The sequence below is a fragment of the Kitasatospora sp. NPDC015120 genome, assembly GCF_043080305.1.
In the GTDB taxonomy this organism is placed as follows: Bacteria; Actinomycetota; Actinomycetes; order Streptomycetales; family Streptomycetaceae; genus Kitasatospora.
This window is the reverse complement of sequence record NZ_JBIBVJ010000014.1, coordinates 114,366-169,258: the sequence shown is the minus strand read 5'-3', so window position 1 is coordinate 169,258 and position 54,893 is coordinate 114,366. Positions and strand designations below refer to the sequence as shown.

The window sequence follows — 54,893 nt, the reverse complement described above, 5'->3', positions numbered from 1 at the left end:
CACACCCCGACCACGGCCGTCAGCAGACCCACCGACCCCCGGAAGGGCACCGCCGGCATGCCGAGCGGATCCCAGGCGTTCGCCACCAGCCACACCGTGCCCCGGGTGTCGGAGACCGCCCTCACCGCGAACATCCGCCAGGCGTGGGCCATCGCCTCACACGCCGCCGCGTACACCTCCGGGGTCTGGCCCGAGTGCAGGAGAACCCGCACCGTCATCCCGCCACGCTGCCAACGAGGCACCCCCGCCCGGGGCTTGACCGGCCTCAACGCCCGCCCCTGCACCACCACGCTGCCCAACAGGGCCGTCGCCGGCCGCCGGGGAACCGACAGGCCCTGAAGGTCCGCCAGCCTGCGCCAGGTCCACCAGAACCGCAGGACCGCCACCGGGAACCCGCACAGCGGCCACCACACGTTCGGAGCCCGGCGCCGCAGCACCGGCGACACCACCGCCAGCACCAGCGCACCCGCCACCAGCACGCCCACCGTCCACACCGCCGGCGGCACCGACGCCTCGGCCACAACCGCCGCCGCAGTTTCGATCTTGCTCACTTCCTCACCTCCGCAATTTCGTTGATCACATCGATGTCCACGACCACGGACCGGCTGATCTGATCAGCCCAGGTCTGCCGTCGGTGATGCACCAGCGGCCGAACGAACCCGAAGAACCCGGGCGCGACATCCACCACGTGCAGCAGGCTCCGCACGATGGAACGGGCCGGGCCCAGCGGACGCGCGGTGTCCTCGTCGACCGTCACGATCCGCATCACGCGCTGACCGAGCGACTGACCCGTGCGGCCCCGAACCGCCCACTGCCACACCAGGAACATCAGCGGCAGCGCCCAGTAGAGAAACCGGTACACCGGCTCCAAATGGACGCTCAGCAGCAGCGCGACGGCTTGCAGCAGCGCCAGCGGCGGGCGCGCGTAGTACAGGAGCGCCGTATAGGTGGTCATGATCCCCCCGGCGATAGAGATTTCCAGGAGGAAGGCACACGCCCGGGTGCTCCAGTCCGCCATCCCGGGAACGACCGACCGGGATTCCTTCCTCACCCGCCCCGGCCCGACCAGAGCCCGCCACCGTTCCTCGCTCACGGGGTCTCACCGCCGCCCGGCCCCGACCGGGGCAAGGTCACCCCGTGCTCGGCCGCGAGCATGTACAGCTCGCCCTCCAGGTCCCGAGCCAGCAGCGCGGCGTCCTCGGCCATCGGCGCGATGATCGCGTACAGGAAGCGGGCCCGCCCCCAGTCCAGGTCCGGCCCCATCTCGTCGGCGAAGTCCCCCAGGTCACTCAACCGTTCCCGAAGGTCCTGCCAGGTTCGACGTTGCCCGCTCACTCCGAGCCCCCACCAGTGGCGCGGGGGTCGCCGGTCTGCCGGGCCGGTCGCGCCGGGGGCGGGGCCGCAACCACCGAGTCCGCCCGGTAGGACAGACCCGTACGCCCGTTCATCTCCCACCAGAACGCTTCCAGGCCCACCAAGTTCACGACCTGACCGACCATCACGCCAGCAGGTTCACCGCTCACCGCCACCTCGATCAGCGCAGTCCGCCGCCCCTCCGGGCGCACCGCCACCCCGACCGTCCACACCGGAACCCCGTCGCGGTCCGCCTTGACCTCACCCGTCTCGGGAACGGTCTTAGCCTCCACGGAAACGCACAGAGCCACACCCAGCCGCCCGGCGTCCAACGGGAGATTCTTCAAGGTCATGCCCTACCAACCCCTCCCGGACGACCCCCAGATTGGTAAGTCGTCATGATGAATTGTGCGGGAGGTCGATGATGAGCCCACTTGACGCCGGACGCAAGGGCAATCATCCTGACGACTGCTGATTTCAGGTCTCGGTACGCGCCCTGAGCAGCGCGGATGTCCGTTGGAAAACGAACGTGGCGGGCACGAACGACCCAACGGTAAAGGGGCAGAAGTGGCGGTTGTGAAGGGGCAGGCCCTCTACAAGCAGGTGGCACGCGAGATGCGCAAGGCCATCGCACGTGGCACGTGGACACCAGGCGAGAAGATCCCGACCGAGGACAAGCTCACCGCCCTCTACGGAGTCTCCCGCCCCACCATCCGCCAAGCCGTCGCCGAGCTGCGTGCTGACGGGCTCTTGGACGTCCAGCAGGGGCGCGGGACGTTCGTCCGGGGGCCACAGCCGGAGCACAACGCGACGATCAACATCGAGCGCACTGTCATCTGCAACGGCGACCAGTACCACTGCCCGGCCGGCTGGCAGGACGCGGAGGAGCCCACCGTCTACCGCGTCCGACTGGAGCCCAGCGCGGCGGCAACCCTGGAGACCGACGAAGGGGAGGCCGCCTTTCTCGTTCAGCGCCTCTACACCCACGAGTCCAGCGGGGTCCGCGCCCGCTACTCAGGGCTCCTGCCCATGGAGCAGATCACCAGCACCGTGCTCGCCCAGCGGCCCGAGGTCTTCAACACCGACGCCTACGCCGCACTGGCCGCAGCACACGGCCCGATCGAATGGCACGAAGGTGTCAGCGCGCGCATGCCCAATCCCGACGAACGCGCCGCTCTCCACGTCCCCGAGAACACACCGCTACTCGTCTCCCAGCGCGTCACCCGTACCCAGGCCGACGCCCGCCCCCTCATGCTGGAAACCCTCACCATGACCGGAGCCGCCACCCAACTTACGATCACCCACCGCCCCGTCAACCGAGAGCGCATCTGAGCAAGATTCGATGAAATATACGGTGACGGCACCGAGAACGGCGGCCCGCCCTTTGCGAGCGGACCGCCGTTCAATGTTCACAAGTCGCTAGCCCGTAGAGTCGGCCGGTCGAGATGTGAACGACGCTTTATCGCCCTCGACTAGGGCAGCGGCTCCAGGGGTTGCGCATTAGGCACGACAGCCGGACTGGCCTGCTGTCCAGGAACGGCTGGTGCGCGACCGGACGCCCGCCGACCCTGACCAGCGGAGCGTTGCCGAAGAACGAACAATGACGCAACGCCAAGCATGGTGGGACCGGCAAGCGTCACAGCCAATACTGCTTGCCCGTTGATCGCTTCGATAACCGATCCAACAAGCATTCCAGCGCACAGCGTAAAGCCAGCAGCGAGGCCAGTCATGTAGAGGCGATAGGAGCGCTGCGCGTGCCGCTCCTCCGCTTCCCGTGCCGAAATCCGCTCCTGCTCCTCCATGTCGGCGCGCTTCATCCGCAGCTCGTGCGCACGCTTGAGTTCCGGCTCAAGCGCCTTCAGCGCGGCGGTCAGATGTTCCGGTGGGAGCTTTCCCCACTCCAGGGCGATGTCTAGGCCACTCAACTCGTTGCCGGCATTGCGTCGTGCCATCATCACTGCCGCCCGCCCCCATCGCCAACCAATACCACTTCCGAATCTCCGGCCTGTGACATCGGAGGCGGCCCAAGGGTGCGAAACAACGAATCCAACCCCTCGGCTAGATGGCTTGAAGCTAGCGACGAATCCGGATCACTAGCCATTCGAACAAGATCCGCATCCCGCTCGCCGAACTGAGTTGGAAGCTCTTCGAAATCCCCGTGGAAATCCCTACGAGATTCAATGTAGTCCCACAATCGGGCGGAAGTCGTATCGAGGACGACATGCGCAGACAGGGATCCAACGGCGAAGGGTCGATCAAGACCCGTCGGGGAAACTTTAAGAACTTTACCGTCAGGGTGGGCAATTGCATAACTCCCAGTAACGGTAACGCTGGCAAAATCCTTTGCCCTTGCCCGCTTGGCGCGCGCGACCCAAAAGGCGAGGAGGGAAGACGCCGCCCCTACGCCAAGGCCCAAGATCGTCTCAAGCATCGTCCTCCCCGGACCCATCGACCTACCCGCAGCCTTCCCAGATTCTCCGAGGTGGGTACGGACAGGCGCAAGCGAATCACCGAACCCGGTGCAGTGCGTCTACCATGCTGACCCCATGGCGGCGCAGCTGAAGCAACTTCACCCGGGCCGCCGCCCAGTAAGATCCGCCGAACCGAACTTGGCAGCCGACCAGCCGCCCCAGGGTTCGTCGCCCCCAACGCTCCGTGCTGACGGTCGTCGCCCACACGATCAGCATGCCCCACATTGGTAGCGGCCGTGCCAGCCACAGACGGGGCAAGCCGCCCGACCCAACCGACTCCCGAACGGCCTTTGCCGGACTGTCGAATAGTTTCTTCACTCGCTCAAGAGGCGGCGCACAGCGCCGCCGGTCGCCTTTGGCGCCCCGGCCGGGCTGCGGCCTGACGGCCGGTCCCGGCCGGGCGCCAGGCGCCCGACGGCCGCGCGCCCTGGACCATGATCCACTGGCTGCGCTCGATGGGGGCGCGGACCTTCGTGGCATTCTGAAACGATCAGTTAATGGCCGGCGCATCAGGGCCGGGATCGTTGCCGCTGCTGTCCCGGGCGACCATGCGGTCGAGCGCAACGCCCAGCTTCCGCGCACCCGAGAGCGTTCCTCTCAGGAACACCACCCCGTGACCGTCGTCCGACCAGCCTGCCTGCGCCTTGACCTGATCAACGCCCTGCAACCCGAGCGCCGCGAGCACCGAGTTCAGATGGATCGCTGCCGCCCTCGCCTCCAACCAGGCGGCTTCATAGTCCACCCCTTCAACCGTCGGCCCGCCGCCAAGGAAGACGTCCCCGCTCTCGTCGCCGCCGTCACGCCAGTTCGACATGCCTGCCGCTCCCCGTATACCCGTCTGAGCACCCCCGCGCCGATGGGCATCGGCTGTCCGAAAATCGATACCACACGCCACCGACAGCAACACGGCCATACGGTAAACAGACAGGCGACGGCCTCGGGACGCAGGCCTTCCGAGGCTTCCCAACGGCCTATCGAGCCGTCCAAGTTACTCGCAGTCGCCGGTCACCGCTACTGTCTCAGCCACGACCAGCCACCCCTACCGCGGTCTCAGGCAGCCGAAAGCCCCGCCCGGAGGTGTTCCGAGCGGGGCACGTCGGGTTCGGCTAGGAGCAGCTTGGCGAGCACACCCACCTGGTGAATCCGGGGCCGGTCGCTGCTTCCTGGTGTCCGGCCGCGACCGGGCTTACGGCTTCATTCCCGCAGCGGGCGCAGAAGACCGGACCGACGCGCGGCCAGGCTTCCCCGAGCGCGTTCACGTGGCCGCCTCCGTGGAACGGAGTCAGTGCGCAGGGAGACGCGCAACCAGGGCGCCGAGCACCGCACACAGGCTTTCGAGTGGTCGCTGGGGCCATCACGCCACCGCCCCAGTGAGGCGATGCGCACCCTCATAGGAGTACCCGGGATCGGGCAGCCCCTTGGACGCCGCCACGAGGGCACGCCGCCGATCACCCCGACGACGCTCTTCGTCCCGCTCCCACAGCGGAACCACGTTCACCGGCTCCGGCTCCGGCCCCTCGGGACCACGGATGGCACGCCGCTCCCGTTCGGTCACCGTCGCTTCGACTTCCTGTCGAGTGGGGCTAAGAGGCGGCAAGGACATCGGCACGGGCAGTGCGGGATGGTGGGGGGCCTGTTCGGTCCGGGGCGGAGCCATGGTTGGGCGGCGGTGGTACGCGGGGGCCTGGAGCCCGTCCAGGGTGATCCGGATGGGGTCCGCGCCCGCCCGGTGACGCCCCTTGGGGGTGACCTTGGCGGTGAGCCAGAGCGCGAGGGCCGTAGCTGCGACCAAGCAGCCGGCAGCGCTGACGCACCAAGCCCAGAAGGTAGAGTTAGACATGTCGAGTGCTCCCATAAGCATTCGGCGCAGACCCCCGGCGCCGGGCCTAATCGGCGGCCGGGGGTTCTTTCGTGTTCCACGATAGGCCCACTCCTCTAAGTTCTCTACCCCTCCACTCACCTAAGTAGAAGGATGCGGACCACCTCTCTACGCTGGCGCCATGCCTGATCGCCCCCGCCGAGTGCCGCCCTACCGTCTTGCTGCTGCCGAGCTGGCCGCCGAGATTCGCAGCGGTGCCTACGATCAGGGCGAGCCGTTTCCGTCCGAGACGGTTCTGATGGCTCGCTTCGGGATGGCTAACATGACAATTCGCCGCGCGCTCGAAGTACTCCGGGAGGAAGAGGGGCTGATCACCACGCGGTGGGGCAAGGGGTCGACAGTCGTCCCGCCTGGTGAGCGGCCGGAGCCGAGGACGAAGTAAGCCCCGTCCTGCCAGAGTTCACCAGCGGGACGGGACCCAAGGGCGCGCGGTAGGCGGGGGGTCGAAGTCCCATCGAAACCGCGCCCCGATCTCACCCTATCGGCGCCCTAGAGGCCCTGCGGGCACGGGATCCCGTCCGCTGTCCGAGGGCACGCGATGAGTGCGCGGGAGACGTACTGAGAATTGTTCGGGTACCACCCCCAGACAACGTCATTCCCGGCCGACAGCGAGAGCGTGTCACGGACGTACTGAAGGCGCGCGTCGTCGCTGCTACCGTACGACTCCGGGTAGGGGTACTGCGCCAGCTCGCCGGCCATCCAGTCGACCGCCTCATCTACGGTCTTGAACGTCCCCCGGATCAAGCGCGGCGACTTACGGAGCCAGTACTTGATCTCCATCGGCGGCAGGTCGTCATCATTCGATTTGCTCTCGGCCCGTTCTCGGCCGATCCACCCGTACGCGTGCCAGTGCGCCACTCTGTGACATCCCCTCAGACGGTCCGCCGGACCGCCTGGTTGTCCAGATCGGGCGGTCCGGCGGGTTCAGTCATGTCAGGCTAGCGAGTCAGGCCCCGTACTTCCTGCCGTCGTCGCTGTCGCCCGGCTGCGGGTTGCTGCCCTTGCCGTCGTCCGGGCTCTCGTCGGGGTCGTTCCGCAGGTCCGTGATCTCGTTGCGCACAGTGTCTCCCTTGTTCGAAGGGTCGCCCTCGCGAACGCGAGGGCGGGTTGTGCAAACCCGCCCCGCAGCGTGCTCCTGGCTCGGCGGAGCAGGGGAATATGGGGCCTCGTCCCGACCTGATGGCGCATCAGGTCGCGCCTACCGTGCGCACCCCTGTACGCGCAGGTCAATAGGGCCTGAGGCCCCGCCCCCGATCGTCCGCGTCCGTCCCGACACGTCACCGGGGGCGGGGGGTTGTGCACCCGTCCAGCTCTATGCAGGTAGCCGGCGGTTGGTGCCCGCCCCGCTGCTGGCAGCCATAGCAGCACCGGGGCGGGGGTCTAGGGGGTGAGACGCAACGCGCACTTCAGCGACCACCGGACGGCCTCACCGTTGGCGTTGGCGTGCTCGAATGTGACGACGGTCTGTGTAACCGCCCAACTCACCGGGTCGTACTTCCGCGTGCGGCGGACGAACGTGCCCCGGCGTCCGTCGGGGTGCACGTAGAGTCCGAACCGAGGCGGCAGTGCGAGGTCATCCACGCATCCGCCGTACTTCCGCCACGGGCACTGACAGGCGCTGTCGTGGTCTTCGAACTCCCGGCTCCAGACGCCACTTTCGACGCTCTCATACACGTCCGGCCCGGCAACGTCGATGAAGCGCACCCGAGGTACCGGCATGACAACTTGTCCTTCTGATAGGCCCGCCCTGGGAGGATTCTTCCCCGACGTCCGCCAGGGCGGGGGCTCATGGGAACTATGCGATCGCCGGCCTGCCCTCGTAGAGCAGCGGGAACCGGCAGTTCCGGACGGCGGCTGCAACGGCCGCCCGGACACGCCGCTCCATGAACGGTTCGCAGTAGTCGGAGAGCTGGTCAAGCGGCACCCAGGCGAGGGCGCGAAGCTCCCCGGCGGCCGTGACCGGCAGCGAGAGCGCCGCAGCGTCCTCGGGGGTCATCCGTCCACCGTCGCACACGATGTTGATCCCCTCGGGGGAGCCGGTGACAGCGTCGGCCGGGACCTGGTCCTCGGTCAGTCCGTGCGTAACCACCAGGCTCAGGCCCAGTTCCTCTTGCACCTCTCGGCGCGCCGCCTCGGACACGGACTCCCCGGGGTCGGCACCGCCACCGGGAAGGATCCAGCCCTCGCGGTACGTCGGGTGGACCAACAGCACCTTGTCACCCGCTTGGGTGAGGATGAGGACCGTTGCGCCGAGCCGGCGGCGGGGGTGCTCCATGACTGACAGCCTCCGAGAGAGTAAGAGCCCGCCCCGGGAGCGGGCAGCGCTTCCAGGGGCGGGCCGATGGTGGGGGGTGCCCCGCCGGCCGCGTGTTCCGAGACGCAGCAGGCGAGGCGGTCCGTGCCCGGCACAGCCCCAGGGTGGGCACGGAGATCGGGGCCCGCCCCGGCCGATCATCAGAGCCGGGGCGGGCGGGCGCTCACAGGATGTTCCGGTCCTGGAGCGCCGAGGACCCGGAGAAGGGAGCTATGTCCCCTCCCCGGGGGGCGTGGGGTGCCCGCCCGCCCCAATCAGTTCCTTGCACCTTGGGGCGGGCGGTTGCTCGCGAACCTGTGCGACCTCACGTCCGCGAGCGGAAGCCCGGAGGACAGCACGCCGTAAAAGACCGCCTCCGGGGGTGTGTGCGACCCCGCCCGTCCCAACGTGGGGGCCGGAACAGGCAGGGCCATCCCCCATAGCCGACACCCTGACGGGTGGGGGGATACCCGCCGCTGCACCAACATCGGAGACCGGTGCACGGCGGGAGTCGTAGGGACTAGCCGCTGTGGAGGCCGGCCCTCGGTTGGGCACTCGGCTCCAGGGTCCTGGACGCGGGCGCCGGGGGAGGCACGGGGGGCTTGGGAGGGGCGGGCGCGAGGTCGGGCTCGCTCGGCATCGTGGCTCCGTTCCTTGCTACGCGGTGACGGAATCGTTGTTGTTGTACAAGCTGACCCTCAGATTGCTTCTGTGGATCCAGCGAGCTGCGTGTCTGAAGCAGTCGGCGCAGAGCGGCAACGTGCTGCCCCAGAACTCAACTGCGGGTGCAACCTCAGTCCGTTCGTTGCAACGGAAGCAACGCCCGATCTGCCAACCAGGTGGAGGCAGGACGTCCGCCTCAATCACGCCACGCTGCTCACCGACTGCGGGCCACGCCCGCGCGTACGGGTGTTCAACTCGTCCACTGCGATCGCCGGTTCGATCTCGCTGTGGCATGTCGTCCACTCGACACCACCGTCCGCGCGGCGCAGGTAAACCTGTCCGCCAACGGTGCCCATGTAGACCCCGTTCCTGCTGTTCAAGCGATCACGAACCTGCTCACCAAGCTTCGGGTAGTAGTCCGGTCTGGCCGGCTCCCTCGGCTGTGCAGCCATGGCCGCTCCCTTCCGTAGTCAGATCGCTACCGGATGACACAACTGTGGCGTAGAGTCCGAGGCCTCTTCAACCCGTTCAAGCGCGAAGGAAGAGTCAGTAACGATCATGAACCGCAAGGATCTTGACCCTTCAAAGTCCCCCGCCGCAGCCTTTGGCGCTGAACTGCGCAGGCTGCGAGAGGAGAGGGGGTGGACCCAGCAGGATGTAGCACGGCTCACCCAGTACTCATCTGTACATGTGTCCGCAGTGGAGACCGGGCGAAAGCCTTCAACTGAAAAATTTGCAAGAAGACTTGATCATGCGTTCGAGCTGGCGGGCCACTTCGAGCAGGAGTGGCGAAGGGGGCGGGGGTCCGTACTGCTCGACGGGTTCCGGGAGTACCTCCGGAACGAAGCGGCTGCCGACAGGATCGACCTGTTCGAGATCAACGTCGTCCCCGGTCTCCTTCAGACCCGTTCCTATGCGCAGGCCTACCAGAACGCCCGCGTCCGTCGAGGACGCGCAACCCAGGAACAGGCTGACGCGCGAACCAATCTGCTCATGACGCGGCAGGCGCGTTTGACCGAGGCAGGGCCACGCATTCATGCCGTGATAGATGAGGGGTGCTTGCGCCGCACCATTGGGGGCCCGGCGGTCATGCGGGAACAGCTGCTTCACCTGGAGTCGCTGGCAGCACACCCGCAGGTCATCATTCAAGTCTCGCCGTTCTCGCTTGGCGAAGATCGGCCGTTCGCGCACCCGGTGACCTTGCTGACCATGCCCACGGGTGCCGTGCTTGGTTACGGCGAGATGCAGCGCCGAGGGTTCCTTGAGCGCGACTCGCGCACGCTGGCGGTTTGGGCCGGTGAGTACGATGAACTACAGGTTGAGGCCCTGTCGAAAGCGTCTTCAATCGAGTTCATCCGGCACGTTCGACGAGGGATTGAGAATGGGTGACCTACTGACAACGGCCACATGGCGCGCGTCCAGCTACAGCGCACAGGAGGGACAGTGCATCGAGGTGTCGGACAGCCTTCCTGGCGCTGTCCCGGTCCGGGACTCGAAGGACCCTGAGGGCCCCGCGCTGGTCTTCCCGGCCAACGCGTGGCGCGCGTTCGTCAACGCGGTACAGGCAGGCGAGTTCGGCGCGATTTGAAGGCCCGCCCCAGGCGTCTCGCTGGCAGAGACCCCACCGCAGTCGCCGCAGTGGGGTCTCTAACTATCTGCGGCAGCGGAGGCGAAGGCTCCCTTGTCGGACGGCTGCCGCGCTCTGGCTAGGGCCGGTTGCGGGAAGCTTTACGCACCCGCCGCTGGCGGGGCCCGCGTCGGGCAAGACCGGGGGGCCACTCGGCCAAATTGCGGTCAGGCCCAAAGAGCCCTGACCGAGTCGCAACAGCTTACGGCCCCCCGGCCATGCCCGACCCCACCACCGGCAGGACCCCGCCCAAAGCTTCCCGCCCCCTCGCGACCCAGCTTGCCGGCCGACCGGTCCGGGCCCCCACCCCGAGGCCCGGACAACAGACAACCCGCAGGCTGGCGCGCCTGGCGGGTGAAGTTATCGAAACTACATCGGCCATACCATTGCGCGGACTACAACTACTACGTGTCCAACGGCACGTTCTCCTGGACCCACTCCCTGTACCGGATCGGCGCGTGAGGGGCGACATGAGCAGCATGCGCAAGGCCGCGGTCCGCCGCGGCGCGGCGGCCGTCCTGCTCGCCGCCGGCCTGGGGCTGGCGCTCGCGCCGGCCGCGTCCGCCACCGGTCCGGCCGGTCCGGGCGGGTCCTCCGGTCCGGCCGGTGCCACCGGGGTGCCCGAGCCGGTGCCGGCCGCGGAGCTGGCCCGGGCCCGCAGCGCGGTGCAGAGTCCGGCGGTGCTCGACCAGGTGGGCCGCTTCTTCGCCCGCAAGGGCGTCCCGCCCACCGGACGGCTCGCTCCCGGTGCGGCCGGGGAGGCGGAGGCCGCCGCCACCGCGCCCCGGCTGGCGGGGGACACCGTGCCGGTGTACACGCTGGACGCCGCCTTCGTCTCCGGAACGCCGGGCGCACCGGTGGCCCGCGCCGAGTTCGCCGCGAGCCGGGTGGTGGCGGCCGACGGCCAGGTCGCCTCGGTCTGGACGGTGAAGCAGGACGGCGGCTGGCGGGTGGTCAACATCGCCACCGGCGGTGACGAGGGCGACTACGCGGCGCGGGCGGCCGACGGCGGCGGCGGGACGGCGTTCCGCGAGCCGCAGATCAACGCCTGGTACGTGCTGCGGGACGGCCGGGTGCTGCCGCTGGACGACGAGGCGCGCCGCTCGGTCGGCGAGTCCGGGGTGAGCCTGGCCGCCTACCAGGGCCTGGTCCGGCAGCGGTACGGCGACAAGCTGCCCGGCTCGGCGTACGACCGGGCGGGCCGGGGCGGTGGCTACGAGCCCGCCGCCCCGCAGCCGGCGGGCGGCACGGCGCTGCCCGCGGCGACGGCGGCCGCGGCCCTGGGCGCCACCGCGCTCGCGGGCGCGGGCGTGGCCCTGCGGCGGCGGGCCGGAGCGCCGGCGCGGCGCCGGACCGGCGGGTGACGGCGGCGGGGCCCGGTCACCGGACCGGGCCCCGCCGGCGGGCGCGTCCGCTACAGACCGGCGAAGCCGTCCTCCAGGACGGCGAAGGCGCGGTCGACCAGTTCGGCGATGTCCTCGGCGCCCTCGGACTCGGCCCACCGCAGCACCGCCTCGGTGGTGACCGCGGCGAGCGCGGTGGCGGCGACCCGCATCGTGAAGGTCGGCTCCGGGAGGCCGGAGCGCCGGGTCAGCACGGTGAGGTAGAGCTGCCGCGGGTCGTTGGCGTTGTCCAGCACCCGGGCCCGCAGCGCCGGGACCTCCCGGACCAGCCGCATCCGGACGAGCATCTCCTCGCGCTCGTGGTCCATCAGGTGCCGGATCAACCCGATGACGGCCTCCCGGCAGGAGCGCAGAAACGGTTCGTCGGAGGGGCGGGCGAGCAGGGCCTCGATCATCGCCGGGTCGTACTCGTCGGTGAGGACGAGGTCCTCCTTGGTCGCGAAGTACCGGAAGAAGGTGGACGGCGAGACCTCGGCGGCGGCCGCGATCCGGTCCACCGTGGTGTTCTCGTAGCCCAGTTCGGCGATCAGCCGGTACGCCTCGCGGCGGATGGCCTGGCGGGTCTTCAGCTTCTTCCGCTCGCGCAGCGACAGCGGCGCCTCCAGCATCGCCTGGATCGGGTTGCCCGGTCCCGTCGGAGGTGCCGCTGCCGGCTGCGTCGCGTTCATGTCTTCGATTATCCGCGATCGGCCGCGGGCACCGCGGTGGCTCCGGCGGGCGGCGGCCCGGCCGGTTCGACGGCGGGCATCCGCAGCGCGACCAGCACCGCCGACAGCGCCGCGATCACCCCGGAGACCAGCAGCACCACCGTCATCCCGTGCACGTAGGCGCCGTGCGCGGAGGCGGCCAGCGCCGGGTCGCCGGCCGCGGCGGCGACCGCGTCCGCGGCGACCACCGACCGCCCGGCCTGCTCGGCCGCGCCCGCCGCCAGCCCGCCGGTGTCCAGCGCGCCCCGGTAGGCGTGGGCGAGCAGACTGCCGAAGACGGCCACCCCGATGGCCCCGCCGACCTGGCGGAAGGTCTGCAACAGTCCGGAGCCCACGCCGGCCCGGGCGGGCGGCAGCGTGAGCAGGGCGGTGGCCTGCGCGGTGATGAGGGACAGGCCCATGCCGGTCCCGAGCAGCGTGAGCCAGAGGGCGGCGAGGCCGTAGCCGTCGGACGCCTCCGTCCGGCTGCCGGTCAGCAGGGCGACGGCCAGCAGGGCCAGCCCCAGGACGATCACCGTCCGGGGGCTGCTGCGGGCGACCAGCTTGTCGCTGAGCCGGGCGGCCACCATCAGGCCGAGCATCATCGGCATCAGCCGCAGACCGGTGCCGAAGGCGTCCGCGCCGAGGACGCTCTGGAAGTACAGCGGGAGCACGAAGAACGCGCCGAACAGGACCAGCGACACCAGCGTCGCGGCCACCGTCGACCAGCGGAAGGCGGCGTCGGCGAGCAGCGACAGGTCGAGCATCGGGGCGTCGCGGCGCCGGCTGCGCAGCACCAGCAGGGTGAGCGCGAGCAGCGCGCCGCCGACGGTGCCGAGCACCAGCGGGTCGGCCCAGCCGCGCTCGGGGCTCTCGATGATGCCGTAGGTGAGCGCGGCCAGCCCGCCGGCGCCGAGCAGGGTGGCGGGCACGTCGATCGGGGGAGCGGCCGGGTTGCGGGTCTCCGGCAGCAGGACGGCGCAGGCGGTGATGCCGATCGCCACCAGCGGCAGGTTGATCGCGAAGACCGCGCCCCACCAGTAGTGCTGGAGGATGAAGCCGCCGATCAGCGGGCCGAGCGGGGTGCCGACGGCCAGCGCCGCGGCCAGGATCGCGGTGGCCCGCCGCTGCTCGCCGGGCGGGAAGAGCCCGGGGATCACCGCCATGGACATCGGCATCACCAGCGCGCCGGCCAGGCCCATCGCGGCGCGGGCGGCAATCAGCGTGTCCGGGCTGTCGGCGAGCATGCCGACCGCGGAGGCGAGGCCGAACAGGGCGAGGCCCAGGGTGAGGGTGAAGCGACGGCCGAAGCGGTCGCCGATCAGTCCGGCGGGGAGCATCACGGCGGCGAACACCACCGTGTAGGAGTCGACGATCCACTGCTGCTGCCCGGTGGTGGCCTGGAGCTGCGAGGCCAGGGTGGGCAGGGCCACGTTCAGGACCGTCATGTCGAGGCTGATCACCAGGACGCTCAGCGCGACCGCGACGAGCGCGAGCCAGCGCCGTGGGTCCGGGCCGGGCGGGGCCGCCTGGCCGTCGTCGGGCGGAGTGGACACGGGGGACCTCCGGAAACCTGGAAAGGAGTCGCTGTCAAATGACAGTAACTCCCAAAAGATGGCGGCCGTCAATGCCGGGCAGCCGCCAACGGTTCGTCACGCTCCGTGACGTGTCCTGGAAGTGTGCGTTCCGCACGGGGAATTGACGCAACGTTGATCTGTCGTTCGCTGCTTTCGGGCGGTTGCGGGTGACTGACGGTAGATACGATGTGGCCGTCGGTCAGTGCGGGCCGATGCGTGCCGAGAGCGGAGAAGGGGTGGGGCGGCAGGGGCCGACCACGAGCCCGGCGCAGGAAGGGGAAGCCGAAATGGCCGTTCGGGAGTCGGGTGCCCAGATCTGGGGCGCCGCGGTGGTGGTGGGCTCGGCGCTGGCCGTGGTCGCGGCGTATCTGATCCACGGCGCCGCGCTGGTGCTGGTGGTCGCCGGGATCGAGGTGCTGCTGCTGATGGTCTACGTGGGCCGCCGCTGGAGGCTGCTCCACCAGGCCCCGGATCCGGAGCGCCGGCCGGCGCCGCGTGCGCACCGGACGGCCGGCGGCACGGTGGACGCCGCGCACTGCGAGCGCTGCCGCCGGGCCCGGGAGGCGATCGACGCGCGCCAGGCCGGGCGGCCGGTCCGCGCCCCGTACGCCCACGAGCGCCACGACCGGCCGCGCGAGCGCCGGCGCGACGCGGCGCGCGAGCGGGCGCCGTACGAGCGGACGCCGCACGAGCGGGCCCATGAGCGCCCGGTCCACGAGCGCCCGGTCCGGGAGTGGACGGCGGAACGGGCGGCCGCCCGGTCGCACGACCGGCCGACCGCCCGTCACGGGGCGCCGGGCTCAGCCGGCCGCGCTGTAGGCCACCAGTGAGACTCCGACGTACTGCGTGATGAAGGCCCCGAGGGTGAAGGCGTGGAACACCTCGTGGAAGCCGAACCAGCGCGGTGACGGGTCGGGCCGCTTGAGCCCGTACACCACGCCGCCGATGCTGTAGAGCACGCCGCCGACGATCATCAGCACCAGCACGGCGACGCCGCCGGCGCGCAGGAAGTCCGGCAGGAAGAACGCGGCGGCCCAGCCCAGCGCGAGGTACACCGGGGTGTAGAGCCAGCGCGGCGCGCCGACCCAGAAGACCCGGAACGCTATCCCGGCCAGCGCACCGCCCCAGACCGCCCAGAGCAGCACCTGCCGGGCGGCGCCGTCCAGCAGCAGGATGGTGAACGGGGTGTAGGTCCCCGCGATGATCAGGAAGATGTTGGCGTGGTCCAGCCGGCGCAGGACCGCGTCGCCGCGCGGGCCCCAGTGGAAGCGGTGGTAGACCGCACTGACGCCGAAGAGCAGCCAGGCGCTGACGGAGTAGATCGCGCAGGCGATCCTCGCGGGGCCCGGTTCGGCCAGGCAGATCAGGACGATCCCGGCGGCCACCGTGGCGGGGAACATTCCGGCGTGCAGCCAGCCGCGCCACTTCGGCTTGGTCTCCGCACGCTCCGTGCTCTCCAGGAGATCAGCAGTCATGAGCGGCATGCTACCCGCTACCTACGGCTCCGTAGGTTACTGGGTCGTAGGAAGTGGCGCTCATCACGACTTGGACGTTTTGGAGTATTGGATCGAGGGGGTGCGGGCCTCCGGGAGCGTCGGAGGGGCCGCCTTACTGGCCGGTAATCATCCGTACTGTAGTAAAAGATGCGTCAACTCTGCCGATCTGCCGCGTTGAAGCCTAGGGTCCGGAGCTACGCTGCAAGCACCCTCAACCCCCGCTACGCCGTCTCCCCGCCGGGATGGCGTGAAACGGAGCGATCGTGTCGAACGAGAACTCGGCTGCTCTCAGCGCCGCGCCCACCCGCCACCAGCGCCTGCTGGCGTGGGTGAACGAGATCGCGGAGCTCACCCAGCCGGACCGCGTCGAGTGGTGCGACGGTTCCGAGGAGGAGTACCAGCGCCTCGCGGACCTGCTCGTCGCCCAGGGCACTTTCAAGAAGCTCAACGAGGAGAAGCGACCCAACTCCTACTACGCCGCCTCGGACCCCTCGGACGTGGCGCGCGTGGAGGACCGCACCTTCATCTGCTCCGAGCAGGAGAAGGACGCCGGCCCGACCAACCACTGGAAGGCTCCCGCCGAGATGCGCGAGATCTTCCAGGGCGAGCAGGGCCTGTTCCGCGGCGCCATGAAGGGCCGCACCATGTACGTCGTGCCGTTCTCGATGGGCCCGGTCGGCTCCCCCCTGGCCGCCTACGGCGTCGAGATCACCGACTCCGCCTACGTCGCCGTGTCGATGCGCGTGATGACCCGCATGGGCCGGGCCGTGCTCGACCAGCTCGGCGAGGACGGCGACTTCGTCAAGGCCGTGCACACCGTCGGCGCCCCGCTCGCCGAGGGCCAGGCCGACGTGCCGTGGCCCTGCAACAGCACCAAGTACATCTCGCACTTCCCGGAGACCCGCGAGATCTGGTCCTTCGGCTCCGGCTACGGCGGCAACGCCCTGCTCGGCAAGAAGTGCTACGCGCTGCGCATCGCCTCGACCATGGCCCGCGACGAGGGCTGGCTGGCCGAGCACATGCTCATTCTGAAGCTCACCCCGCCGGCGGGCCCCGCCGGCGAGGCGGAGCCCACGTACGTCGCCGCCGCCTTCCCGTCCGCCTGCGGCAAGACCAACCTGGCGATGCTCCAGCCCACCATCCCGGGCTGGAAGGTCGAGACCATCGGCGACGACATCGCCTGGATGCGCTTCGGCGCCGACGGCCGGCTGTACGCCATCAACCCCGAGGCTGGCTTCTTCGGCGTCGCCCCTGGCACCGGTGTCGACACCAACGCCAACGCGATCGACACCCTCTGGGGCAACACCGTCTTCACCAACGTCGCGCTGACCGACGACGGCGACGTCTGGTGGGAGGGCCTCACCGACGAGAAGCCCGCCCACCTGACCGACTGGCGCGGCAACGACTGGACGCCGGAGTCCGGCACCCCGGCCGCCCACCCGAACGCCCGCTTCGCCGTCCCGGCCGCGCAGTGCCCGACCATCGCCCCCGAGTGGGAGGACCCGGCGGGTGTGCCGATCTCGGCCATCCTGTTCGGCGGCCGCCGCGCCACCGCCGTCCCGCTGGTGACGGAGTCCTTCAACTGGCAGCACGGCGTCTTCCTCGGCGCCAACATCGCCTCCGAGAAGACCGCCGCCGCCGAGGGCACCGTCGGCGAGCTGCGCCGCGACCCGTTCGCGATGCTGCCGTTCTGCGGCTACAACATGGGCGACTACTTCGCCCACTGGCTGGAGGTCGGCGCCCGGGCGGACGCCGGCAAGCTGCCGAAGATCTACTACGTCAACTGGTTCCGCAAGAACGCCGAGGGCAAGTTCGTCTGGCCGGGCTACGGCGAGAACAGCCGCGTGCTGAAGTGGGTCGTCGAGCGTCTGGAGGGCACCGGCGCGGGCGTCGAGACCCCGATCGGCGTGCTGCCGACCGTCGAGGGCTTCGACCTGGACGGCCTGGAGCTGTCGAAGGAGGACCTCGACCTGCTCTTCACCGTCGACGCCGACATCTGGCGTCAGGAGGCCGCGCTCGTCCCGGCCCACCTGGAGATGTTCGGTGAGCACACGCCCACCGAGCTGTGGGACGAGTACCGAGACCTGGTCGCCCGCCTCGGCTGAGCCTGAGCCTCAGCAGGAGCGGTAAAGAGGCCGGCGCGCTGCACGAACCGCGCGCCGGCCGGCGACAGGACGGCCGGAGCCCCGGTGGACGATCTTTCCCCGACCAAGGAGATCGCCCGGACCGGGCTCCGGCCGTAGCTCTTCCCGGCGCGGCCCGGCCACGGCTCTTCCCCGGCCCGCCCGGCCGCCCGCCCTACGGCTGGGTGTAGCCGCCGAGGAAGGCGCCGATCCGGGTGACCGCGTCGGTGATCTCCTCCGCGCGCGGCAGGGTGACCAGCCGGAAGTGGTCCGGCTCCGGCCAGTTGAAGCCGGTGCCCTGGACGAGCAGGATCCGTTCGGCCCGCAGCAGGTCGAGCACCATCCTGGCGTCGTCCTTGATCTTGAAGACCTTGGGGTCCAGCCGGGGGAAGGCGTACAGCGCGCCCTTCGGCTTCACGCAGCTGACCCCGGGGATCTCGTTGAGCAGCCGGTACGCGGCGTCCCGGGACTCCAGCAGCCGGCCGCCGGGCAGGACCAGGTCCCTGATCGACTGCCGTCCGCCGAGCGCCGCGGCCACCGCGTGCTGGGCCGGCATGTTGGCACACAGCCGCATCGAGGCGAGCACGTTCAGGCCCTCGACGTAGCTGCGGGCGCGGGTGCGCTCGCCGGAGAGCACCATCCAGCCGGAGCGGAAGCCCGCCACCCGGTAGGACTTGGACAGGCCGTTGAAGGTGACGCAGAAGAGGTCCGGCGCCAGGCTGGCGAGCGGGACGTGCTCGGCGTCGTCGTAGAGGATCTTGTCGTAGATCTCGTCCGCGTAGATCACCAGCCGGTGCCGGCGGGCGATCCCGGCCAGCCCCTCCAGCACCTCGCGCGGATAGACGGCGCCGGTCGGGTTGTTGGGGTTGATCACCACCAGCGCCCTGGTCCGGTCGGTGACCTTGGACTCGATGTCCGCGAGGTCCGGGTACCACTCGGACTGCTCGTCGCAGCGGTAGTGCACGGCGGTGCCGCCGGCCAGCGAGACGGACGCCGTCCACAGCGGGTAGTCCGGGGCCGGGACGAGCACTTCGTCGCCGTCGTCCAGCAGCGCGGTCATCGCCAGCTGGATCAGTTCGGAGACGCCGTTGCCGAGGAAGACGTCCTCGACGTCCAGGCCGTCCAGGCCGCGCTCCTCGTAGTGCATCACCACGGCGCGGCGCGCGGAGAGCAGCCCCTTGGAGTCGCCGTAGCCGTGCGCGGTGGAGAGGTTGCGCAGGATGTCCTGGAGGATCTCCGGGGGCGCGTCGAAGCCGAACAGCGCGGGATTGCCGGTGTTGAGCTTCAGGATGCGGTGGCCCTGGTCCTCCAGCCGCATCGCCTCGTCGAGCACCGGACCGCGGATGTCGTAGCAGACATTGGCGAGCTTGCTGGACTGGATGACCTGCATGCCTGCCTACTTTAGGGGTACGAACGGGCTCCTCGGCGCGTGTCGCCGCACACCCGCGGGACCGCTCGGAGGGCACCGTTCCGCTCCGCCTTCGATCAGGAGGCGCAGCCCCCGGCCCGCCTTGTGGATCGGCGCCCGGGTGCCCGGAACGGCGCCGAAGACGAGGACTCGCGGAGGGGTGCCGTCCGGAACGAGACGGACGGCACACTGGTGCGGGCGCCGCCGGCCGTCGGCGACCGCGTCAGGGGACGGAGGGGGCGGGCCGTGATCGCGAGCGCGCTGGGAGCGGTACTGGCGGGGCTGCTGGTGGCACCGGCGCTGCGGGGACTGGTGGTGCGCTACGCCGTGCCGCCGGACGAACCGTGGTGCCTGGCCTGCCCGTCCTGCGGGCACGGGCTGCGCGGACTGCCGCCGACCGGGCGGTGCCCGGGCTGCCGGACCGGGCTCGGCCCCGGCCCCTGGCGGGTGGAGGCGGTCACCGCGGCCGCGGCCGCCGCCGCACTGGCCGCCGCGCACCCGGCGGACGCGCTGCTGCTGCTCTGGCTGGCCGGGCCCGGTGTGGTGCTCGGCTTCACCGACGCCCGGGTGCACCGGCTGCCCTACCCGCTCACCTGGACGCTGGCGGCGGGCCTCGCGGTGCTGCTGACGGGCGTGCAGCTGGCGCAGGACGCCCCGGGGGTGCTGCTGCGCTGCCTGCTGGTGGCGCTGGCCGCCGGGGTGCTGTTCGAAGTGCCGGTCCAGCTGGGGCTGGTGGGCGCGGGGGACACCGTGCTGGCGCTCGGCCTCGGCGCGCTGCTCGGCCGGTACGGCTGGTCCGCCGCCTTCGCCGGCCTGGCCGCCTTCGTGCTGCTGGCGGGGCTCTGGTCGGTCGGTGTGCTGCTGGCCGCCCTGGTGCGCCGCCGTCCGGTGCGCGGCCGGGAGGTGCCGCTGGGGCCGTTCCTGCTGCTCGGCACCCTGCTGGCGGTCCTGGGCCACTCCTGAGCCGCCGGGCCGGGGAGCCCTTCCGGCCCCGGAACGCGAACGGGCCCGCCGTACCGGTCAGGTACGACGGGCCCGCCGCCGACGCGCAGGCCCCACCCTCAAGGAGCGGCGCGCCGGGGGGAGTTACGGCATCTGGTGGACGAACGAGCCGACCGTGTTGGCGAAGGCGTTCCCGTTCACGGAGTCCCAGTTGGTGGACCAGGTCATCGCGCCCCGGATGGTCGGCCACTTGGCCGGCGGGACGAAGCTGCCGCAGTTCTTGCCGGTGGCCAGGCAGTCCAGCGCGTTGTTGACGACGCTCGGCGCGACGTAGCCGCCGCCGGCCGCCTTGCTGGAGGCGGGGACACCGATGCCGACCTGGTCGGGCCGCAGCCCGCCCTGGATGTGGGTGCAGATCTGCGAGGTGATGAAGTCGATGGTGCCCTGGTTGTAGACCTTGCCGTCGCAGCCGTTCATGCCGCCCGAGTTGTAGAACTGGGTGTTGACGACGGTCAGGATGTCCTTGGTGTTCAGCGCCAGCTGGAAGTAGGCGCCGGCGGTGGAGTACATCCCGATGGTCTCCGGGGCCATCGTCAGGACGAAGCTGGAGCCGATCTTGGCCTGGAGGCTGTGCAGGGCGTTCGCCATGTGCGTCGCGTTGACGCCGTTCTCCAGGTCGATGTCGATGCCGTCGAAGCCGTAGTCCTTGATGACGGCGTAGGCGGTGTCGACGAAGGTCTGCGCCGCGGTGGCGTCGTTGACCGAGATGGCGCCGTTCTGGCCGCCGACCGAGATGATGACCTTCTTGCCGGCCGCCTGCTTGGCCTTCACGTCGGCACGGAACTGGGCGTCGGTGTAGCCGCCGAGGCCGGCCGAGAGCTCCGGGTCCAGCTTGAAGGTGATGGCACCGGCGCGGTTGGGGACGGCGTCGGCGAAGGACACCGCGATGATGTCGTACGCGGCCGGGACGTCGCCCAGCTTCTGGAGGTTGTTGCCCTTGTTGTCGAAGTTGTGCCAGTAGCCGGTGATGGCGTGCTTCGGCACCCCGGTGTTCGGGTTGCCGGTGGACGTCGCGGTCGGCGTCGGGGTGACCGTCTGGGTCGGGGTGGGGGTGACCGTCTGGGTGGGGGTCGGGGTGACGGTCTGGGTCGGCGTGACGGTCGGCGTCACCGTGGGGGTGACGGTCGGGGTGGGGGTGACCGTCGCGGTCGGGCTCGGGGTGACGGGCCCGCCCGGGCCGCTCAGCACGACGTCGTCGGCGAGGAAGGCGCTCTGGCCGTACCAGCCGTGCAGGTAGACGGTGATGCTCTTGGCGCTCGCACCGGTGGTGAAGGTGGTGGAGAGCTGGTTCCAGCTGTTCTGGTTGGACCAGACGCTCGGGTCGGTGCCGCCGGTGCCGCGGGCACCGAGGTAGGCGTACGGGCCCTGGACCCAGGCGCTCAGGGTGTAGCTGGTGTTGGGCAGCACGCTGATGGTCTGGGTGCACTCGGCGGTGTCCCCGGCGCTCGGGGTGGCCTGCAGCGCGCCCGAACCGGAGTGGACCGGCGTGGTGACGGCGCTCGCGGCGCCGGCGCAGACCCAGCCGCTCAGCGAGCCGTCGAAGCCGCCGTTGGCGACCAGGTTCCCGGCGGCCGCGTTGGCCCCGCCGGCGAAGAGGGCGAGGCCGGTGCCGGCCAGGGCGAGAGCGGTGGCGCCCGCGGCGAGGGCCGGGACGGGGCCGCGGCGGCGCTTGTGCGACACGGGCCGGTTCAGCGTACGGGCCATGGAGGTGCGCTCCTGTGGGGGAGGAGCGGCCGCCGCGGTGGGGGGCGCGGCGGCCGCGTGTGGGGGAGGGCATTGCGTCCGAAGTACTGCCTTGACGAGGGCGGTCCGGTGTTCTGTTCCGCCCTGGGAACAAAAGCTGGACTAGACCATTGGGGGTCGTCAAGCATTGAACCGTCGGCTTACGGATTCCTTAAGGAATCGGAGACCGTTCCGTATCCGGCCGCCGGCCGTTCCCCGGAGCGTCCCCGCAGCGCCGTTCCGGCGCGTTCAGGCCACCGCGGACGCGCCCGCGGGGACAGACTTCGTACAGGACCGTGACCCTCCCGCGACCAGCGGCTTTCCCTGCCGCCACGGCGCGGGAGTAGGCTGCGCCGGGGGTTCTGAAGCACCCGGTGAAGTGAGCACGGAGGGGCCGAAAACCATGGGTCTGCGCGATGTCGTCGAACGCACGCCGGGTCTGCGCGTCCTGCTGGACGGGATGTACGGCCTCTACGGACGCCGGGTCGAGGTGCACCTCGCCCGCACCCCGCACCACATCGGCGTGATCCTCGACGGCAACCGCCGCTGGGCCCGCGCGACCGGCGGCTCCACCGCCTACGGCCACCAGCGCGGCGCCGACAAGATCAGCGAGTTCCTCGGCTGGTGCGACGAGACCCACGTCAAGGTCGTCACCCTGTGGATGCTCTCCACCGACAACCTCGACCGTCCGGCCGACGAGCTGGTCCCGCTGCTCGGCATCATCGAGGACGCCGTCACCAACCTCGCCGCCGCCCGCCGCTGGCGGATCAACCCGGTCGGCGCACTGGACCTGCTGCCGCAGCACACCGCGGACGTCCTGAAGCGGGCGGCCGAGGAGACCGCGGGCATCGAGGGCATCACCGTCAACGTGGCCGTCGGCTACGGCGGCCGGCACGAGATCGCCGACGCCGTGCGCTCGCTGCTCCAGGAGCACGCCGGCCGGGGCACCTCGATCGAGGAACTGGCCGAGATCCTGGACGTCGAGCACATCGCCGAGCACCTCTACACCAAGGGCCAGCCCGACCCGGACCTGGTCATCCGCACCTCGGGCGAGCAGCGGCTCTCCGGCTTCCTGCTCTGGCAGAGCGCGCACAGCGAGTTCTACTTCTGCGAGGCGTACTGGCCGGCCTTCCGCAAGGTCGACTTCCTGCGGGCGCTGCGCGCCTACGAGCAGCGCAACCGGCGGATGGGTCTCTGACGGAGGGCCGGAACGTCCCGGGCGGGCGGGGCCGGCGTCCCGGGCGAGCGGGATTGACCACCGTAGGGGCTGGCCTACCCGGCTGCCGGGCAAGGCCAAACGTTCACCCGCAATGATCCGTCAGTTCTCCGAGGGCGCGAATGCACCGCCCCCCGCCTGGGAATACTCCGGTCAGACCGGCCCCGAGGCCACCGGGGCAGCGGGGGCCGGCTTGCCGCGGATGACGCAGGGTCATCCGCCCTGGAGGCCTAGTGGTCAGTTCCAAGAGCCGCCGGACACCAGACCGGCGCACGTACGTTCTCGACACCAGTGTGCTCCTGGCGGACCCGCTCGCCATGACCCGCTTCGAGGAGCACGAGGTCGTCCTCCCGGTGGTCGTGGTCACCGAGCTGGAGGCCAAGCGGCACCACCCGGAGCTGGGGTATTTCGCCCGCCAGGCGCTGCGACTGCTCGACGACTACCGGATCCGGTACGGCCGCCTCGACGAGCCCATCCCGGTCGGCGAGCTCGGCGGCACCATCCGGGTGGAGCTCAACCACTCCGACCCGTCGATACTGCCGGCCGGCTACCGGGCCGGTGGCGGCGAGGCCGACACCCGGATCCTGGCGGTGGCCCGCAACCTGCAGGCCGAGGGGTACGACGTCACCGTCGTCTCCAAGGACCTGCCGCTGCGGATCAAGGCGTCCTCGGTCGGCCTGCTCGCCGAGGAGTACCGGGCCGAGCTGGCGATCACCTCCGGCTGGACGGGCATGGCCGAGCTGCACGTCCCGGCCGAGGACGTGGACGCGCTGTTCGCGGCCGGCCACGAGGCCGGGGTGGACGTCGACGGCACCGCCGAGATGCCGGTGCACACCGGACTCGTGCTCACCTCCGAGCGGGGCAAGGCGCTCGGCCGGGTCACCGGCGACGGGCGGGTCCGGCTGGTGCGCGGCGAGCGCGAGGCCTTCGGCCTGCGCGGGCGCAGTGCCGAGCAGCGGGTGGCGCTGGACCTGCTGCTCGACCCGGAGGTCGGGATCGTCTCGCTGGGCGGCCGGGCCGGCACCGGCAAGTCCGCGCTGGCGCTGTGCGCCGGCCTGGAGGCGGTCCTGGAGCGCCAGCAGCACCGCAAGGTGATGGTCTTCCGGCCGCTGTACGCGGTCGGCGGCCAGGAGCTCGGCTACCTCCCGGGCACCGAGACGGAGAAGATGAGCCCCTGGGCCCAGGCGGTCTTCGACACCCTCTCGGCGGTCACCAGCCCGGACGTGATCGAGGAGGTCATCTCCCGGGGCATGCTGGAGGTCCTGCCGCTGACCCACATCCGCGGGCGTTCCCTGCACGACGCCTTCGTGATCGTGGACGAGGCGCAGTCCCTGGAGCGCAACGTCCTGCTGACGGTGCTGTCCCGGATCGGCCAGGGCTCGCGGGTGGTGCTCACCCACGACGTGGCGCAGCGGGACAACCTCCGGGTCGGCCGCTACGACGGCGTGGTGGCGGTGGTGGAGAAGCTGAAGGGGCATCCGCTCTTCGCGCACATCACGCTGACCCGCTCGGAGCGTTCGCCGATCGCCGCGCTGGTGACGGAGATGCTGGAGGACGTCAACCCGTGAGCCGTTGACATCCGGCTCAACCGGACCATTCGGGCATGACCGGACAGAAGCGTCAATCCCTGGCACGGGGCCCGTTCCTGACGGAGCGGGCCCCGTCCTTTTCATCACATCGAGTGCTTTCCGTCCGGCGAACGCCGGTTCGGTGAATGTGAGATCCGCCACGCAACGGGGAATTGCGTCGACAGGTCCCCGTGCGGCATGGTGAGGGTTCTGTCAGGCCCCGCGTACGGCATGGCAGGGCTTCCGGAAGGCCGGGAGTCCGGCCCGGACGGTCCGCCAACTCCGGTCGGTGGACGCACAAGTGAAGACCGAGAGCCGTACGCCGCCCGATCACAACGCCCGGTCGCCTCACCTCGGCCGGACGCCGGGTCAGTACCTCCCGTGACCAGCACCGTACGGAGGGCAGCGCCAAGGGGCATGTTGCGCCCGTACGGTCACGCGTGGGCGATGCTGGAAGGAATCCATGTGACTCGGATCTCGGTCCGGGGAGTTGCTGTCGCCTCCGCCACCGCCGTCACCGCTGTCGGTGCCGTCGTCGGCATGGCCTCGGGCAGCGACGGCAAGACGACGCAGACGGTCGACGTCGCCGGCGCGACCCTGCTTGCCGAAGTCCCCTCCGGCGCCCAGGCGCAGACCATCAGCGACAACATCGGTACGCAGGCAACCGCCCAGCAGGCCGCCGCCGACGCCGCCGCCAAGGCCGCCGCCGAGCAGAAGGCCGCCGAGGAGGCGGCCCGCCAGCAGGCCGCCGCCGAGGCCCAGGCCAAGGCCGACGCCGCTGCCAAGGAGGCCGCCGAGGCGGCCGCCAAGGCCGAGGCGGAGAAGGCCGCGAAGGCCGCCGAGGAGAAGCGCAAGGCCGACGAGGCCGCCGCGAACCGCTCCAAGGCGCGCTCGGCGATGGCCGCCACCGACAGCACCGCGTCCGCCCCCGCGGTCTCGGTCAGCCCCGGTTCGGTGCAGGAGCTGGCCCAGCAGATCGTCGGCAACGACGCCCAGTTCCAGTGCTTCAGCCAGATCGTGAAGCGCGAGAGCGGCTGGAACTACACCGCCACCAACAAGAGCTCCGGTGCGTACGGCCTGGTCCAGGCGCTGCCCGGCTCCAAGATGGCCTCGGCCGGCGCCGACTGGCGCACCAACCCGGCCACCCAGATCAAGTGGGGCCTGAACTACATGAACAGCCGCTACGGCAGCCCCTGTGGCGCCTGGTCGTTCTGGCAGTCGCACCACTGGTACTAGGAACACCGCCGCGGCCCCCGGTCACGCTTCCGCCGTGACCGGGGGCCGCGGTGTTCGCGTCGGCGCGGTGTCCGCGACGGCGGCCGCCGCCCGGGAGCGGGCCGCGCCGCCCGGGCCGCGCTGACCAGTGCGCCTGCGGGCGGTGCGGTCCTGGGTGCGGACGCGGGGACGGGGAGGGGTCCTGGTAGCTCCCCGCGCCGGCCGGTCCGCCGACAGATGGCTCCGTGTTCCCGATCGACTCCTCCCCGCTGCCCGGCGCCTGAAACCACCGGGGACGTGCTGGTTTGCCCCGGAATCGGCCCCGAAGAACCCGCACGGAACGTGCCCGCGGAGCGGACTCACCGCCTCCCGGCCGGGTAGCGTCTTCCTGACGGCCGTGGCGGGACCACGGCGTGCCGCCGCACCGGGCGGCTCCGGCGGGGAGAAGTGGTAGCGAGCATGGCGCGGGGCGGAAAGGCCTTCAAGGCCGTGGCCAAGGGCATGGCCGTGGTGGCGAGCGCGGCCGCCGTGATCGAACGGCGCCGGCGGGCCGCGATGGCGGCCGACTTCCACGAACCGCCGCTGTCCGGGCTGCCCCCGCTGCCCGCCGACCCGCTGCCGGGCCCGCGCTCCGAGGCCGCCCCGCCGCCCGCGGTCCCTGCCCCGGCTCCCGCTCCGGCGCCCGTCCCGGCTCCCGCCGCTGCTCCCGCACCGCCGTCGCCCGCCGTCCCCGCCTCGCACGGGCACTTCGGCCGACCCGCCACCCCCGCCGAGGCGGTGCCGTGGGGCCTGCGGGTCGCCGCCGAGTCGACCTGGCGGCTGCTGCTCCTCGGCGCCGCGCTGTACGTCGTCTTCTACATCGTCGACATGCTGCGGCTGGTCGCCTTCGCGGTGCTCGCCTCGCTGCTGATCTCCGCGCTGCTGGAGCCCACCGTCTCCTGGCTGCGCCGCCACGGCGTCCCGCGCTCGCTGGCGGCCGGCGGGGTGTTCATGAGCGGACTGGCCGGCATCGGGCTGGTCGGCTGGTTCGTGGTCTGGCAGGTGACGACCAACCTGGAGACCGTCACCAGCAAGGTCAAGGCCGGTGTCGACCAGTTGCGGGACTGGCTGATCACCGGGCCGCTGCACCTCACCGAGCAGCAGATCACCGACTTCGCCAACCAGATCACCAAGGCGATCAGCACCAACACCGAGCAGATCACCTCGGCGAGCATCACCGGCGCGCAGATCGCCGTCGAGGTGCTCACCGCCGTCCTGCTCGCCTTCTTCACCACCTTCTTCCTGCTCTACGACGGCGAGCGGATCTGGAACTGGGCGCTGCGCGGCCTGCCCCGGCACTCCCGCTACGCGATGGCCGGCGCCGGCCCGAAGGCCTGGGCCACGCTCACCGCCTACGTCCGCGGCACCGTCTGCGTGGCCTTCATCGACGCGGTCTGCATCGGCATCGGCATCCAGCTGCTCGGCGTGCCGATGGCCCTGCCGCTCGCCGTGATCATCTTCCTGGGCGCCTTCGTCCCGCTGGTCGGCGCGTTGGTCACCGGGACGGTCGCGGTGCTGATCGCGCTGGTCACCACGACGCCCTGGACGGCGCTGATGGTGCTGGTCGTGCTGATCGCCGTCCAGCAGATCGAGGGCCATGTGCTCCAGCCGCTGATCCTCGGCCGCGCCGTCCGCGTCCACCCCCTCGGCGTCGTCCTCGGCGTGGCCGCCGGCTCCATCATCGGCGGCATCGGCGGCGCCATCGTCGCCGTCCCCCTGATCGCCGTCACCAACACCGTGGTCACCCACCTGCGCCGCCGCAACGAGGCCGGCCAGGCCGTCTTCACCGCCCTCGAAGCCGCCCGCGAAGCCGCCACCCGCCCCCCGACCGCCTGACCCCCCGACTCCCGCCCACGCGAACGGGCCCCTCGCCGGGACCCGTCCGCGGTCTGCCGCATCAGCGCGCCGCGAGTACCGCGCCCCAGATCAACGCGCCCATGCAGCCGATCAGCGCGCCGTTCGCCACCAGCGCGGACTTGGCTGTCCGTGCCCAGTGCCGAGCGGGCGTAAGGGCCAGGAGCACCCAGCTCAGCAGGCCGCCCGCGACCGGACCGAGCAGCGGCAGAAGGACCACTCGTGCGGCTCGGTCCAACCTCCAGTCCTCGTCCAGCCCGAACATCGAGAGAAGCGAGGCGATCGCGACCCATCCGCTCACGGCGAGTCCCACCAGGACCCAATAGAGCACGGCGAGCTTGGCCCACCCGTTCCCGGCCCGGGAGACCTGCCCGTGCGGGCCGCTCGGACGTCCTGGGCCAGTGGGCCTCTCCTCGGGTCGATTCACCGGCCCTCCGTCCTTCGGACCCGGTCCACGTGCCCGCTGACGATCGCCCCGATGTTCGCATCGAGGAGGGCCTTCGTCTCCCCCGGTATCAGTGCGGCGATCTTGGACGCCGTGCGTCCGGCCGCCTGCAGCTCCCCTGCTCGTACCTCGAACCCTGCGTTCCCCCCGGTGCCGGGCATGCGGCCTCTTCCTCTCTTCTCGGAGGTGTGTTCGGTCCGCGTCGGACTGTAGTCGGAGATGGCGGTGGGTGTGGGGGGAATGGGGGTATGCGGACGGGCCCCTCGCCGGGACTCGGGGGGAGTCCGGGGGAGGGGCCGGTCCGGGGTGGTGCGGGTCAGGCGGTGGCGGTCGCGAGGGCGGCCTCGGAGTCGAGGACGCCGGCGACGGCCTGGAGGACGGCGGCGATCTTCATCGAGGCCTGGACGACCTCGCGGTCGACGCCGGCCTTGCGCAGGACGGCCTCGTGGGAGTCGAGGCACTGGCCGCAGCCGTTGATCGCGGAGACCGCGAAGCACCAGAGCTCGAAGTCGGCCTTCTCGACGCCCGGGGTGCCGATGATGTTCATCCGCAGACCGGCCCGCATGCTGCTGTACTCCTTGTCGGAGAGCAGGTGCAGCGTCCGGTAGTAGACGTTGTTCATCCCCATGATCGCGGCCGCGCCCTTGGCGGCGTTGTACGCCTCCGGGGAGAGGTTGGCCTTGGCCTCGGGCTCCAGCTCGCGCAGGACGGCGGGGCTGCGGGTGGCCATCGCGCAGGAGAGAACGGTGCCCCACAGCTGCTGGGCGGGGAGGTCGGAGTTGCCGATGACCGAGCCCAGGTTGAGCTTGAGGTCCTTGGCGTAGTCCGGGAGGGCGGACTTCAGGTCGTCGAGGGCCATGGGTCAGCCCGCCAGCAGGGCCTGGGCGTCGAGGGTGTCCTCGCCCTTGTTCCAGTTGCACGGGCACAGCTCGTCGGTCTGCAGGGCGTCCAGCACCCGCAGGACCTCCTTGGGGTTGCGGCCGACGGAGCCCGCGGTCACCATGACGAACTGGATCTCGTTGTTCGGGTCGACGATGAAGACGGCGCGCTGGGCGGTGCCGTCCGCGTTCTCGACGCCGCAGGCGCGCATCAGGTCGTGCTTGATGTCGGCCAGCATCGGGAACGGCAGGTCGTTCAGGTCCTTGTGGTCCTTGCGCCAGGCGTGGTGCACGAACTCCGAGTCGCCGGAGACGCCGAAGATCTTGGCGTCACGGTCGGCGAACTCCTCGTTCAGCTTGCCGAACGCGGCGATCTCGGTCGGACAGACGAAGGTGAAGTCCATCGGCCAGAAGAAGACGACCTTCCAGCCGTTCTGGTCCTCCGAGGTGTAGTCCTTGAACTCCAGCTTGTCAGCGGACGGGCCTTCCACGCCCTTGAGGTTGTAGGCCGGGAACTGGTCGCCGATCGTCAGCACGTTCGCTTCTCCTGTGAGGGGTGGGGAGTTTGTCCGGTTTGCGGAACGGGTTCCACCATTCCACATCGTGGACTGATCAGGGAAATAGCTACACTCGATGTGTCTGATCGGAGAGAGTTATCAACAGCCCCACGCCCCCCGCTCGCCCCGCCCGTCGCAGGAGCCCCGTCCGCAAACCCGAGACGGGTGTGGCGAACGCCACCCCGCGCAGCCCCCGGACACCCACGGTCGCCCAGCTCAAGGCCTTCGTGGCGGTGGCCGAGCACCGGCACTTCCGGGAGGCCGCGGCGGCCACCGGGACGAGCCAGCCGGCGCTCTCCGGAGCGGTCGCGGCGCTGGAGGAGTCACTGGGCGCGCAGCTCGTCGAGCGTACGACGCGCCGGGTGATGATCACCCCCCTGGGGGAGCGCGTCCTGGAGCACTCGCGCCGGGTGCTCTCCTCCCTTCAGGCGCTCACCGAGGAGGTGGAGGCCGCCCGCCGCCCGTTCACCGGACCGCTGCACCTGGGCGTCATCCCGACCGTCGCGCCGTACCTGCTGCCGACCGTGCTGCGGCTGGTCCGCGACCGCTACCCGGAGCTGGAGCTGCACGTCCACGAGGAGCGGACGCCCTCGCTGCTGGAGGGGCTGGCCGCCGGGCGGCTGGACGTGCTGCTGCTGGCGCTGCCGGCCGGCGGCGGCGCGCCGACCCGGGACATCCCGCTGTTCGACGAGGACTTCGTGCTGGTCGCCCCGCCCGACCACGAGCTGGCCGGCCGGGTCGACGTGCCGCGCGACGTGCTGCTCGACCTGGACGTGCTGCTGCTGGAGGAGGGCCACTGCCTGCGCGACCAGGCCCTCGACATCTGCCGCGAGGTCGGCGCCGACCCGGCCGGATCCACCACCCGGGCGGCCGGACTGTCCACCCTGGTGCAGCTGGTGGCCGGCGGTCTCGGGGTGACCCTGCTGCCCGCCACCGCGCTGGACGTGGAGGCGGGCCGCACCGACCGGCTGGCCGCCGTCCGCTTCGCCGCGCCCGCGCCGGGCCGCCGGATCGGCCTCGCCACCCGGCCGGGCTCGGCCCGCAGCGCCGAGTACGACCGCTTCGCGGTCACCCTGCGCGAGGTGCTCGCGGAGCTGCCGGTCCGGATCGTCGAGCCGTAGCCGCAGCCGCAGCCGTAGCCGCGGCCGCAGCCCCGCCCGTCAGCCCGCGGCGGGCGTGCCGAGGCAGAGCCCGACCGTGGTGGCGACCAGCACGTCGAGCGCCCGGCGGGACTCCTCCTCGGGGTCCTCGCCGGCGGCCTTGAGCACCAGGTAGCGGTCGGTCAGCCCGTTGAAGCCGGCCAGGAAGTACACCGCGATCTCCTGCGCGGGCAGCGCCGGCGGGTGCCCGTGGGCGGCGGAGAGCGCGGTGAGGAGTTCGGCGGCGGTGGCCTCGATCTCGTGCTGGAGCGCCCGCATGATCTCCTGGAGGTCCGGGTCGCGCAGCGACATCGCGGAGAACTCGGTGATCAGCGCGCACTTCCCGCGCTCGCCGACGGCGCTGTCCCACAGCGCGTAGACCATCGTGCGGATCTGCTCGCCGAACGGGCCCTCGTCCGGCGCGGACGCCCGCACCTGGCCGATGAAGTCGGCGGTCAGCTGCTCGACGACGGCCCGGTAGAGGTCCTTCTTGGTGCCGAAGGTGTAGTGCACCGTCGCCTGTGCCACGCCCAGCTCGGCCGCGATGGCGCGGGTGCTGCCGGCGGCCACGCCCTCGCGGGCCATCAGGTCGATGGCGGCCTGGATGAGTTGGGGGCGCCGTTCGGCCGCCGGGACATGAGCCATTGGGCCAGGGTATCGCCATGTTCACACAACTGGATCGTCCGATTGCGTCACACAACCCCGTCGTTCGACTTTGTCACGTGAACAAGTTCGGCGTACGGTGGTGCGGACGACTGGACGACCAGCCGGAAACGACCCCACCGAAGGTGTACGCATGGCCACGTACCTGTACCGCCTGGGCCGCCTCTGCTTCCGCCGCAGGCGAACCGTGCTCGCCGTCTGGCTGGCCCTGCTGATCGCCCTCGGCGGCGCGGCGGCGGCCTTCGGCGGCGCGACCTCCGAGGAGTTCAAGGTCCCCGGCACCGAGGCCCAGGCCACCCTGGACCGCATCAAGGGCACCTTCCCCGAGCAGGGCCACGGCTCGGCCCAGGTGGTCTTCGCCGTCGGGACGCCCGGCGCCATCACCGCTCCCGGGACCGCGCAGGCGGTCGGCGAGGCGGTCGCCCGGATCGCCGCCGTCCCGGGTGTCGCGGGCGTCCCCGACCCGTACGCCACCGGCGCGCTCTCCCCGGACGGCACGCTCGCGCTGGGCCTGGTCTCCTTCGACAGCGCGCTCGGCGACATCACCGACCAGCAGCGCGACGCCGTCCGGGCGGCGGCGGACCCGGCCCGCGCGGCCGGGGTCACGGTCGCCTTCGGCGGCGACGCCTACAACCAGATGGCCCAGGTGGACGGCGGCGAGGTGGTCGGCCTGATCGTGGCCGGGGTGGTCCTGGTGGTCACCCTGGGCTCGCTGGCGGCGGCCGGGCTCCCGCTGGTCACCGCGCTGATCGGGGTCGGCGTCGCGATGGCCGCCGTCGTCACCGTGGCGGGCTCGTTCGAGATCATCTCCACCGCGCCGGTGCTGGCGCTGATGGTCGGACTGGCGGTCGGCATCGACTACGCCCTGTTCATCCTCTCCCGGCACCGCCGCCACCTGACCGAGGGGCTGGAGCCCGAGGAGGCCGCCGCCCGCGCCACCGCGACCGCCGGCAGCGCGGTGGTCTTCGCGGGCCTCACCGTGGTCGCCGCCCTGGCCGGTCTCGCGGTCGCCGGCGTGCCGTTCCTGACCGTGATGGGCCTGGCCGCCTCCGGCGCCGTCGTCGTCGCGGTGCTCGTCGCGATCACCCTGCTGCCCGCCCTGCTCGGCTTCGCCGGCCGCGGCATCGACCGGCTGCCGGTCCGGCGGCGCGCGCTGCGGACCACCGGACGTACGACGCTCGGCGAGCGCTGGGCGGGCTTCGTGGTGCGCCGCCCGCTGGCCGTCCTGCTGGCCGGCCTCACCGCGCTGGTCGCGCTCGCCGTGCCGGCCGCGAGCCTCACCCTCGGCCTGCCCGGCGGCGGCTCGCAGGCGAAGGGCACCGACGCCCGCACCGCCTACGACCTGGTCGACCGCGGCTTCGGCCCCGGCTTCAACGCCCCGCTGGTCGTCGTGGTCGACGCCGCCGGGGCCGCGCAGCCGGAGCAGGCGGTGCGGGGCGTGGCCGACCGGCTCGCCGCCCTGCCCGGCGTGCAGACCCTGCTCCCGCCGCAGCTCGACGGGCCGAGCCGGATCGCGCTGCTGCCGGTCATCCCGAAGACCGGCCCGGACCACGCCGACACCCGGCAGCTGGTCACCGACATCCGCGAGCAGCGCGAGGAGCTCCGGGCCGGGACCGGCGCGCGGATCGACGTCACCGGCACCACCGCCGCCAACATCGACGTCTCCGCCAAGCTCGCCGACGCGCTGCCGCCGTTCGTCGCGGTGATCGTGGGCATCGCGCTGGTGCTGCTGGCGCTGGCCTTCCGGTCGGTCCTGGTGCCGCTGAAGGCGGTGGCGGGCTTCCTGCTCTCCATCACGGCCTCGCTCGGCGCCGTCGTCGCGGTCTACCAGTGGGGCTGGCTGGACGGCCTGATCGACGTGCCGAAGGTCGGTCCGGTGGTCAGCTTCGTGCCGATCCTGCTGATCGGCGTGCTGTTCGGGCTGGCGATGGACTACGAGCTGTTCCTGGTCTCCGGCATGAAGGAGCACCACGTGCACGGCATGACGGCGCGGGACGCCGTGGTGGCCGGGGTGAGGAACGGGGCCCGGGTGGTGACCGCGGCGGCGCTGATCATGATCGCGGTCTTCGGCTCGTTCGTCTTCGGCCACGACCCGATCGTCCAGCCGATCGGGTTCGCGCTCGCGGTGGGCGTGCTGGTGGACGCCTTCGTGGTGCGGATGGCCCTGGTGCCGGCCGCGATGGCACTGTTCGGGCAGGCCGCCTGGTGGTTCCCGAAGAGCCTGGACAGGGTGGTGCCCCGGGTGGACATGGAGGGCGAGCAGCTGATGGCCCGGCTGGAGCCCGCCGGGAGCGGCGCCGCCCCCGAACCCGGGGTGCCCGGGGCGCCCAAGGTGCCCGAGCAGGTCTGACGGCCCGGCGGGGGGCCGCCCCGGCGCGGCGCGCCGGGGCGGCCCCGTCGCACGTCACGGCAGGCGCTGCTCGAACCAGACCACCTTGCCGGTGCCCAGCCGGGTCGCGCCCCAGCGCTCGGCGCACCGGGCCACGATCTGCAGGCCCCGCCCGCGCTCGTCCTCCGGACCGGTCCGGCGCGGCCGGGGCAGCAGCGGGCTGTCGTCGCCGACCTCGCAGCGCAGCCGGGTGGTGCGGACCAGGCTCAGCGTGACCGGGCGGGTGGCGTGCTGGACGGCGTTGGTGACCAGCTCGCTGACCATCAGTTCGGTCGCCTCGCTCAGCTCCTCCAGACCCCAGCGGCGCAGCGTGTGCGCGGCCAGCCGGCGCGCCCGCCCCGGCGTCTCGTTGCGCGGCTGGAGGTACCAGTGGGCGACGTCCCCGGCCGGGATGCCGTCGAAGCAGGCGGCCAGCAGCGCGATGTCGTCGCCCCGGTCGCCGGGCGGCAGGATCCGCAGCGCCTCCTGGCAGAGGTGCTCGGGCGCGTGCCGCTGGGCGCCCGCGAGCCGGGCGCGGAGCAGTTCGAGGCCGTCGCTGAGCGGCCGGTTGCGGGTCTCCACCAGGCCGTCGGTGAACAGCAGCAGGGCCGAGCCGGGCGGGGCGGGCAGCTCGACGGAGGAGAAGTCGACCCCGCCGACGCCGATCGGGGCGCCCGCCTCCAGGTCGAGCAGCTCGGCGGTGCCGTCCGGCTGGACGAGCACCGGCGGCACGTGCCCGGCGTTGGCGAGCACCACCCGGTTGGCGATCGGGTCGTAGACGGCGTACACGCAGGTCGCCAGGTGCTGCTCGCGGCCGAGCCGCTGGGCCTGCTCGTCCAGGTGGTAGAGCACCTCGTGCGGCGGCAGGTCGAGCGCGGCCAGGGTCTGGGCGCTGGTGCGCAGCTGGCCCATGATGGCGGCCGAGGTGAGCGAGTGGCCCATCACGTCGCCGACGATCAGCGCCACCCGGTTGCCGGGCAGCGGCACGGCGTCGTACCAGTCGCCGCCGACCTGGGCGCCGCGTTCGCCGGGCAGGTAGCGCTGGGCGAGCCGGACGCCGTGCGGCTGGGGCAGGCGCAGCGGCAGCATGCTGCGCTGGAGCTCGTTGGCTATCTCCCACTCGCGGGCGTACCGCAGCGCGGTGTCGACGGCCAGTCCGGCCTGGGTGGCGAGGTGGGCGGCGGTGGCGGTGTCGGTGGCGTCGAAGCCCGGCCGGCCGCTCTTGGCGCGCGGGCGCCGGATCAGCACCAGCAGCCCCAGCACGGTCTTGCGCCCGCGCAGCGGCAGGGCGAGCACCGAGGTCCCCGGGCTGAGCCGGGCCAGTCCGCGGGCGCCGTACAGCTCGCGCAGCAGCTCGGTGGTGCGGGCGCTGCCGCTGTTCCCGGCCGCGCCGAGCACGACCGGTTCGGCGGGGCGGCGGCTGAGCAGGGTGTGGGCGAGCGCGCCGCCGCGGGTGACCGGGGTGGCCGGGCCGGGGTCGGCGGTGGAGCGGGCGCCGTAGCGGCTGCCGTAGCGGTCGCGGCGGTCGTCGCCGGCCGGGCGGCCGCGCCGGCCCAGCCGGGTGCCCTGGCTGTGGTGGATCCGCAGATGCTCGGGGAAGCCGGGTTCGCGCTCGACGTTGGGCAGCGGGTCGCGCAGGTGGACGACGGCGGCGTCGGCGAGGGCGGGGACGAGCACCCGGCCGACGTTGCGCAGGGTGGCGGCCAGGTCGAGCGCGCTGTTGATCCGCCGGGTCGCGGAGTCGAGGTAGGCGAGGCGCTCGGGGACGCGCTCCGGGGGTGACGACGGGCGGCGCGGGGTCGGCAGGGCAGGCGGCTCTCCGGCCTCGGGATTGAGCTGGTCGCGCACGGGTGCCTGTCCTGGGGATCGGTACGGTCTGTGGTCTGTCGGGGACTGCCGGGGGTGTGCCTGGGTGCTGCCGGGGTGCCGCGGTCCGGCGTCGTCAGCCGGTTCGCCGGCAGCGGAGGAAGAGCTGCTCCTCCGGCGGCAGCGAGGTGCTGGCGGGCGCGTACGGACGGCCCTCCCGCTCCTCGACCGTGAACCCGGCCGCCAGCAGGACCCGTTCGAGATCCTCCCGCAGATATCCACTGATCCGCAGCTCCCGGCCGAGGAACGGCAGGGGAACGTGATCGAGATCCGCCTCGACCATACCGAGCGCCAGCAGCCCGCCGGGCCGCAGCAGCGCGCGCAGCCGGCCGAGCACGGTGGGGATCTCGTCCTGGGGGAGCAGGATCAGCGAGAAGAAGGCGGTGACCGCGTCGAAGGTGCCCCGTCCGGCGGGTCCGAGCCGGGGCAGGTTCCAGGCGGAGCGGGCGCGCTCGGTGGCGAGGTCGTACATGTCCATGCGGTGCAGGCGGGGCGGGTGCGGGCCGGGGTGACGGGCCTCCCGGGCCAGGCTCAGCATGACGTCCGAGAGGTCGACCCCGGTGACCCGCATCCCGGCGGCGGTCAGCTGGCGGACGGTCGGCTCGCCGTTGCCGCAGCCGACGTCCAGCACCGCGGCGCCCGGCTCCAGCGCGGCCAGCAGCCGGTGGCCGCAGGCCAGCTGCCCGTCCTTGGAGGGGAACGCCTCCGCGTAGCCGGTGCCGATGGTGTCGAAGGCGACCGCTTGCAGGGCGCGTTCGGCCCGGCGGCGCAGGACGTCGGACCCGTCGTCGCCACCCGCGTCCTCGTCGACGGGGAACGGATCCGATATCTGTCCGGTCGTCACGATTGAGAGGCACCTTTCGGCCGGGCCTCCGGTCGGCCGGACGAGGCGCGGGGCCGGGCCGCCGTCTCCTCCCGGCGTCCGCGCTTCCCCGCCGGCCCGCTGCCGGTGGCGGTACGTCACGCTCCCCGCGTCACAATGACTGCATTGCCACGCTGACTGCACGCTGACACTTTGCACAGACTCTTTGCACAGAGACACTCTGCACTGCGGGAGCGCCGCGGCGCTGCCTTTTCCGGATTGGTCCACCGGAGAAGTGCACTGGTGTGTGTACTGGCCTCCGAGAATATGCGTGATCACTCCGCCATGGGGTCCGTTTCCGGCCAACTCGCGGCGGTTGGCCGACACCGCCCCCCTGCCCGGAAGCGCAGGGCGCGGGCCGGGGTGGTGCGATCGGGCCCGCACGCCGTACGGTCGGCGCCCGCACCCGTGCCGACCTGCGGCTCCGTCGGTCCGCAGACCGACAACCGGGCGTTTATTGAACGTCAATCCGGTCGGTGCACAGTGGAGTCCAGCGCCGGGGAAGCGTTGAAGGTGTTCCCGCAGCCGGGGGGCTGCGGGAGCACCGGACGCTCTCGGGGGAAGGCCTCCAGGGGGGAGCACGGGGGAACGGAGGCCTACGGCGCGGGGGGAAAGAAGGGCTCGGTGTGCTGCTGGGAGATGAGGTCCGCCACGGGGGAGGCCTCCGGCACACCGAGCCGCGTGAAGATGGCGTGGGCTTCGCGCAGACACGCCAGGCCGCGTGCGGGCTGGGCGAGGCCGAGCAGAGCCTCGCCCAGTGCGGCGTTGGCCAGGCCCTGGCAGTAGGCGGAGTCCATCTCCAGCCCGATCGCCAGCGACTCCTCGGCCGCCTCGGCCGCCTCGGCCTGCTGGCCGGCGGCCAGCAGCGCGGAGGAGAGCCGGGCCAGGGTGTAGCCCTCGCGCAGCCGGTTCTGCTGGGACTGGTAGAGCCGGTGGGACTCGCGCAGGTGATCGGCGGCGGTCGCGGGATCGTCGGCGGAGGAGAGGACCACGCCGAGTTGGTACAGGGTGTCCGCCAGGCAGGGGCCGTTCTTCGAGGCGCGCGCGGTGGCGACCGCCTCGGTGACCGAGCTGACGGCCGTCTCGACCAGGCCCAGGCCGAGTTGGGCCCGGGCCATGTTGCCGAGCAGCCGCGCCTCGCCGATCGGCGCGCCCACCACCCGGCTGATGGCGAGGGCCTGCTCGAAGAACGGCAGCGCCTCCGCGGGGCGGTTGGCGAGGCTGAGGACGATGCCGAGGTCATTGGCCGCCATGGACTGCAGGACGGTCATGTCGTCCGCGTCCTGCAGGCCGAGGCTCTTGCGCAGTGACTGCTCGGCGCCCTGGAAGTCATTGGTGATCGACTGCAGCGTCCCGAAGGCGAAGTGGACCCGGGCGAGCGCCGCCGCGTCCCCGTACCGTCCGGCGTTGTGCTCCGCCGCCTCCAGCATGCGGCGCACGCGCGCCCCGTGGGTCGGGTCCTCCACCAGGCTGCCGAGGATGATCAGCAGGTCGACGGCGGGCCGCAGCAGCAGGCCCGGGCCCTGGACCGCGGCCTCGACCGAGCTGAGGAGCAGCGCGGTCTCGGTCCGCAGCCACTCCCGGGCGAACGCGTTGGTGATCAGCGCGATGCCGTCGGAGCCGGGCACGTTGAGCGGCTCGGGCAGCTGGTCGTCGGGTTCGATGGCCCGCGCCGCGTTGCGGACCGTGGCGAGCAGGAGGTCGAGCAGCCGGAGCACGGCGGCCCGCTGCTCCGCCACGTCCCCGGACCGCTCGTTCTGCCGCTGCGCGTAGAGCCGCAGAAGATCGTGGTACCGGTAGCGGCCGGGGGCGAAGGTCTCCAGCATGTTCGCCTCGACGAGCGCCTCGGCGAGGTCCTCGGCCTCGTCCTCGTCGACACCGAGCAGCGCGGACACCGCCGCCAGCGGCAGGTCCGGGGAGTCGACGACGGAGAGCAGGCGGAAGGCCCGGGCCTCGGCGGGGGAGAGCTGCCCGTAGCCGAGCCCGATGGTGGTCTCCACGGCGAGGTTGCCGAGTTGGAGCTCGTCCAGGCGCCGGCGCTGATCGGCTAAGCGGCGGGCGAGGTCCGAGACGCTCCACCGGGGACGGCTGGCGAGCCGGGCCGCGGCGATCCGGACGGCGAGCGGCAGGAAGCCGCAGGCGGTCACCACCGCCATGGCCGCCTCCGGTTCGGCGGCGACGCGCTGCTCGCCGACGATCGCGGAGAACAGCGCGAGCGCCTCCTCCGGCGTCAGCTCCTCGACGTCCACCAGGTGCGCGCCGGGGATGCCGGCCAGCCGGGAGCGGCTGGTGGCGAGCACCGCGCAGCTGGAGACCCCGGGGATCAGCGGCCGGATCTGCTCGGCGTCCTGGGCGTTGTCGAGCAGGATCAGCATCCGCCGGCTGGCGAGCAGGGAGCGGTAGAGGGCGGCGCGCTGCTCCAGCGAATCCGGGTTCTCGGTGACGCCGAGGGCGTGCAGGAAGTCACCGAGCACCACGGCCGGGTCGGCGGGCGAGGCGCCCGCGCCGCGCAGGTCGACGTACAGCTGCCCGTCCGGGAACTCCGTGCGCACCCGGTGGGCGACGTGCACGGCGAGGGTGGTCTTGCCGACGCCGCCGATGCCGGCCAGCGAGGTGACCACCACGGCCTGGCCGGTGGCGTTCATCAGGACCGCCGAGAGATCGGACACCATCTCGGTGCGGCCGCTGAAGTCCGAGACGTCGGCCGGGAGCTGGGCCGGGGGCGGCGGGGCGGCGGGCCCCTCCTCGCGGGCGGCGGCGGCCGCCGGGACGGGGGCGGCCGGAAGGGTCAGCGCCGGGTCCGCGGCCAGGATCCGGGCATGCATGGTGGACAGCCCGGCGCCCGGCTCGACACCCAGCTCGTCGATCAGCAGCTTGCGGGTGTCGGTGTAGACGCCGAGCGCCTCGGCCTGCCGGCCGCAGCGGTACAGCGCGAGCATCAACAGTTCGCGCAGCCGCTCGCGCAGGGGGTGTTCGGCGGTGAGCGAGTTCAACTCGCCGACCACCTCGGCGTGCAGGCCGATGTCCAGGGCGAGCGCGCACCGGTCCTCGGCGACGGACACCTGCCGCTCGGCCAGCCGCAGCCGCTGGGCGTCCGCGTACGGCCCGGGAACGCCGGTGAGCGGACGGCCGGCGAACAGGCCGAGCGAACGGACCAGCAGCCGGTGGGCGTTGTCGAGGTCCCCGGCGCCGCGGGCGGTCGCGGCCTCGGCGGCGAGGTGCTCGAACACGGTCACGTCCAGCGCCTCGCCCGGGATGTGCAGGGCGTAGCCGTCGGCGACGGAGACGAGGAACTCGGCGGGCCGCCGCACCTCGCGGCGGGGCTCGATGACCGTGCGCAGCCGGGAGACGTAGGTGCGCAGCGCCGCGACGGCCTGGGCGGGCGGGCGGTCGCCCCAGAGGCCGTCGACGAGGTCCTGGGTGGTGACGGGGCGTCCGGCGTGCAGCAGGAGCATCGTCAGAACGGCCTGCTGCTGCGGGGAACCGAGGGCGAGCTGCCTGCCGTCGAGCCAGGCCTGGACCGGACCGAGTACCTGGAAGCGCAGCGCCGGTGCAGGCGGCGTCTCCCGAAACTCCATGTAGTCCCCCGATGGCCTGGTGTTGATGTCCCGGTAGGGCGCTCGGCGGTTCCGCCGTTGTGGTGGCCTCAGCTTAGGCGGGGGGCCGACTCTGCCGGACGGCACGGTCAGCCGCACGATGTTTATCGGTCATTTAATCAACCCTACGATACTGACTCCGCGCCCGCGCCGATCCGGTGGGGCGGAAGACATGTGATGACCGAAAGGCGGCCCCAGCATGGCCAACGAGCAGAGCGAGACCCCCGTGGCGGCCGCGCCGGCCGAGCAGGCCGCGGCCGAGGCCGGCCGGGCGGTCGAGGGCGCGGTCGCCGCGACCTCGGAGCAGGCCGGCTACGCCGAGCCCTCCGCCGACCGCAAGGCCGACCTGGAGGACGACCTCTTCGGTGACGAGGGGCAGTACGTCGTGGAGCCGGCCGGCGACGCGGTGGGCACCGAGCGCGAGCCGCAGGGCGTCATCTCCAGCCACCCGTAGGACCGACCGTCCCGTCAGCGGTTCCAGGGGGGAACGCTTGAACACGCTCCGTCGCCTCGCAGTCGTCGCCGTCTCGACGATCGTGGTGACCACCGGCTACCTCGTGACCGCCACCGGCGCCTCGGCCGGGGTCATCAGCGGTCACCCGTAGCCCCACACAGCACCCGTGCGCCCCGCACCCCGCCGTCCCGGTGGTGCGGGGCGCCCGTCGTGGAGCGGCACCCCGCCGCCGGACCCGGGCCGCCAGGGGGAGCGGCGGCCCGCCGTGCGTCCGGTGGCCGGAACCGGCCGGTGCGGCTTCCGCCGAGCCGGTTTCAGGTCGCGGGGAGGGGAGAGGGGCCGGCCCGGCGCGAGGGGCCGGTCCGTCCCGCGGACTCGGCCCCGGCGGCGCCCTCGAAGGCCGCTCCGCCGACCGGGGCCGCGGAGGTGACGTGCTCGGGGCGGGCGGTCCACTCGCGGCCGCCCTCGGGCGGGCGGAGGTAGTGCTCCCCGCCGATGGTGTCCATGTAGATGCCGGTGCGTCCGGTCCTGGTGTCGAGGACGGATTCCCCCACGCGCGGCCGGTAGGCCGCGGCGGCGCGCTTTCGGATGCTCACCGCGCTGCTCCTTGCTGCTCCGGTGCGGGCGCGGCGACGGGTGTGGCGGCCGGCCCTGGTCGCTGTCGTGGCTTGGCTCGGTTCGGCACTGCTCGGCGACTACCCAGCATCTCTAGAGAAGCTAATATCTCTAGAGATGTCAACGGTCTAACCGGTCCTATCGGCTTACCGCGGACCGAAGGCGCGCCTACGATTTCCGGCGAGGGGACGAGGGAGACGGCGATGGTCGGCAGCAGCAGCGGCGAGAAGCAGCCCAAATACCAACGGATCGCCGACAGCCTGAAGGCGGCCATCGACGCCGGCGAGTACCGCGCGGGCGACCGGCTCCCCGGCGAGAACGACCTGATGGACACCTTCGACGTCGCCCGGATGACCGCCCGCCAGGCGCTCGGCGTGCTGCAGAGCGAGGGCATCGCCGAGGCCCGCCGCGGGGCGGGCGTCTTCGTCCGGGACTTCCGGCCGCTGCGCCGGCGCGGCATCCAGCGGCTCGCCCAGGGCCAGTGGGGCTCGGGCCGCTCGATATGGTCGGCCGACATCGACCGCCGCAGCCTCGTCGTCGACCAGGTCTCGGTGACCGAGCGGGGCGCGCCCGAGCACGTGGCCCGGGTGCTCGGCGTGGACCCGGGCGAGCCGATGTGCGTCCGGCACCGGCGCTTCGTCCTGGACGGCAAGCCGGTCCTGCTGTCGACCTCCTACCTCCCGGCCGGCCTGGTCGCGGGCACCGCCATCACCCGTGAGGACACCGGCCCCGGCGGCACCTACGCCCGCCTGGCCGAGATCGGCGCCAAGCCCGTCCACTTCCGCGAGGAGGTCCGCTCCCGGATGCCCAGCGCCGACGAATCCGCCCGCCTCGACCTCTCCGCCGGCACCCCGGTCATCCTCATCTGCCGCACCGCCTTCGCCGACGAGGGCCAGGTCGTCGAGCTGAACGAGATGACCCTGGACGCCGCCTCCTACGTCCTTGAGTACGACTTCGACGCCTGACCGCGCACGGCCGTCAGCGGAAGCGGTAGCGGGAGCGGGAACGGGAACGGGCCTTGAGGGCCTCACCACCGCGGCGCGGGTTTCCGGTACGGGGCGCGAGGCCCGGCCGGCGGCGGAAGCGGACCCGCCCCGGGCGCGGGCGGCGGCCGGGGCGGGGCGGGGTGTGCGGGGAGGGCTGCTCGGGCTACTCCTTGGAGCGCACGCGGAGGTTGGTGATCAGCGGGCCCTCGGTGGTCTCCCGGAAGAAGTCGTTGCCCTTGTCGTCGACCACGATGAAGGCCGGGAAGTCCTCGACCTCGATCCGCCAGACGGCCTCCATGCCGAGCTCGGCGTACTCCAGGACCTCGACCTTCTTGATGCAGTCCTGGGCGAGGCGGGCGGCGGGGCCGCCGATGGAGCCGAGGTAGAAGCCGCCGTGCTGGGCGCAGGCGTCGGTGACCTGCTTGGAGCGGTTGCCCTTGGCGAGCATGACCATCGAGCCGCCGGCCGCCTGGAACTGGTCGACGTAGGAGTCCATCCGGCCGGCCGTGGTGGGGCCGAAGGAGCCGGAGGCGTAGCCCTCGGGGGTCTTGGCCGGGCCGGCGTAGTAGACCGGGTGGTCCTGGAGGTACTTGGGCATGCCCTCGCCGGCGTCCAGACGCTCCTTGATCTTGGCGTGAGCGATGTCGCGGGCGACGACCAGGGTGCCCGTGAGCGAGAGGCGGGTCTTCACCGGGTACTTGGAGAGCTCGGCGCGGATCGCGGACATCGGCTGGTCGAGGTCGATGCGCACCACGTCGTCGTCGAGGTGCTCGTCGGTGGTGTCCGGCAGGTACTTCGCCGGGTCGGTCTCCAGCTGCTCCAGGAAGACGCCCTCGGCGGTGATCTTGCCGAGCGCCTGGCGGTCGGCCGAGCAGGAGACGGCCATCGCGACGGGCAGCGAGGCACCGTGGCGCGGGAGGCGGACGACGCGCACGTCGTGGCAGAAGTACTTGCCGCCGAACTGGGCGCCGATGCCGATCTTCTGGGTCAGCTCGGTGACCTTGGCCTCCAGCTCCAGGTCGCGGAAGCCGTGGCCGGTCCTGGCGTCGCCGGAGGTCGGCAGGTGGTCCAGGTAGTGCGCGGAGGCGTACTTGGCGGTCTTCAGCGCGAACTCGGCGCTGGTGCCGCCGATCACGATCGCCAGGTGGTACGGCGGGCAGGCCGCGGTGCCCAGCGAGCGGATCTTCTGCTCCAGGAACGAGAGCATGCTGGCCTCGTTCAGGATCGCCTTGGTCTCCTGGTAGAGGTACGACTTGTTCGCCGAGCCGCCGCCCTTGGCCATGAAGAGGAACTTGTAGGCGTCGCCGTCGGTGGCGTACAGCTCGATCTGCGCCGGCAGGTTGTTGCCGGTGTTCTTCTCGTCCCACATGGTCACCGGGGCCATCTGGGAGTAACGCAGGTTCAGCTTGGTGTACGCGTCGTAGACGCCGCGCGCGACGGCGGCCTCGTCGCCGCCCGCGGTGAGCACGTTCTGGCCGCGCTTGCCCATGACGATCGCGGTGCCGGTGTCCTGGCACATCGGCAGGATGCCGCCGGCCGAGATGTTGACGTTCTTCAGCAGGTCCAGCGCGACGAAGCGGTCGTTCGGGCTGGCCTCCGGGTCGTCCAGGATGCGGCGCAGCTGGGCGAGGTGGGCGGGGCGCAGGTAGTGCGAGATGTCGTGCATCGCCTCGGCGGTGAGCAGCCGCAGGGCCTCGGGCTCGACCTGGAGGAAGGTGCGTCCGCCGGCCTCGAAGGTGGAGACGCCTTCGGAGGTGAGCTTGCGGTAGGGGGTCGGGTCAGCGCCCAGGGGGAGCAGGTCGCTGTACTCGAAGTCCGGCGTGGGAGCCATGGGGGCGGTCCTTAGGTGTCCAGTGTTGCCGGTGTTCCGGCTGCGTCGGCGAAGCACCCTGGAGGGGCGAAAGCACCCTCAAGGGTAGGACCCGCCGATATCCCGCACGCGGGAAGGTCCGCCTGCGTGACCAGGGTCACCCGGGGGCGGTGCGGGGGTTGCCCCGTTGACTAGGCTTGCCCCCGTGGACAACTCGCCGTCGAAGGACCCGCAGGACCAGCAGATGGACGATCAGGGGCAGCGGCCCGTACCGATGACCAAGCCCGCGGCGGCGCCGCCCGCGCGGGCCGCGCACGCCCCGGTGGCGGAGGCCGAGATGCGGGCCTCGGACGCCGACCGCGAACGGGTGGCGGAGCTGCTGCGCGACGCCTACGCCGAGGGGCGGCTGGACGTCGAGGAGCACGCCGAGCGGATCGAGGCGGCCTACGCGGCCAAGACCCTGGGCGACCTCGTGCCGCTGACCCGGGACCTCCCGGCGCACCGCGAGGTCTCCTTCGAGAAGCCGCCGCTGGGCGGCCCGGAGCAGGCGGCCGGCCCGCGGCCGCAGGGACCGGTGCGGCTGCCGGCCCGCAACGAGGCGCCGACCATGCTGGCGGTGTTCGGCGGCTCCTCCCGCAAGGGCCGGTGGCGGGTGGGTTCCCACCTGCGGGCCGTGGCGATCTTCGGCGGGGTGGAGATCGACCTGACCGACGCGGTCTTCGAGTCGCCCGAGGTGGTGATCGACGTGGTGGCGATCTTCGGCGGGGTGGAGGTCAAGGTGCCGGAGAACGTCAGCCTGCACGGCGGCGGCGTCGGCATCTTCGGCGGCTTCGACGTCAAGGAGCAGACCGCGGCCGACCCGTACGCGCCGGTGGTGCGGGTGAAGGGCACCGCCGTGTTCGGCGGGTGCGAGGCCAAGCCGCGCCGGGGCAAGAAGCTCAAGGAGTGGGTGCGCAAGCAGCTCGGCGCCGACTGAGTCACGCGGCGCGGGAGGGGCCCGGTGCCCGGTCGGAGGCAACTCCCGGCCGGGCACTCGTCGTTGCGGCGGGTGCAGCCTGTAGTCGTTTGCGTGCAGTGTGCATGAATCCCGCGGGCGCGGGGTAGTTCCTCTGGCACATCGCTTCTTGTACGGCTGCGTACCGGAGGCGGCCTGAGGCCGGCCCGGGGGTGTGAACGGGGGCCCGCAGCTGGGCAGGGGAGCGAGCTTCCCCGTGTCCGAGAGCCTCGTCAGGAGTACGGCCGTGCTGCATCCGATCGAGTCCCGCACCACCTCGTCCGCCGCCACCGCGCCGGCTGCCCCGTCGCCGGTCGCGCGGCCGTCCGCCGCGGCCTCGCCGGTGCTCGCGGCCCAGCTGATGGAGCGGCGCCCGGCCCCGCAGCCGGCGGGCGAGGACAACCCGTGGCACACCGCCGCGGCCTGTCGGCGGGACGAGGTGGGTCTGTTCTTCGCGCCGTCCAAGGAGCCGACCGCGGCCCGGCTGTCGCGCGAGGAGCAGGCGAAGCAGGTGTGCGCCCGGTGCCCGGTGCTGCTGGACTGCCGGGAGCACGCGCTGGCGCAGCCGGAGCCGTACGGGGTCTGGGGCGGGCTGACGGCGGCCGAGCGCCGGGTGGTGCTGGCGCGCCGCCGCCGTCGCGACGTCGAGCTGCGCGAGGCGGCCCGGGTGCCGGGGGCGCGCGGACTGATCGCCGGGTGACCCCGGGGCCGCCCGGCGGAGGACGTCCCCGGGAAAGACGCGCCGGCGGAAGGCGCGCCGGAAGACACGCCGCCGGAAGAAGCACCGCCGGTGGACGCACCGCGGTCCCGGCGAAGGGGGATTTCGCCGGGACCGCGGACCGTGGGGTGCGTCAGTTGGCGCGGTCGAAGTCGATCGCGCTGTAGGCCCGCAGCTTGGACAGCTTGTGGGTGGAGTGGATCTCCCGGATGGTGCCGCTCTTGGAGCGCATCACCAGCGAGCTGGTGGTGGCGGTCTCCTGGCGGTAGTGCACGCCGCGCAGCAGCTCGCCGTCGGTGATGCCGGTGGCGACGAAGAACACGTTCTCGCCGCTGACCAGGTCGTCGGTGGAGAGCACCCGGTCGAGGTCGTGCCCGGCGTCCAGCGCCTTCTGGCGCTCGGCGTCGTCCTTGGGCCAGAGCCGGCCCTGGATCACGCCGCCCATGCACTTCATCGCGCAGGCGGCGATGATGCCCTCGGGGGTGCCGCCGACGCCCATCAGCAGGTCGACGCCGGTGCCCTCGCGGGCGGCCATGATGGCGCCGGCGACGTCGCCGTCGGAGATGTACTTGATCCGGGCGCCCGCCTCGCGGATCTCCTGGATCAGGCCCTGGTGGCGCGGGCGGTCGAGGACGACCACGGTGACGTCCTCGACGGCGATGCCCTTGGCCTTGGCGACCCGGCGGATGTTGACGGCCGGCGGCGCGGTGATGTCGACGAAGTCGGCGGCCTCCGGGCCGGCGACCAGCTTGTCCATGTAGAACACGGCGCTCGGGTCGAACATGGTGCCGCGGTCGGCGACGGCCAGGACGGCGACCGCGTTGTTCATGCCCTTGGCGGTGAGGGTGGTGCCGTCGACCGGGTCCACCGCGACATCGCACTCGGCGCCGGTGCCGTCGCCGACCCGTTCGCCGTTGTAGAGCATCGGGGCCTCGTCCTTCTCGCCCTCGCCGATGACGACGATGCCGTTCATCGAGACGGTGGAGACGAGGGTGCGCATGGCCCGGACGGCCGCGCCGTCGGCGCCGTTCTTGTCGCCGCGGCCGACCCAGCGGCCCGCCGCGAGCGCTGCGGCCTCGGTGACCCGGACGAGTTCGAGCGCGAGGTTCCGGTCGGGAGCCTCCGGCGCGACCTCCAGGGCGCTGGGCAGGTGGTGCGGGTACTGCGTGGTCATCGTCGTTACCTCTCTGTACGCGACGGCCAGTGAGCGCCCGACTACTGCCTGGTCGAACGCCGTGGTGAGGGTGTTGCGATCGTATCTGCCCCCGGCAGGGGTGTCTGTGGCGCGGTCCCCCCGCGGGGGCGGCGGGGGCGGGTCCGGCCCCCGTTCACCCGGACGCGGAGACCCCGGGTGCGGGGGTGCGCGCCGCCATGAGTCACCATGTGGGGGTGGCTGGAGAGAGCAAGGGCATGAGGGGCCGGCAGACCGTACGGGACATGATCCTGTCGATGCTGGCCGTCGGCGTCGTGGTCTGGGTCGGGTACCTGTTCCTGCCGCACGACGCGGACGGCGACGGGGTCCGTACGGTGGAGTACTCGGTGGCCGCGGCCTCGGCGAAGCGGGCCGCGCCGTATCCGCTGCTCTCCCCGGAGGGCCTGCCGGCGCAGTGGCGGGCCACCTCGGTGACCTACAACCCGGCGGCGATGAGCGGGGGCAAGGGCAATGCCTGGCACCTGGGCTTCGTCACCCCCTCCGGCCAGTACGCGGCCGTGGAGCAGAGCGACGCCAAGCCCGAGGACGTGCTCAAGGCGGCGGTGGCCGACGGCAAGCCGGACGGCACCGCGGAGGTCGCCGGGCAGACCTGGGAGCGGGTGCAGGGGCCCAAGGCGCGGGCGCTCACCGTGCAGTCCGGCGGTGCGACGACCGTGCTGACCGGCACCGCCACCTACGAGGAGCTGGCCGAGCTGGCGCAGGCGCTGAAGTAGTCCGGGTCCCGCCCCGGGAGCGGAGGCCTCCGCTCCCGGGGCGGCCCGCGCAGGGCGCACGCGAAGGGCGCACGCGAAGGGCCCCGCACACCACGTGTGCGGGGCCCTGCGCGCTGTCCGTCCGGGTCGGGATCAGACGGTGGTGACGACCTCGTCGTAGGCCAGTCGCGGGGAGCGCGGGTACCAGGCGTTCTCGCCCGGCTTGCCGATGTTGACCACGGCCAGCACGGAGTGCTCGCCGTCGCCGAAGAACTCCTTGTTGATGCCCTCGGCGTCGTAGCCGGTCATCGGGCCGGCGGCCAGGCCGGCGGCGCGCACGCCGATGATGAAGTAGCCGGCCTGCAGGGCGCCGTTCATCGCGGCCGAGGACTCGCGGACCGGGCGCTCGGCGAAGAAGTCCTTGGCGCCGGGGAAGTGCGGGAAGACGGTCGGCAGCTCCTCGTGGAACTCGTTGTCCACGGCCAGGATGGCGGTCAGCGGGGCGGCGGCGGTCTTGGCCTTGTTGCCCTCGCCGAGGTGCTGGACCAGGCGCTCGCGGGCCTCGGCCGAGCGGACCAGGACGACGCGCAGCGGCTGCTGGTTCATCGCGGTCGGGCCGAACTTCACCAGCTCGTAGATCGCCTGGACCTGCTCGTCGGTGACCGGCTCGTCGGTGAAGGTGTTGGCGGTGCGGGCCTCACGGAACAGCAGGTCCTGGGCGGCGGCGTCGAGAACCAGGGCGTCGGTGGTCATGTCTTTGCACCTCAAGGGAGGAATGGAGAACGGTGGGGTCCGTTTGTCGGAACGACCGGCCGGGGCCGGTCACCAGGTCCCAACATGGATGAACCTTCAACTGTTCCCTCGGCCGGATGTGACCTGTGTCACGCCCGGCGCCCGCCCCGGATCAGCCCTGCGGCGGGCCCGCCTCCTCGGCGGCCAGCGCCGCGTCCAGCCGTTCCCGCGCGCCGTCCAGCCAGCGCTGGCAGACCTTCGCCAACTGCTCGCCGCGCTCCCACAGCGCCAGCGACTCCTCCAGCGAGGTACCGCCGTTCTCCAGCTGCCGGACCACCTCCAGCAGCGCGTCCCGGGCGTGCTCGTAGCCCAGCGCGTCGTCCGCGGTCGGGGTCCGCACGGCGGCCGCCGCGTCCTGCTCCTGATCTGCCATGCCAGCCAGCGTAGGGGGCCGGACCGACAGCGCGGACCGGCGGCCCGGTGCGCCGCCGCCCGGCCGCCCGCCGCTCAGCCGCCCGCCACCGTGACGTCGAAGCCGCCGCCCGCCACCCGGGCGTGCAGCGCCTCGCCGGGCGCGGCCTGCGCCGGATCGGTCACCACCGTGCCGTCGCCCCGCTGCAGCACCGCGTAGCCGCGCTCCAGGGTGGCCGCCGGGGAGAGCGCCACCACCCGGGCCAGGGTGTGCCCGAGGTCGCTCTGCGCGTGGTCCAGCCGGTGGCGCAGGGTGCGCCGGGCCCGCTCCAGCAGCCCGTCCACCTCCTGCCCCCGCCCGTCCAGCATCCGCTGCGGGGCGGCCAGCACCGGGCGGCTGCGCACTCCGTCCAGGCCGTGCTGCTCGCGCTCCACCCGGGCCAGCACGTGCCGCCGGGCCCGGTCGCGCAGCTGGCGGACCTTGGCCAGCTCCTCGCCGACATCCGGAACCACCCGTTTGGCGGCATCGGTCGGCGTGGAGGCGCGCAGGTCGGCGACGAAGTCCAGCAGCGGCTGGTCCGGCTCGTGGCCGATCGCGCTCACCACCGGCGTCCGGGCGGCCGCGACCAGCCGCACCAGGCCCTCGTCCGAGAACGGCAGCAGGTCCTCGACGCTGCCGCCGCCCCGGGCCACCACGATCACGTCCACCTCGGGGTGCTCGTCCAGCTCCCGGACGGCCGCGCTCACCCGCTCCACCGCGCTGACGCCCTGCACCGGCACGTTGCGGATCTCGAAGCGGACGGCGGGCCAGCGCCGCCGGGCGTTCTCCAGGACGTCCCGCTCGGCCGCCGAGCCCCGGCCGGTGACCAGGCCCACGCACTGCGGCAGGAACGGCAGCGGCTTCTTGCGGTCCGCGGCGAACAGGCCCTCGCCGGCCAGCCGCCGCTTCAGCTGCTCCAGCCGGGCCAGCAGCTCGCCCAGCCCGACCAGCCGGATCTCGGCGGCCCGCAGCGAGAGCTGGCCGCGCGCCGCGTACCACTCCGGCTTGGCGTGCACGATCACCCGCGAGCCCTCCTGCACCGCGTCCGCGACCTGGTCGAAGACGGAGCGGAAGCACGTCACGGTGAGCGAGACGTCGGCCTGCGGGTCGCGCAGCGTCAGGAACACCACGCCCGCTCCCGGCCGCCGGCTGAGCTGGGTGATCTGCCCCTCCACCCAGACCGCGCCGAGCCGGTCGATCCAGCCCCCGATCAGCGCGGAGACCTTGCCGACCGGGAGCGGTGCTTCGGGAGAGCTGGGGTTGGCCATGCGTACGAGGCTATCGGCGTCCGCCGACAGCGGAAGCCCGCCGCCCGAGCAGCACCAGCAGCCCCACCGCCAGCCAGACCAGGCCCACCACCTGCGCGGTGCCCGAGGCCTCGGCCACCACCGCGCCGATCACCGCCACGCCCAGCACCGGCACCAGCACGTCCGCCACCCGGTTGCGGGAGCGGTGCCGCACCGCGTACCAGCCCACCACCGAGGCGTGCAGCAGGGTGAACGCGGTGAGCGCGCCGATGTTCACCACCGAGGTCAGCCGGTCGAGACCGTCGTCCCGGTTCGCCGCCCAGACCGCCGCCGCCAGGGTGACCGCCGCCGCCACCAGGAGCGCCCGCCGGGGCACCGCCGAGCCCGGGTCGACCGTGCCCAGCGAGCGCGGCAGCCGCCCGTCCCGGCCCATCGCGAACAGCAGCCGCCCGGCCGCCGCCTGCCCGGCCAGGGCCGCGAACGCCGCGCCGACCGCCTTGCTCGCCGCGACCAGCACGTGCAGCCAGTGCCCGACCGAGGCCTCCACCGTGTCGTAGAACGCCGAGCCCTGCGACGCCGGGTCCGCCGCCAGCTGCTGCGGGGTGAGCGGCTCCAGCAGCGCCGCCAGATACGTCTGCGCCACGAACAGCACGCCGGACAGCGCCAGGCACCACAGCACCGCCCGGGCCACCGCCGCCGAGGCGCCGACCGCCTCCTCCACGAAGCCCGCGATCGCGTCGAAGCCCAGGTAGGACAGCACCGCCACGGAGACCGCCGAGAGCACCGCGGTCGTCGAGAAGCCGCCGACCGCGGCGAACGGGCTCGCCCAGGCGCGCCGCGCGTCACCCTGCGCCAGCACCACCACGGCCGCGGCCACGAACACCACCAGCACCGCGAGCTCCATCGCCAGCACCGCGAAGCCCACCACGGCCGCCGTCCGCACCCCGGCCAGGTTCAGCGCGGTGGTCAGCACCACCGCGAGCGCCGTCCACACCCAGCGCGAGACGTCCGGCACCAGCGAGTTGAGCGCGATGCCGGAGAACAGGTAGGCGACCGCCGGGATCAGCAGGTAGTCGAGCATCGCCATCCAGCCGGCGACGAACCCGGCCGCGTCGCCCAGCCCGGCCCGGGCGTAGGCGTACACCGAGCCGGTCTGCGGCACCGCCCGCACCATCCGGGCGTACGAGACGGCGGTGAACCCCATCGCCACGGTGGCCACCAGGTAGACCGTGGCGACCGCCCCGTGGCTCTTGGCGTCGAGCACCCCGAACACCCCCACCGGGGCCATCGGGGCGATGAACAGCAGCCCGTACACCATCAGGTCGCGCACGCCCAGGCTGCGCCGCAGCCCACCCCGCCGGTCCCGGCCGCCCGGCTCGACTCGCTCGCTCATAGCTTCCACATTTGAGCACCCGTGACCGCTTCCGGCCGGAACGCGGCTCACGTCGGCGCGGCCGCGCCGCGCCCGTACGATGGAGCCATGTCCTCCAACACCGCGCAGCGCCGTGTCCTGCTCGCCGCCCCCCGAGGCTACTGCGCGGGCGTCGACCGCGCCGTGATCGCCGTGGAGAAGGCCTTGGAGCAGTACGGGGCCCCCATCTACGTCCGCAAGCAGATCGTCCACAACAAGTACGTGGTGCAGACCCTGGAGAAGAAGGGCGCGATCTTCGTCGACGAGACGGAGGAGGTGCCCGAGGGCTCGATCGTGGTCTTCTCGGCCCACGGCGTCGCGCCCTCGGTGCACGACGAGGCCCGGGCCGGCAAGCTCGCCACCGTCGACGCCACCTGCCCGCTGGTGACCAAGGTGCACAAGGAGGCCGTGCGCTTCGCCGACGAGGGCTTCGACATCCTGCTGGTGGGCCACGAGGGCCACGAGGAGGTCATCGGCACGATGGGCGAGGCCCCGGACCGGATCCACCTGGTGGACGGTGCCGAGGACGTCGCCAACGTGCAGGTCCGGGACGAGTCCAAGGTCGTCTGGCTCTCCCAGACCACGCTCTCGGTGGACGAGACCATGGCCACCGTCGGCGAGCTCAAGAAGCGCTTCCCGCTGCTGGTCAGCCCGCCCAGCGACGACATCTGCTACGCGACCCAGAACCGCCAGGTCGCCGTCAAGCAGATGGCCCCGGAGACCGACCTGCTGATCGTGGTCGGCTCGAAGAACTCCTCCAACTCCGTGCGCCTGGTCGAGGTCGGCCTGGAGTACGGCGCCAAGGCCGCCCACCTGGTGGACTTCGCCGAGGAGATCCGGGAGGAGTGGCTGGAGGGCGTGACCACGGTCGGCCTGACCAGCGGCGCCTCGGTGCCGGAGATCCTGGTCGAGGGCGTGCTGGAGTGGCTGGCCGCGCGCGGCTACGACGAGGTCTCGGTCGTCAAGACGGCCGAGGAGCACCTGACCTTCTCGCTGCCCAAGGAGCTCCGCCGCGACCTGCGGGCCGAGGCGGCGGGCAAGCTGTAGGAACGCCCGGCGGGCGTCCGGCGCCGGACCCGGTGGCCCCTCGGGGGCCGCCGGGTCCTCCGCTGTGCGCGGCCGGGCGGCTTCTCGTAGGTTCGGTGCAGGGGCAGGCTCTGTGCACAGGCCTGTGGACAACTTTCGGCGGAGGGCGGTCGTCATGACGGCGGTATTCGGTGTGGACATCGGCGGGTCGGGCATCAAGGGGGCCCCCGTCGACCTCGCCCGGGGCGTGCTCGCCCAGGAGCGGCACAAGGTCCTCACCCCGCAGCCCTCCGCCCCGGAGGCCGTGGTCGCCGCCGTCCGCGAGGTGGTCCGCCACTTCGACCACCGGGGCCCGGTGGGCCTGACCTTCCCCGGCGTGGTCGTCGACGGGCGCACCACGACCGCCGCCAACGTCGACAAGGGCTGGGTCGGCCTGGACGCCGCCGGCCTCTTCCGCGAGGCGCTGGACCTGCCGGCCGTGGTGCTCAACGACGCCGACGCGGCCGGCCTCGCCGAGACCGCCCACGGGGCCGGGCGCGGGCAGGCGGGCGTGGTGCTGGTCCTCACCTTCGGCACCGGCATCGGCAGCGCCCTGTTCGTGGACGGCGTGCTGGTGCCCAACACCGAGCTGGGCCACCTGGAGCTGCGCGGCAAGGACGCCGAACGGCGGGCCTCCTCGGCGGCCAAGGAGCGGCACGGGCTGAGCTGGCCGCAGTGGGCCGAGCGGGTGGACGAGTACCTGGACCTGGTGGAGAAGCTGTTCTCGCCGCAGCTGATCGTGATCGGCGGCGGGGTGAGCCGCAAGCACGAGAAGTTCCTGCCGCTGCTGCGCGAGCGCGGGGCGCGGGTCGTCCCGGCGGAACTGCGCAACGACGCCGGCATCGTCGGCGCGGCCATGGCGGCGGCCCGCGCCGGCGTCTGAGCCGCTCGGGCGGTCCTCCGCGCGCGCCGGATCCACCGGCCGGCGCCGGATCCACCGCGCGCGGAGGATCAGCGCGCGCGGTGGATGCGGCGCTGGGCGACGAACCGGGCCAGCACGATCGCGGCGGCCAGCCCGGTGCCCGTGAACAGCCAGCCGGAACGGGTGGCCAGGTTGGTCGCCAGCGCCACCAGCTGCGCCGTCACCCCGGTGGAGGTGACCGGCCCGAACAGCAGCAGCGCGGCGGCGAAGGCGATCGGCCCGCTGATCGGCGCGGCCAGCAGGTCCGCGTACCGGACCCGGACCGCCAGCTGGAAGCAGACCAGCAGGTAGCCGGCGCCGAACAGGATCCCGATCCCGCCGAAGGCCAGCCGGTCCAGGCCCGCCACCGCCAGCGTCGCCACCAGGGCGGCCACTCCGGTGCCGACCGCGGTCAGCCGGGCCGGCCGACCGGTGCGCCGCCGCCCGTAGAGCCGCCCGGCGATCCGGGGCCGGTCCGGGGGGCCGGACACGGGGCGTAGCCGGGACCCGGGGCCGGCGCCCCGCCCCGCGGCCCTGCCCGGGGCCTTCCCGGCGGTCCTCCCCCGGCCCTTCCCGGCCGGGGCGGGCGGTTCCCCCGTGCTCTCGCGGGCCCGGCCCGGCCCGGGGACGGCGGCCCCGGCCGCGCCGTTCGGCGGTCGGCGTCTGGGCCCTGGCGGCTGGGTACGGATGCTCTGCTCCACCCACCCAACGTACGGTCCGATCATCGCCACACTGTGTAATGGGCTGTCGGGGCTTGGTCCGTGTCCCCGGACGGAGCATTGGTGTGACCGCCGCTCAACTGCCCGGGGGGAAGCGATGACCAGCGGCTTCTCGGTCGAACACCTGCGCCGCGCCCGGCCGGCCTCCGGCAGGGCCCGTCCGGGTTTGCCGGCGGACGGCACGGCGTTCCCGGCCCCGCCGCCGGGGCGGCGGACGCCCGACCCGCTGCCCGTAGACTGGGGGATCGGTCCGGTGGACGGGCCGGCCCATCTCCTCCAAGCCCACGGGACTGCGCTTCATGTCGCTCACGATCGGAATCGTCGGCCTGCCGAACGTCGGCAAGTCGACCCTGTTCAACGCCCTGACCAAGAACGACGTGCTGGCGGCCAACTACCCGTTCGCCACCATCGAGCCCAACGTCGGCGTCGTCGGCGTCCCGGACGAGCGGCTGGACAAGCTCGCCGAGATCTTCGGCTCGCAGCGCATCCTCCCGGCCACCGTTGACTTCGTCGACATCGCGGGCATCGTGCGCGGCGCCAGCGAGGGCGAGGGCCTGGGCAACAAGTTCCTCGCGAACATCCGCGAGTCGGACGCCATCTGCCAGGTCGTGCGCGCCTTCACCGACCCCGACGTGGTCCACGTGGACGGCAAGGTGTCCCCGAAGGACGACATCGAGACCATCCACACCGAGCTGATCCTGGCCGACCTCCAGACCATCGAGAAGGTCCTGCCCCGGCTCCAGAAGGAGGCGCGCCTCAAGAAGGACACCGCCCCCGTCCTGGCCGCCGCCGAGGCCGCCCAGGCGATCCTGGAGACCGGCAAGACCCTCTTCGAGGCCGGCTTCGACACCGCCCCGATCCGCGAGCTGCACCTGCTGACCGCCAAGCCCTTCCTCTACGTTTTCAACGTGGACGA

The 54,893-nt window shown here is 72.3% G+C and carries 53 protein-coding genes (2 of these 53 cut by a window edge); 22 read left to right on the top strand and 31 right to left on the bottom strand.

The features are described 5' to 3' along the window. The 4 genes in view from ACF1AK_RS27085 to ACF1AK_RS27070 are tightly spaced (at most 38 nt apart) and all read right to left on the bottom strand, a layout consistent with a single transcriptional unit that may run on beyond the window. Window positions 1–551 carry the 5' end (the start) of an FtsK/SpoIIIE domain-containing protein gene (locus ACF1AK_RS27085; RefSeq protein WP_391501429.1) on the bottom strand. 787 nt of this gene lie to the left of the window's left edge, so only the first 551 of its 1,338 coding nucleotides appear in the window; the start codon lies at window positions 549–551; the stop codon falls past the left edge of the window. Continuing rightward, window positions 548–1,093 carry an RDD family protein gene (locus tag ACF1AK_RS27080; RefSeq protein WP_391501428.1) on the bottom strand — a complete coding sequence of 182 codons (546 nt, stop codon included), beginning with the start codon at window positions 1,091–1,093 and terminating at the stop codon, window positions 548–550. Before ACF1AK_RS27080 ends, ACF1AK_RS27085 begins: the two co-directional genes overlap by 4 nt. Further along, window positions 1,090–1,293, bottom strand: coding sequence for a hypothetical protein (locus ACF1AK_RS27075; protein ID WP_391501427.1), 204 nt, complete (start codon window positions 1,291–1,293; stop codon window positions 1,090–1,092). Before ACF1AK_RS27075 ends, ACF1AK_RS27080 begins: the two co-directional genes overlap by 4 nt. 38 nt (window positions 1,294–1,331) lie before the next feature. Next, window positions 1,332–1,706 (bottom strand): hypothetical protein, encoded by a 375-nt coding sequence (locus tag ACF1AK_RS27070; protein ID WP_391501426.1) that lies wholly within the window; start codon window positions 1,704–1,706, stop codon window positions 1,332–1,334. Window positions 1,707–1,869: 163 nt separating this feature from the next. Here ACF1AK_RS27070 and ACF1AK_RS27065 point away from each other — a divergent pair, with 163 nt between their 5' ends. Continuing rightward, window positions 1,870–2,685 carry a GntR family transcriptional regulator gene (locus tag ACF1AK_RS27065; protein WP_391501425.1) on the top strand — a complete coding sequence of 272 codons (816 nt, stop codon included), beginning with the start codon at window positions 1,870–1,872 and terminating at the stop codon, window positions 2,683–2,685. Between the two features lie 140 nt (window positions 2,686–2,825). On the opposite strand, the gene ACF1AK_RS27060 is transcribed toward ACF1AK_RS27065, so the two are convergent. The 3 genes from ACF1AK_RS27060 to ACF1AK_RS27050 all read right to left on the bottom strand — a co-directional run bounded on the left by ACF1AK_RS27060 (window position 2,826) and on the right by ACF1AK_RS27050 (window position 4,638). Beyond that, a complete protein-coding gene (locus tag ACF1AK_RS27060; RefSeq protein WP_391501424.1) occupies window positions 2,826–3,311 on the bottom strand; it encodes a hypothetical protein in 486 nt (161 codons plus the stop codon). Then, window positions 3,308–3,784 carry a hypothetical protein gene (locus ACF1AK_RS27055; protein WP_391501423.1) on the bottom strand — a complete coding sequence of 159 codons (477 nt, stop codon included), beginning with the start codon at window positions 3,782–3,784 and terminating at the stop codon, window positions 3,308–3,310. The genes ACF1AK_RS27060 and ACF1AK_RS27055 overlap by 4 nt, the downstream gene beginning before the upstream one ends. A 530-nt stretch (window positions 3,785–4,314) precedes the next feature. Further along, entirely contained in the window at window positions 4,315–4,638 is a 324-nt protein-coding gene (locus tag ACF1AK_RS27050; RefSeq protein ID WP_391501422.1) for a hypothetical protein, read from the bottom strand. Window positions 4,639–5,824: 1,186 nt separating this feature from the next. On the opposite strand from ACF1AK_RS27050, the gene ACF1AK_RS27045 reads away from it, so the two are divergent. Beyond that, window positions 5,825–6,085, top strand: coding sequence for a GntR family transcriptional regulator (locus tag ACF1AK_RS27045; RefSeq protein ID WP_391501421.1), 261 nt, complete (start codon window positions 5,825–5,827; stop codon window positions 6,083–6,085). 107 nt (window positions 6,086–6,192) lie between these two features. Here ACF1AK_RS27045 and ACF1AK_RS27040 read toward each other — a convergent pair whose 3' ends face one another. From ACF1AK_RS27040 to ACF1AK_RS27030, 3 genes are all read right to left on the bottom strand, one after another. Then, window positions 6,193–6,483 (bottom strand): hypothetical protein, encoded by a 291-nt coding sequence (locus ACF1AK_RS27040; protein ID WP_391501420.1) that lies wholly within the window; start codon window positions 6,481–6,483, stop codon window positions 6,193–6,195. Window positions 6,484–7,498: 1,015 nt separating this feature from the next. Further along, window positions 7,499–7,978 carry an NUDIX domain-containing protein gene (locus ACF1AK_RS27035; protein WP_391501419.1) on the bottom strand — a complete coding sequence of 160 codons (480 nt, stop codon included), beginning with the start codon at window positions 7,976–7,978 and terminating at the stop codon, window positions 7,499–7,501. Between the two features lie 881 nt (window positions 7,979–8,859). Continuing rightward, window positions 8,860–9,111, bottom strand: coding sequence for a hypothetical protein (locus ACF1AK_RS27030; RefSeq protein ID WP_391501418.1), 252 nt, complete (start codon window positions 9,109–9,111; stop codon window positions 8,860–8,862). Window positions 9,112–9,217: 106 nt separating this feature from the next. Here ACF1AK_RS27030 and ACF1AK_RS27025 point away from each other — a divergent pair, with 106 nt between their 5' ends. The 3 genes from ACF1AK_RS27025 (at window position 9,218) to ACF1AK_RS27015 (ending at window position 11,650) form a co-directional block, all read left to right on the top strand. Next, window positions 9,218–10,048 carry a helix-turn-helix domain-containing protein gene (locus ACF1AK_RS27025; protein ID WP_391501417.1) on the top strand — a complete coding sequence of 277 codons (831 nt, stop codon included), beginning with the start codon at window positions 9,218–9,220 and terminating at the stop codon, window positions 10,046–10,048. After that, window positions 9,966–10,247 (top strand): DUF397 domain-containing protein, encoded by a 282-nt coding sequence (locus ACF1AK_RS27020; RefSeq protein WP_391501416.1) that lies wholly within the window; start codon window positions 9,966–9,968, stop codon window positions 10,245–10,247. The genes ACF1AK_RS27025 and ACF1AK_RS27020 overlap by 83 nt, the downstream gene beginning before the upstream one ends. A gap of 509 nt (window positions 10,248–10,756) precedes the next feature. Next, window positions 10,757–11,650 carry a hypothetical protein gene (locus ACF1AK_RS27015; RefSeq protein ID WP_391501415.1) on the top strand — a complete coding sequence of 298 codons (894 nt, stop codon included), beginning with the start codon at window positions 10,757–10,759 and terminating at the stop codon, window positions 11,648–11,650. Between the two features lie 50 nt (window positions 11,651–11,700). Here ACF1AK_RS27015 and ACF1AK_RS27010 read toward each other — a convergent pair whose 3' ends face one another. Together ACF1AK_RS27010 and ACF1AK_RS27005 are read right to left on the bottom strand one after the other, a co-directional pair. Continuing rightward, window positions 11,701–12,357: a TetR family transcriptional regulator gene (locus ACF1AK_RS27010; RefSeq protein ID WP_391501414.1), complete on the bottom strand. Its 657-nt coding sequence runs from the start codon at window positions 12,355–12,357 to the stop codon at window positions 11,701–11,703. Window positions 12,358–12,365: 8 nt separating this feature from the next. After that, window positions 12,366–13,931, bottom strand: coding sequence for an MFS transporter (locus tag ACF1AK_RS27005; protein WP_391501413.1), 1,566 nt, complete (start codon window positions 13,929–13,931; stop codon window positions 12,366–12,368). A 308-nt stretch (window positions 13,932–14,239) separates the two neighbouring features. Between ACF1AK_RS27005 and ACF1AK_RS27000 the strand changes: the two genes are divergently transcribed. Next, on the top strand, window positions 14,240–14,782 hold the full coding sequence (locus ACF1AK_RS27000) for a hypothetical protein (RefSeq protein WP_391501412.1): 543 nt from the start codon (window positions 14,240–14,242) through the stop codon (window positions 14,780–14,782). On the opposite strand, the gene ACF1AK_RS26995 is transcribed toward ACF1AK_RS27000, so the two are convergent. Beyond that, window positions 14,753–15,427, bottom strand: coding sequence for a hemolysin III family protein (locus tag ACF1AK_RS26995; RefSeq protein WP_391501411.1), 675 nt, complete (start codon window positions 15,425–15,427; stop codon window positions 14,753–14,755). The genes ACF1AK_RS27000 and ACF1AK_RS26995 overlap by 30 nt on opposite strands. A gap of 284 nt (window positions 15,428–15,711) precedes the next feature. On the opposite strand from ACF1AK_RS26995, the gene ACF1AK_RS26990 reads away from it, so the two are divergent. Beyond that, window positions 15,712–17,553 (top strand): phosphoenolpyruvate carboxykinase (GTP), encoded by a 1,842-nt coding sequence (locus tag ACF1AK_RS26990; RefSeq protein ID WP_391501410.1) that lies wholly within the window; start codon window positions 15,712–15,714, stop codon window positions 17,551–17,553. A gap of 193 nt (window positions 17,554–17,746) precedes the next feature. Here ACF1AK_RS26990 and ACF1AK_RS26985 read toward each other — a convergent pair whose 3' ends face one another. Then, a complete protein-coding gene (locus ACF1AK_RS26985; RefSeq protein ID WP_391501409.1) occupies window positions 17,747–18,961 on the bottom strand; it encodes a pyridoxal phosphate-dependent aminotransferase in 1,215 nt (404 codons plus the stop codon). Between the two features lie 264 nt (window positions 18,962–19,225). Here ACF1AK_RS26985 and ACF1AK_RS26980 point away from each other — a divergent pair, with 264 nt between their 5' ends. Continuing rightward, the gene (locus tag ACF1AK_RS26980) at window positions 19,226–19,942 is read left to right on the top strand and encodes a prepilin peptidase (RefSeq protein ID WP_391501408.1); all 717 of its coding nucleotides are present in this window, start codon (window positions 19,226–19,228) and stop codon (window positions 19,940–19,942) included. Window positions 19,943–20,065: 123 nt separating this feature from the next. Here ACF1AK_RS26980 and ACF1AK_RS26975 read toward each other — a convergent pair whose 3' ends face one another. Continuing rightward, window positions 20,066–21,685, bottom strand: a complete 1,620-nt coding sequence (locus tag ACF1AK_RS26975; protein ID WP_391501407.1) for a chitinase — start codon at window positions 21,683–21,685, stop codon at window positions 20,066–20,068. Window positions 21,686–22,106: 421 nt separating this feature from the next. Between ACF1AK_RS26975 and ACF1AK_RS26970 the strand changes: the two genes are divergently transcribed. The 4 genes from ACF1AK_RS26970 (at window position 22,107) to ACF1AK_RS26955 (ending at window position 27,577) form a co-directional block, all read left to right on the top strand. Beyond that, the gene (locus ACF1AK_RS26970; protein ID WP_391501406.1) at window positions 22,107–22,901 is read left to right on the top strand and encodes an isoprenyl transferase; all 795 of its coding nucleotides are present in this window, start codon (window positions 22,107–22,109) and stop codon (window positions 22,899–22,901) included. Between the two features lie 251 nt (window positions 22,902–23,152). Further along, window positions 23,153–24,487, top strand: a complete 1,335-nt coding sequence (locus ACF1AK_RS26965; protein ID WP_391501405.1) for a PhoH family protein — start codon at window positions 23,153–23,155, stop codon at window positions 24,485–24,487. Between the two features lie 465 nt (window positions 24,488–24,952). Next, window positions 24,953–25,723: a transglycosylase SLT domain-containing protein gene (locus ACF1AK_RS26960; RefSeq protein ID WP_391501404.1), complete on the top strand. Its 771-nt coding sequence runs from the start codon at window positions 24,953–24,955 to the stop codon at window positions 25,721–25,723. Window positions 25,724–26,161: 438 nt separating this feature from the next. Beyond that, window positions 26,162–27,577, top strand: coding sequence for an AI-2E family transporter (locus tag ACF1AK_RS26955; protein ID WP_391501403.1), 1,416 nt, complete (start codon window positions 26,162–26,164; stop codon window positions 27,575–27,577). 61 nt (window positions 27,578–27,638) lie between these two features. On the opposite strand, the gene ACF1AK_RS26950 is transcribed toward ACF1AK_RS26955, so the two are convergent. The 4 genes from ACF1AK_RS26950 to ACF1AK_RS26935 all read right to left on the bottom strand — a co-directional run bounded on the left by ACF1AK_RS26950 (window position 27,639) and on the right by ACF1AK_RS26935 (window position 29,454). After that, the gene (locus tag ACF1AK_RS26950) at window positions 27,639–27,896 is read right to left on the bottom strand and encodes a hypothetical protein (RefSeq protein WP_391501402.1); all 258 of its coding nucleotides are present in this window, start codon (window positions 27,894–27,896) and stop codon (window positions 27,639–27,641) included. Window positions 27,897–28,018: 122 nt separating this feature from the next. Then, on the bottom strand, window positions 28,019–28,201 hold the full coding sequence (locus ACF1AK_RS26945) for a hypothetical protein (RefSeq protein ID WP_391501401.1): 183 nt from the start codon (window positions 28,199–28,201) through the stop codon (window positions 28,019–28,021). Window positions 28,202–28,356: 155 nt separating this feature from the next. Further along, window positions 28,357–28,899, bottom strand: a complete 543-nt coding sequence (locus ACF1AK_RS26940) for an alkyl hydroperoxide reductase (protein ID WP_391501400.1) — start codon at window positions 28,897–28,899, stop codon at window positions 28,357–28,359. Between the two features lie 3 nt (window positions 28,900–28,902). Continuing rightward, window positions 28,903–29,454, bottom strand: a complete 552-nt coding sequence (locus ACF1AK_RS26935) for a peroxiredoxin (RefSeq protein WP_391501399.1) — start codon at window positions 29,452–29,454, stop codon at window positions 28,903–28,905. A gap of 188 nt (window positions 29,455–29,642) precedes the next feature. Between ACF1AK_RS26935 and ACF1AK_RS26930 the strand changes: the two genes are divergently transcribed. Beyond that, window positions 29,643–30,596, top strand: a complete 954-nt coding sequence (locus ACF1AK_RS26930; protein ID WP_391501398.1) for a LysR substrate-binding domain-containing protein — start codon at window positions 29,643–29,645, stop codon at window positions 30,594–30,596. A gap of 39 nt (window positions 30,597–30,635) precedes the next feature. Here ACF1AK_RS26930 and ACF1AK_RS26925 read toward each other — a convergent pair whose 3' ends face one another. Beyond that, window positions 30,636–31,259: a TetR/AcrR family transcriptional regulator gene (locus tag ACF1AK_RS26925; RefSeq protein WP_391501397.1), complete on the bottom strand. Its 624-nt coding sequence runs from the start codon at window positions 31,257–31,259 to the stop codon at window positions 30,636–30,638. A 151-nt stretch (window positions 31,260–31,410) separates the two neighbouring features. Between ACF1AK_RS26925 and ACF1AK_RS26920 the strand changes: the two genes are divergently transcribed. Continuing rightward, window positions 31,411–33,627: an MMPL family transporter gene (locus tag ACF1AK_RS26920; protein ID WP_391501396.1), complete on the top strand. Its 2,217-nt coding sequence runs from the start codon at window positions 31,411–31,413 to the stop codon at window positions 33,625–33,627. Between the two features lie 54 nt (window positions 33,628–33,681). Here the strand turns inward: ACF1AK_RS26920 and ACF1AK_RS26915 are convergent, their stop codons facing one another. The 3 genes from ACF1AK_RS26915 to ACF1AK_RS26905 all read right to left on the bottom strand — a co-directional run bounded on the left by ACF1AK_RS26915 (window position 33,682) and on the right by ACF1AK_RS26905 (window position 39,951). After that, entirely contained in the window at window positions 33,682–35,493 is a 1,812-nt protein-coding gene (locus tag ACF1AK_RS26915) for a SpoIIE family protein phosphatase (RefSeq protein WP_391501395.1), read from the bottom strand. Window positions 35,494–35,587: 94 nt separating this feature from the next. Then, on the bottom strand, window positions 35,588–36,283 hold the full coding sequence (locus ACF1AK_RS26910) for a class I SAM-dependent methyltransferase (RefSeq protein ID WP_391501462.1): 696 nt from the start codon (window positions 36,281–36,283) through the stop codon (window positions 35,588–35,590). A 686-nt stretch (window positions 36,284–36,969) separates the two neighbouring features. Continuing rightward, a complete protein-coding gene (locus tag ACF1AK_RS26905; RefSeq protein WP_391501394.1) occupies window positions 36,970–39,951 on the bottom strand; it encodes a BTAD domain-containing putative transcriptional regulator in 2,982 nt (993 codons plus the stop codon). 217 nt (window positions 39,952–40,168) lie between these two features. Here ACF1AK_RS26905 and ACF1AK_RS26900 point away from each other — a divergent pair, with 217 nt between their 5' ends. Continuing rightward, window positions 40,169–40,423, top strand: coding sequence for a hypothetical protein (locus tag ACF1AK_RS26900; protein ID WP_391501393.1), 255 nt, complete (start codon window positions 40,169–40,171; stop codon window positions 40,421–40,423). 314 nt (window positions 40,424–40,737) lie between these two features. Here the strand turns inward: ACF1AK_RS26900 and ACF1AK_RS26895 are convergent, their stop codons facing one another. Next, window positions 40,738–41,019 carry a hypothetical protein gene (locus ACF1AK_RS26895; RefSeq protein ID WP_391501392.1) on the bottom strand — a complete coding sequence of 94 codons (282 nt, stop codon included), beginning with the start codon at window positions 41,017–41,019 and terminating at the stop codon, window positions 40,738–40,740. Window positions 41,020–41,241: 222 nt separating this feature from the next. On the opposite strand from ACF1AK_RS26895, the gene ACF1AK_RS26890 reads away from it, so the two are divergent. After that, window positions 41,242–42,003, top strand: coding sequence for a GntR family transcriptional regulator (locus ACF1AK_RS26890; RefSeq protein ID WP_391501391.1), 762 nt, complete (start codon window positions 41,242–41,244; stop codon window positions 42,001–42,003). A gap of 184 nt (window positions 42,004–42,187) precedes the next feature. Here ACF1AK_RS26890 and ACF1AK_RS26885 read toward each other — a convergent pair whose 3' ends face one another. Further along, window positions 42,188–43,855 carry a fumarate hydratase gene (locus tag ACF1AK_RS26885; protein WP_391501390.1) on the bottom strand — a complete coding sequence of 556 codons (1,668 nt, stop codon included), beginning with the start codon at window positions 43,853–43,855 and terminating at the stop codon, window positions 42,188–42,190. Window positions 43,856–44,108: 253 nt separating this feature from the next. On the opposite strand from ACF1AK_RS26885, the gene ACF1AK_RS26880 reads away from it, so the two are divergent. Then, complete coding sequence (locus ACF1AK_RS26880) at window positions 44,109–44,810, top strand: DUF1707 domain-containing protein (RefSeq protein ID WP_391501461.1); 702 nt, start codon at window positions 44,109–44,111, stop codon at window positions 44,808–44,810. Between the two features lie 379 nt (window positions 44,811–45,189). Continuing rightward, window positions 45,190–45,528 (top strand): WhiB family transcriptional regulator, encoded by a 339-nt coding sequence (locus ACF1AK_RS26875; RefSeq protein ID WP_391501460.1) that lies wholly within the window; start codon window positions 45,190–45,192, stop codon window positions 45,526–45,528. A gap of 151 nt (window positions 45,529–45,679) precedes the next feature. Here the strand turns inward: ACF1AK_RS26875 and glpX are convergent, their stop codons facing one another. Then, window positions 45,680–46,720, bottom strand: a complete 1,041-nt coding sequence (gene glpX / locus ACF1AK_RS26870; protein ID WP_391501389.1) for a class II fructose-bisphosphatase — start codon at window positions 46,718–46,720, stop codon at window positions 45,680–45,682. A gap of 197 nt (window positions 46,721–46,917) precedes the next feature. On the opposite strand from glpX, the gene ACF1AK_RS26865 reads away from it, so the two are divergent. Continuing rightward, entirely contained in the window at window positions 46,918–47,472 is a 555-nt protein-coding gene (locus tag ACF1AK_RS26865; RefSeq protein WP_391501388.1) for a DUF4245 domain-containing protein, read from the top strand. 132 nt (window positions 47,473–47,604) lie between these two features. On the opposite strand, the gene ACF1AK_RS26860 is transcribed toward ACF1AK_RS26865, so the two are convergent. The 4 genes from ACF1AK_RS26860 to ACF1AK_RS26845 all read right to left on the bottom strand — a co-directional run bounded on the left by ACF1AK_RS26860 (window position 47,605) and on the right by ACF1AK_RS26845 (window position 51,274). After that, the gene (locus ACF1AK_RS26860) at window positions 47,605–48,204 is read right to left on the bottom strand and encodes a malonic semialdehyde reductase (protein WP_391501387.1); all 600 of its coding nucleotides are present in this window, start codon (window positions 48,202–48,204) and stop codon (window positions 47,605–47,607) included. 151 nt (window positions 48,205–48,355) lie between these two features. Continuing rightward, window positions 48,356–48,616: an exodeoxyribonuclease VII small subunit gene (locus ACF1AK_RS26855; RefSeq protein WP_391501386.1), complete on the bottom strand. Its 261-nt coding sequence runs from the start codon at window positions 48,614–48,616 to the stop codon at window positions 48,356–48,358. Window positions 48,617–48,690: 74 nt separating this feature from the next. Beyond that, entirely contained in the window at window positions 48,691–49,902 is a 1,212-nt protein-coding gene (gene xseA / locus ACF1AK_RS26850) for an exodeoxyribonuclease VII large subunit (RefSeq protein WP_391501385.1), read from the bottom strand. A 10-nt stretch (window positions 49,903–49,912) separates the two neighbouring features. Beyond that, on the bottom strand, window positions 49,913–51,274 hold the full coding sequence (locus tag ACF1AK_RS26845; protein WP_391501384.1) for an APC family permease: 1,362 nt from the start codon (window positions 51,272–51,274) through the stop codon (window positions 49,913–49,915). 87 nt (window positions 51,275–51,361) lie between these two features. Here ACF1AK_RS26845 and ACF1AK_RS26840 point away from each other — a divergent pair, with 87 nt between their 5' ends. Both ACF1AK_RS26840 and ppgK read left to right on the top strand, forming a co-directional pair. After that, window positions 51,362–52,339, top strand: coding sequence for a 4-hydroxy-3-methylbut-2-enyl diphosphate reductase (locus ACF1AK_RS26840; RefSeq protein WP_380287013.1), 978 nt, complete (start codon window positions 51,362–51,364; stop codon window positions 52,337–52,339). A 154-nt stretch (window positions 52,340–52,493) separates the two neighbouring features. Beyond that, complete coding sequence (gene ppgK, locus ACF1AK_RS26835; protein WP_391501383.1) at window positions 52,494–53,240, top strand: polyphosphate--glucose phosphotransferase; 747 nt, start codon at window positions 52,494–52,496, stop codon at window positions 53,238–53,240. Window positions 53,241–53,308: 68 nt separating this feature from the next. Here ppgK and ACF1AK_RS26830 read toward each other — a convergent pair whose 3' ends face one another. Next, window positions 53,309–53,749, bottom strand: coding sequence for a DUF6542 domain-containing protein (locus ACF1AK_RS26830; protein ID WP_391501382.1), 441 nt, complete (start codon window positions 53,747–53,749; stop codon window positions 53,309–53,311). A gap of 527 nt (window positions 53,750–54,276) precedes the next feature. On the opposite strand from ACF1AK_RS26830, the gene ychF reads away from it, so the two are divergent. Continuing rightward, window positions 54,277–54,893: the 5' portion of a redox-regulated ATPase YchF gene (gene ychF / locus ACF1AK_RS26825; protein ID WP_391501381.1), read on the top strand. Its footprint extends 457 nt past the window's final position; 617 of the gene's 1,074 nt are visible here — the first part of the coding sequence; its start codon is at window positions 54,277–54,279; its stop codon lies beyond the right edge, outside the window.

Bases quoted from the DNA above. Each gene is read 5' to 3' on its own strand.
- ACF1AK_RS27070 (WP_391501426.1), bottom strand. From the start codon at position 1,706: ATGACCTTGAAGAATCTCCCGTTGGACGCCGGGCGGCTGGGTGTGGCT.
- ACF1AK_RS27055 (WP_391501423.1), bottom strand. From the start codon at position 3,784: ATGCTTGAGACGATCTTGGGCCTTGGCGTAGGGGCGGCGTCTTCCCTC.
- ACF1AK_RS27050 (WP_391501422.1), bottom strand. From the start codon at position 4,638: ATGTCGAACTGGCGTGACGGCGGCGACGAGAGCGGGGACGTCTTCCTT.
- ACF1AK_RS27045 (WP_391501421.1), top strand. From the start codon at position 5,825: ATGCCTGATCGCCCCCGCCGAGTGCCGCCCTACCGTCTTGCTGCTGCC.
- ACF1AK_RS27040 (WP_391501420.1), bottom strand. From the start codon at position 6,483: ATGGAGATCAAGTACTGGCTCCGTAAGTCGCCGCGCTTGATCCGGGGG.
- ACF1AK_RS27035 (WP_391501419.1), bottom strand. From the start codon at position 7,978: ATGGAGCACCCCCGCCGCCGGCTCGGCGCAACGGTCCTCATCCTCACC.
- ACF1AK_RS27030 (WP_391501418.1), bottom strand. From the start codon at position 9,111: ATGGCTGCACAGCCGAGGGAGCCGGCCAGACCGGACTACTACCCGAAG.
- ACF1AK_RS27025 (WP_391501417.1), top strand. From the start codon at position 9,218: ATGAACCGCAAGGATCTTGACCCTTCAAAGTCCCCCGCCGCAGCCTTT.
- ACF1AK_RS27020 (WP_391501416.1), top strand. From the start codon at position 9,966: ATGAACTACAGGTTGAGGCCCTGTCGAAAGCGTCTTCAATCGAGTTCA.
- ACF1AK_RS27015 (WP_391501415.1), top strand. From the start codon at position 10,757: ATGAGCAGCATGCGCAAGGCCGCGGTCCGCCGCGGCGCGGCGGCCGTC.
- ACF1AK_RS27010 (WP_391501414.1), bottom strand. From the start codon at position 12,357: ATGAACGCGACGCAGCCGGCAGCGGCACCTCCGACGGGACCGGGCAAC.
- ACF1AK_RS27000 (WP_391501412.1), top strand. From the start codon at position 14,240: ATGGCCGTTCGGGAGTCGGGTGCCCAGATCTGGGGCGCCGCGGTGGTG.
- ACF1AK_RS26995 (WP_391501411.1), bottom strand. From the start codon at position 15,427: ATGACTGCTGATCTCCTGGAGAGCACGGAGCGTGCGGAGACCAAGCCG.
- ACF1AK_RS26985 (WP_391501409.1), bottom strand. From the start codon at position 18,961: ATGCAGGTCATCCAGTCCAGCAAGCTCGCCAATGTCTGCTACGACATC.
- ACF1AK_RS26975 (WP_391501407.1), bottom strand. From the start codon at position 21,685: ATGGCCCGTACGCTGAACCGGCCCGTGTCGCACAAGCGCCGCCGCGGC.
- ACF1AK_RS26970 (WP_391501406.1), top strand. From the start codon at position 22,107: ATGGGTCTGCGCGATGTCGTCGAACGCACGCCGGGTCTGCGCGTCCTG.
- ACF1AK_RS26955 (WP_391501403.1), top strand. From the start codon at position 26,162: ATGGCGCGGGGCGGAAAGGCCTTCAAGGCCGTGGCCAAGGGCATGGCC.
- ACF1AK_RS26945 (WP_391501401.1), bottom strand. From the start codon at position 28,201: ATGCCCGGCACCGGGGGGAACGCAGGGTTCGAGGTACGAGCAGGGGAG.
- ACF1AK_RS26940 (WP_391501400.1), bottom strand. From the start codon at position 28,899: ATGGCCCTCGACGACCTGAAGTCCGCCCTCCCGGACTACGCCAAGGAC.
- ACF1AK_RS26925 (WP_391501397.1), bottom strand. From the start codon at position 31,259: ATGGCTCATGTCCCGGCGGCCGAACGGCGCCCCCAACTCATCCAGGCC.
- ACF1AK_RS26920 (WP_391501396.1), top strand. From the start codon at position 31,411: ATGGCCACGTACCTGTACCGCCTGGGCCGCCTCTGCTTCCGCCGCAGG.
- ACF1AK_RS26905 (WP_391501394.1), bottom strand. From the start codon at position 39,951: ATGGAGTTTCGGGAGACGCCGCCTGCACCGGCGCTGCGCTTCCAGGTA.
- ACF1AK_RS26900 (WP_391501393.1), top strand. From the start codon at position 40,169: ATGGCCAACGAGCAGAGCGAGACCCCCGTGGCGGCCGCGCCGGCCGAG.
- ACF1AK_RS26890 (WP_391501391.1), top strand. From the start codon at position 41,242: ATGGTCGGCAGCAGCAGCGGCGAGAAGCAGCCCAAATACCAACGGATC.
- ACF1AK_RS26885 (WP_391501390.1), bottom strand. From the start codon at position 43,855: ATGGCTCCCACGCCGGACTTCGAGTACAGCGACCTGCTCCCCCTGGGC.
- ACF1AK_RS26880 (WP_391501461.1), top strand. From the start codon at position 44,109: ATGACCAAGCCCGCGGCGGCGCCGCCCGCGCGGGCCGCGCACGCCCCG.
- ACF1AK_RS26875 (WP_391501460.1), top strand. From the start codon at position 45,190: ATGGAGCGGCGCCCGGCCCCGCAGCCGGCGGGCGAGGACAACCCGTGG.
- glpX (WP_391501389.1), bottom strand. From the start codon at position 46,720: ATGACCACGCAGTACCCGCACCACCTGCCCAGCGCCCTGGAGGTCGCG.
- ACF1AK_RS26865 (WP_391501388.1), top strand. From the start codon at position 46,918: ATGAGTCACCATGTGGGGGTGGCTGGAGAGAGCAAGGGCATGAGGGGC.
- ACF1AK_RS26860 (WP_391501387.1), bottom strand. From the start codon at position 48,204: ATGACCACCGACGCCCTGGTTCTCGACGCCGCCGCCCAGGACCTGCTG.
- ACF1AK_RS26855 (WP_391501386.1), bottom strand. From the start codon at position 48,616: ATGGCAGATCAGGAGCAGGACGCGGCGGCCGCCGTGCGGACCCCGACC.
- xseA (WP_391501385.1), bottom strand. From the start codon at position 49,902: ATGGCCAACCCCAGCTCTCCCGAAGCACCGCTCCCGGTCGGCAAGGTC.
- ACF1AK_RS26845 (WP_391501384.1), bottom strand. From the start codon at position 51,274: ATGAGCGAGCGAGTCGAGCCGGGCGGCCGGGACCGGCGGGGTGGGCTG.
- ACF1AK_RS26840 (WP_380287013.1), top strand. From the start codon at position 51,362: ATGTCCTCCAACACCGCGCAGCGCCGTGTCCTGCTCGCCGCCCCCCGA.
- ppgK (WP_391501383.1), top strand. From the start codon at position 52,494: ATGACGGCGGTATTCGGTGTGGACATCGGCGGGTCGGGCATCAAGGGG.